The organism is Butyrivibrio sp. WCD3002 (genome assembly GCF_000424265.1).
GTDB lineage: Bacteria > Bacillota > Clostridia > Lachnospirales > Lachnospiraceae > Butyrivibrio.
Genome location: NZ_AUJO01000003.1, coordinates 1 through 57,671 on the forward strand (window position 1 = coordinate 1; position 57,671 = coordinate 57,671).

Genomic DNA, 57,671 nt, shown 5'->3' on the forward strand with positions numbered 1-57,671 from the left:
TATCTGCAAGTGCAGGATAGATATTCTTGAACTGCTGATATCTTGCCTCGTATTTTTCAACAAGTGCAGGATCAGGCTTCTCTGTCTTATCAACCTTAACAATAGCTGCTGCAGCTTCTACTACGCTCTTATAAGCTCCGCAGGCTACCATTGCCAGCATTGCGCCACCCATTCCGGGACCCTCTTCACATACAGGTACGTCAACCTCGATGTTGAGGATGTTAGCGATCATCTTTCTCCAAAGAGGACTCTTTGCTCCGCCGCCGCAGATCATTGTTCTCTCGGGCTTAACGCCGATGCTCTTTGCTACCTCATACATATCTCTTGTAGCAAATGCAACACCTTCAAGTACAGCCTGTGTCATATCCTCTCTTGTGGTATCCATTGTGATGCCTGTGAAGGTAGCACGTGCGTTAGGATTGTTCCAGGGAGATCTCTCACCCATAAGGTAAGGAAGGAAGAATACATGGTTCTCACCAAGCTTCTCGATACCCTTCTGCTCATCTGCATAATCCTTGGTCTTAAGGATTTCATCCATCCACCACTTGTTGCAGCTTGCTGCGCTGAGCATGCATCCCATAAGGTGGAAGGTTCCGTCTGCATGGTCAAAGGAATGAAGTGCATTGTTGCTGTCAACGGCAAAGCTGTCTGATGACATGAAAATAGTTCCGCTTGTACCGAGTGAGATGTTACATCTGTTGTTTCCAACTGTACCCGTTCCTACAGCTGCTGCCGCATTGTCACCTGCTCCTGCTGCAACTACTACGCCGCTGTTAAGGCCAAGCTCTGATGTAAGCTCTGCATTAAGCTCGCCAACCTTCTCATAGCTCTCAAAGAGCTGAGGAAGCATATCCTCTGTGATACCACAGATATCGCACATCTCCTTGGACCACTTTCTGTTCTTAACATCCAGAAGAAGCATACCTGATGCATCTGAATAATCTGTGCAGAAGGTGCCTGTGAATTTATATGCAAGATAATCCTTAGGAAGCATTATCTTCTTGATCTTTTTAAAGTTCTCAGGCTCATTTTCTTTGATCCAGAGAATCTTGGGTGCTGTGAAGCCGGCAAAGGCGATATTTGCAGTAAGGTCTGAAAGCTTATTTTTTCCGATCTCATTGTTGAGATAGTCAACCTGCTTCTGAGTTCTGCCGTCGTTCCAAAGAATTGCGGGACGGATAACGTTGTCATTCTCATCGAGGATTACAAGTCCGTGCATCTGACCGCCAAAGCTTATACCTGCAACCTGTGATTTATCTACATCCTTAAGAAGCTCCTTTAAGCCTTCAACAGCCTGAGCATACCAGTCCTCGGGCTTCTGCTCTGACCAGCCGGGCTGAGGGAAGAATAAAGGATATTCCCTTGTAGCTGTTCCGTGAATTTTGCCTGTCTCATCCATAAGGACAAGCTTAACTGATGATGTACCAAGATCTACACCTATATAAAGCATATACAACCTCCCATAACTTTATGTTTTGCCTATAGTATCTTTATCTTGTGACCATAATGCCACAATGATAATTATACTGTGTTTTTCGGGCGGATGCATTACACTTTTTGCTGATTAATCACTAATTATTGCAGAGTAATTCCATGAGTCAGGATATGTTCAAATTCATCCCTTCTTACAGGCTTGCTGATAAGATATCCCTGCATCTTGGTTATACCCATTTCGTTAAGAGCGTGGTACTGACTTTCCGTCTCAACACCAACCGCAGTCACGATTATACCCATTGCAGAAGAAAATCTCATTATAGAATCTATAAGAACCTTGGTGGCTTTGTCCGTCTCAACACCTGATATCAGATTTCTCGAGAGCTTAATGTAATTGATGCCACAATTCATAAGATAAGACAGATTGATACTGTTACCGCCAAAATCATTAAGGCTCAGTTTAAAGCCATAGTTGTGGAATGCTTCCATGGTATCTCTGGCTGAGCTTGCTGCACCCATGATCACGTTACTTGAAATATCAAGAATAATCCTGTCTGTAGTCAGGCCGTACTCTTTACTCATTTTTTCCAATGACTCAATAAACTCAGCGTCAAGAAGTTGAAGCGGTGAAAGATTTATCGTAAGCTCCAGATTTTTCCCATAGGTCTCTTTCCACTCTGCAACAGTTTCAAAAGAATCTTTTACTATCCATATTCCAAGCCTGCTCATAAGGCCACACTCTTCTGCCATAGGGATGATCTGGGCCGGGGAAATATTTTCCATATCTCCTCTAAGATGCGGGAACACTTCCACACCGATAACCTCATTGCTGTCAACATCGATCTGGGGCTGAAAATGCAGAATATAGTCCTTCTCCGGAATAGAATTGGCTATTGTTTTACTTATGAATTGAGCCTTGGAAATCTCATTTATCATCCTCTTGTCAAAGAACTTGTATCCATCCTTGTTGGCGCTCCTTTTTACATCATACATTGCATTATCAGCGTAATTGATCAGTAGCTCGTAGCTTTCCAGGCAATCATCGGGATATATTGCTATCCCTATGCTGGCGGACAGATTAAAAATATAATTATCGTGAATTATTGACTGATTAAAAAGTGCCCTGATATTGTCAGCAGCAACCTCTATTTCCTCATGGCTCTTAACATTTTTAAGGCAGATCAAAAATTCATCGCCGCCCATTCTGAAAGAAGTATATTTCTCGGGAAGAGAATTTAGTCTTTTACCGATTTCTATAAGAACATTGTCACCCATCTCGTGACCATAAGTATCATTAATGGGTTTGAAGTGATTCAGATCAGCACAAAAAACAGCATAGGTTTTTCTTTCTGTTTTTGCCTCGTTGTGAATTTTCTCAAGAATTTCCACCGCTGATCTTCTGTTATATAATCCTGTCAGCATATCGGTGGATGACAACGTAACAAGCTGATCATTTGCGCTTTGAAGGTCCTTGGTTTTTTCCTTGATGCGCTCTTCAAGTACAGCATTCTGTTCCCTTTGCTGTAGTATCAGTTCCTCATTCAGATGTGATGAATGAAGCACGTAATTGGTAATAAGGTACGACATAAAGGTGATCAAAATAAACATGCCAAGTGTCTGGGTAAGAATGCCTGTCATTATGAACCCGACATCAATAAACATGAATATAACTATCAGGAAAAATCTTCTTTTGGTACCTTTACCGGTAAAATCCCTTTCAATAAATTCGAAATCGTACTTCTTACATATCTGAATGGTTGTCCCCACGCACATAAAAATCATGGTAAGAACATATAACAAATTTGCATAATCATTTTCCGCATCATGACCAAGCGCTCGCATGAAATCATACTCAAGATCAAGCACTGCATAGCCAATTATTCCAATATTGGTAATGACAGTTCCCCTGTGGATATTCTTAGTTCCGATTCGGATAAGGAGCCCTAAATCCATCATTATTATGTAAAAACTAATGAAGAAAAATATAAGCTCTTTCCAATGAGCTCCGCTATGACCCGGACCTGCTACAATCACGTGAAATCTATAGATCATAACAAACCCGCATATAGAAAAACACAGGGTGTTAGCCATAAGAAACGCTATTTCTGTTCCTTTCCCTTTCAGCATGGAAAGCATGTAAATAGATATGCACATAGCAAAACATGCATCAGGTAACAGGTAGATATCGTTTGTGAGTGCCATTAAGGCATCGTAATTCTCTGAATAAAAATCCGCATACAAATAGATAACATCGGCGACAAACCAGATGGCCATACCTACAGCCATGGCAACAGTGGACCATTTGAAGGGCCCAAGCCGTGGAATCTCAGACAAAAGAAGAATAAAGACCAAAGCCACGGTAACCGGCGACAGCAGATCCATCAGATAATCATTGCCCATTACCGTACTAACAAAATAGCTGACAAAAGAAATTGCTATAAGAACTACCAGCGATTTTTCTAATTTATTAAGCATATCTCATCGCTCCTCGTGTGTGTAAGAAAACGCATAACTGCGCGGGATTCATAAGACGAAAATGCTACAAAATAATTATACCACATAATTTTTTTAATTTTTTTCAAAAAAGTACTTGCATTATTTTTTAACTTGTAATAATATAATCAAGTCGCCAAACGAAAGGCGAAACAAAAGAACATGGCTCGTTGGTCAAGCGGCTAAGACGCTGCCCTCTCACGGCAGAATCAGCGGTTCGATTCCGCTACGAGCTACTGACTGTGTAAACAGCCCAACCCTGTAACTCCAGACGCCAAGCGCGTTTCGGAGTTTTTTATTTTCTCTGAAAATCTTCAAATTCTCCCAGTTAAACCGGAGTTAAACTGAAGGGTTTCAAAGATGTTTATTTTAAGGGGAATTCTCGCGATAGATAAATCATGTTTAAAGAAAAATGCCATCTCTTCTATCAAAAAGGGATGGCATTCATTATCTGCTGGCGCTTATGCTCAGCATTTCTTCTGCTATAATAATAGTACTTTCTCGTGGTGGTTATATCAGAATGTCCCATCTAACACATTACAAGTGAATCCTCCACATTAGCATCAAGTAAGCCTTTATTAAGCTATAGCTATTTTTAGCACAATAAAAATGATATAATAGCGTTGTCTATACAAGTGGTGGGGACTACTAGAATAGAAAGGAAATTGTTATATGAGTAATAGAGAAAGAGCTTTAGAGCTTCTTGAGCAGATACCTGATGATAAGCTTTTTTATATCATTGGTATCATGGAAGGAGCGTTGATCCCTGATAGCAGTCTCGACGCTTCGATTGATGAATCAATAGCTATATCTGAAAAAGAAATCGAGGAAGGTGCTGACTTGATTCCATTTGATGATGCATTTGCCGCTTTGAAGGAGAAATATTTTGGATAATTACGAAATAGTTATGACTCCCAGAGCTCACTTCGAATTAGAAGAAGCATTTGTCGCTATATTAGAACTATCAGCCAGTCTTGATATTGCTGAAAACTATGTTGATTCTATCCACTGTAATCTACCGTATCAACGAGCAGGCACTTCAAATTCAAATAATGGCTATTAAACCTTCATCAATTAAATAATTCATCAAAAGACAGGTTTGATTTACCTTTTTGGTAATACGAACCTGTTTCTTATTGGACGCTCGGCACTTATCATTATGTCACCTGCTTTGCGGGCAACCTTCATTATTTCTTCAATCACTGTTCTAATCCTTTCAAAACCTGCTCTTCGGCGCGTCCAATAACACCTGAAACATCCTTATCATTTTCATCATATACAGACATACCGATGGATACCTGATATCTGTGCCAGGGATTATTATCTCCGTTCTCAATTGATTTACCAAATACATCTGAAAGCTCAGCCATGAGTTCCTCACGCTCATAGAAGTCTCTGCCCGCTATTACAACTGCAAATTCAGTTGCTTTAGCTCTGTATACCTGTGAGTTTATGAACACTCCGCAAATTAACTTACATGCTCCTAAAATATACTCATCACCCTTGTCCTGGCCATACTTTTCGTTTATCTCATCAACATTTTTCAGCCTTACCAAAACTATTCCGAAACCGGCTGCTCCATGTTTAATATCCATATTCAGAGATTCTATTGATTTCTCAAAAGCAGCCTTGTTCTTTACACGAGTGAGAGGATCCTGAACCTGAGAAATCATATTTTCCACAGTATGTTTTTTGGTAATTACCCTGTTTTTACCACTGTGTTTTCCAAGATACAGCTTTTCATCGGCATCACGAATAGTATCAAAGACTTTTTTACCAGCAGAAGATGACACTCCAAAGGTCATCGTAACTTTGAAATGCGTGCCTTCATGCTCAAAATCACGCTGTTCAATCTCTTTTCTGATTTTCTCCAAGAACTCAAAGGCATCGGGGATTTCTGATGTTTTCCCAACAAACAAAAATTCCTCACCGCCCCATCTGCAGCATAGTGCTCCTCTATCCGATAGAATTTCGCCCACACTTTTAAGGACATAGTCCCCACAGTTATGGCCATAGGTATCATTAACCTTTTTAAAATCGTCTATGTCGGAAATCGCTATCCAATATTCATCATTTTTACGTTGTAACTTTTCCAGGTGATTGGTCAGATAATATCTGTTGGGAAGTCCGGTGAGTTTGTCATGAGACAGCTGATATTCCAACTGTTCTTCTGATTTGTTGGCTATAATAACCAAAAACTGCAGGACGAACATAGTAATCACAAAAACAATAACTCCCCACAGCAATGAAAGCCAAAATTCAGCTTTCGCAGGAAGCACATAAGGCGCGGGATGAAAATGCAGATACACATATACGAAAAGATAAAAAAACATTCCCAATATGCACATCGGCATCATACGAACATATTTTATTTTCAGGGTTCTGCCGGTGTATTCGGCAAAAAACGCCAGAACATTCATGCCTATAAGGGTAATCTGAAACCCACTGCCCCAACCGGTAAGCAGCGCTGCTAGCACCATATGAGCAACCACTTCAAGATATACTGCCACAGCATAGAACTGCAGCCACTCCTTATACACAACGAAGAGCATAACAATATAAAAGCTAATACTGAACACATTAAACTTAGCCATGGGCGTAACACCGCACTGAATAAAAATCATGATCATAAGTACATGTATCAATAAAAAGCAGATTGCCATACCCCAAGCGGTCACCTTGGCTCTTTTCATATTCATGAACATATTGACTCAATGCCCCCTAAATCATGTCATTGCTTTTAGTGAACAGATTTATTATCAAAATATCGTAATATTAGTATACTATCGATTAAGTAATATGCTCAAATTAAAGATTTGTAAAATACTTGGTTACAGCTTTCAGTTTCTATATACAATCACCCCTTCATGAAATCAAAGATACTTATCTGGTTTGATTCGGGAATATCTCCAAGCAGACCCATGTTTGCCATCTTTTCTACTACTGCCTGAGGGCACTTGGTACGCTGTCTGAAATCATCCCTGGAAATGAAAGGACCATCCTTTGCTGCTTCGACGATCTGATCCGCAGCTTTTTCACCAAGGCCGTCTATACTTACAAGGCTGGGCATGATCTTATCTCCAAATACCTGGAAGGATCTGGATGCAGCCTTGAAGATGTCTATAGGCATAACCTCTATGCCTCGCTCATACATCTCCTCAGCAAGTCTCATAGCAGCAAGCTCGTTCTGCTCAGCATTAGTCATGGCATCGCCTTTACTTCTGTAGGTGTTCATCCACATATGAAGAGTGCCCTCTCCCTGGAACATGTGCTCGTAGCTGAGAGCCTTTGCTCTGATTGAAAACCATGCTGCGTAAAATGCCTGAGGCACATATACCTTAAAGTATGCTATACGCCAAGCCATCATAACGTAAGCTGCAGCGTGAGCCTTAGGGAACATGTACTTGATCTTCTTACAGGACCAGATGTACCAGTCAGGTACCCCTGCCTCGATCATGGCATTTTCCATATCGGGAGTAAGTCCCTTACCTTTACGAACCGACTCCATGGTCTTAAAGGAAAGTGACTTGTCCATGCCCTTCTGAATCAGGTAAATCATGATATCGTCACGACAGCAGATACAGGTATCGATGGTAGCTTTTCCCTCCTGAATCAGTGTCTGCGCGTTACCCAGCCATACGTCGGTTCCGTGGGACAGACCTGAAATTCTGATAAGGTGAGACAGTGACGACGGCGATGCGTCGATAACCATCTGCATAGCGAAGTCTGTACCAAACTCAGGAAGTCCAAGGCATCCAAGCTTTGTTCCACCAATCTGATCCGGAGTGATATTAAGGGACTCCGTGTTCATGAAAAGCTTCATTACATTCTTATCATCAAGAGGCACTGTCTTGGGATCAAGTCCTGTGCAGTCCTGCAGGAATCTTATCATGGTAGGATCATCATGACCCAGAATATCAAGCTTTAGCAGGTTGTGGTCGATGGAGTGATAATCGTAGTGTGTGGTGATGGTAGCCGTAGTCATATCGTTAGCGGGATGCTGAACCGGTGTGAATGAGTTGATATCCTCACCCACAGGCAAAACTATGATACCGCCGGGATGCTGACCCGTACCTCTTCTGATACCGATACAGCCCTGGGTTATTCTGTCTATCTCACATCTTCTCTTGGCTGCGCCTATTCCGTCATAATATTTTTTTACAAAGCCGTAGGCTGTCTTATCCGCAAGACCGGCTATGGTTCCGGCACGGAAGGTCTGTCCGTAACCAAAAATTACCTCCGTATATTTATGAGCCTTGGACTGATACTCACCGGAAAAGTTAAGGTCGATATCAGGCTCCTTATCACCCTTAAATCCAAGGAAGGTCTCGAAAGGAATATCGAAACCGTCCTTATTCATCATGTGACCGCACTTGGGACACTTTTTATCAGGCATATCGCATCCGGAATTACCGCCGTATTTAAGCACGTCCTCCGAATCAAAATCACTGTATTTGCACTTAGGGCACACATAGTGAGGTGAAAGCGAATTAACCTCAGTTATACCCGAAGCAAAGGCAACGAAGGATGAACCTACGGAACCACGGGAACCAACCAGGTATCCATCCTCGACTGATTTCCAAACCAGCTTCTGAGCAATGATATACATAACCGCGAAACCGTTCTTAATGATTGAGTTAAGCTCTCTCTCAAGTCTCTCCTCAACTATTGCAGGCAGGTTTTCACCGTAAATCTCATGAGCCTTGTCATAGCAGATCCTTGTAAGGATTCCGTCACTGTCTTCGATGACAGGAGGACACTTATCGGGTCTTACAGGAGATATACTGTCACATCTTTTAAGAATATCCCTTGTATTATCTATTACCACCTCTTTGGCCTTAGCCGCGCCAAGGTAATCAAATTCCTTAAGCATCTCGGCAGTTGTACGCACAAAAAGCGGAGCCGGGGTCTCTTCATTCATACCCTTTCCGGCCATAATAACGGTTCTGTATATCTCATCGTCAGGATTAAGAAAATGCGCATCGCAGGTAGCTACAACAGGCTTACCGTACTGCTCACCAAGACGAACTATTCTCTTATTAACTTCTCTTATATCATCATCCGAATTGATGGTCTCATATCTCTCGGATTCCACCATGAAATGGTTATTGGCAACAGGCTGAATCTCAAGATAATCATAGAAGTTTACTATCTTTGCTATCTCCTGATCATCTCTGTCCTCAACAACAGCGCCGTACAGCTCACCTGCACAGCAGGCGGAACCGATGATAAGTCCCTCTCTGTACTTCATCAGCTCGCTCTTAGGTATACGAGGAAATCTGCTGAAGTAATCAAGATGTGACTTACTTACCAAGGTGTAGAGATTAACTCTTCCTATGGTATTTTTAGCCAGAATGATTACATGATGGGTGCGCAGATGCTTTACAATCTCAGGATTGGATGCACCAAGGGCGTTGACCTTGGTGAGGTCGTCCGCCTGCTCCTGCTCCATCATAGGCATAAACTTAAGGAAAATCTTAGCTGTACACTCAGCATCGTCAACAGCTCTGTGATGGTGTTCATTCACAACTCCGAGGGTCTTACAAAGAGCATCCAGGTTATGCTTAGCCTGTCTAGGGAAAAAGGCTCTGGATAATCCCATGGTATCCACTGTCGTATAATCAACGTCTATGCCCAGCTGTCTGCAGTTTTCATTGATAAAGCTGATATCAAAACCAACGTTATGACCAACAAGAATACATCCCTCACAGAACTCCACAAATCTTGGGACAATCTCATCTCTTGTGGGGCAGCCGATAACCATCTCATCGGTGATACTGGTGAGTTTTGTAATGTTAAAAGGTATGGGTTCTCCGGGATCAATGAATTCCGAAAAACGATCCAGAATCTGACCATCCTTAAGCTTAACTGCACCTATCTCAATGATCTTATTTTTCTTGGGAGAAAATCCGGTGGTCTCAATATCAAAGACTACAAAGGTGCTGCCTTCGATTTTCTGCCCCTTATTGTTAATAACAATCTCTTTAAGGTCATCGACAAGATAACCCTCTACGCCCTGAACAACCTTAAAGAAATCCTGTCTGTCGGGACGCTTTTCTCCTGCTTCCTTGCGCTTCCCTGATTCTGCCTTCCACAGATCCTCCCAGGCATGATTGGCATCTGTAAGGGCCTGCACAACACCGTGGTCTGTAATGGCGATACCCGGCATACCCCATTTATATGCCTGTTTAATAATATCCTTAACCTCGGATACACCGTCCATATCACTCATTTTGGTGTGGCAGTGGAGCTCAACTCTCTTAACTTCCTCTTCGTCCACGCGCTTGGTTGTAAAATCAGGCACCTTACGAATTCCGGCTATACTCTGAATCGTAACCTCGTGGTCGAATTTATCCACCATGGCAATTCCCTTGATCTTCAGGAATGCACCCTTTTTGATATCCTGCTCCAGTTCAGGAACATTCTCCATTTTCGCAAAAAGTTTGGCGGTGATAGTGTCCGTGTAGTCAGTAATGGCAAACATGAGAATGGCCTTTTCGCCCTTTATCTCTCTCTTGTCGTAGCTGATAACCTGACCTCTTACGGTAACTTCGCCCATTTCTCCGACAATCTCTTCCATAGGCATAGCTTCATCTTCAAAGTCTCTGCCGTAAATAACATTGGGATCATCGGATCTCTTAAAGCTGCCGCCCTGATTCTTTTTAAAGAACTTACCGCTTGAACCTGCGCCAAACTTACTGCCCTTGGAAGCTGTGGCATCTCCGCCCTGGAACTTACTCTTTTCAGCGGGCTTTTGCTCCTTCGGCTTGCTCTCTGCCGCCTTTTCCTTGGCTTCCTTTTCGTGCTTTTTATCAGACTTCTCCTCGGACAGCTCGAGCTTCTGAACAAGCTTCATGGTCTCCTTGGTATAATCGTGTTCCTTTTTCTTAGCCTCGGCTTCCTTATAGCGGACATCCATTCTTACAGCAAAACCGCAGCGTTCATTCAGGATTTTCTCAAGAATGCGCTGTATGTCTGCTGCCTTTTTCTCCGCGATAACAGATTCCTCCAGCACAAGAACAACCTTGTCGCTCTCGGGGAACTCGAAGTCCGCAGTTTTTAAGACCGTATATTCTATTGGATCGTAATTCTTGAATTCCAGCATGATGCTGTCCTTGTACATCTCAAGAAGGTTCTTGGGAGTGTACTGGGCAGATAGGAAAAACCTCTCGTAGATTTTAACTGTGAGATTGGTTTCCTTAAACAGCTGCTTCTTGATCTCCTTCTCCGCCTTTATGACCTTTGCCTTGTCAATCAGACGGTTACTGGATAAATAGATACGTACGAGATCCTTTTTCTGAGTGGTTGAAATCTTTTCCACCTGAACATCCGCTAATTCTTCTTTTGTGTTTTTATCTAATTCAAGTGTGGCAAACACTTCAAGAAATGGTTTTCTCATACGTCAAATCTCTTTCTATAATATAAACACACTTCGAAGATTCAAAAGAGTCTCCGAAGTGATTATGATCGTTAATCGTTCCAATGAACGAGTTCTTCTCTGAGGGTATTTATCAGCTCTGCCTCAGGAACCTTCTTAACTATCTCGCCGCGCTTAATGAGAAGTCCCTCACCTACGCCGCCAGCGATTCCTATATCAGCTTCCTTGGCTTCTCCCGGTCCGTTTACCGCACAGCCCATAACTGCCACCTTGATATCCAAGGGGAATTCCTGAACCATCTTCTCAACCTGATTTGCCAGTCCGATAAGGTCTATCTTGGTTCTTCCGCAGGTAGGACAGGATACGACTTCTATTCCGCCCTTTCTGAGGCCAAGAGTCTTAAGGATCATCTTTGCTGTCCTTATCTCCTCTGTAGGGTCACCGGAGAGTGAAACTCTTATGGTATCACCTATACCCTCGTTCAAAATAATTCCAAGTCCGATTGAAGACTTTATATTGCCGCCATAAAGTGTACCGGCCTCTGTAATTCCAACATGAAGAGGATAATTTGTTTTCTCAGCAAGCTTTCTGTGGGCATCCACGCAAAGCATTACATTGGAGGATTTAATACTAATTACAAGATTGTCGTAATCAAAATCCTCAATTATGCGAACCTTATCAAGAGCACTCTCAACAAGACCCTCAGCAGTAACTCCGCCGTATTTCTCAACAAGATTTTTCTCAAGAGAGCCGCTGTTTACACCGACTCTGATGGGAATATTTCTTTCCTTAGCAGTCTTAACGACTGCTTCTATTCTGTCATTTGATCCGATATTACCGGGATTGATTCTGATCTTATCAGCGCCATTTTCCATGGCAGCGATAGCCATCTTGTAATCAAAATGAATATCAGCAACAAGCGGAATATGGATTCTCTCTTTTATTTTCTTAATTGCATCTGCTGCTTCCTGATTAGGAACGGTGCATCTTACAATATCACAGCCTGCTGCCTCAAGGGCAAGGATCTGCGCTACTGTCGCTTCCACATCCTCAGTAGGTGTATTTGTCATGGACTGAATCATTATGGGATTACCGCCACCGATGACCTTGTTACCTATATGAACAACCTTAGTATTATCACGATATGCCATATCTATTACCTCATGAATTTTGAAACATCATTGATGACTACAACCACCATAAATGCCAGTAGCACAACCATTCCCACAAGGTGGACCATACCCTCTTTATCTCTCGGTACGGGTTTACCTCTCACAACTTCGATGAACTGGAATATAAGTCTTCCGCCATCAAGCGCAGGAAAAGGAAGAAGGTTCATAACTCCCAGGTTAACCGAGAGAAGTATCGCCAGCTCCAGCATGGTAAGAACAACTGACCATACACCGTAGGGGCTGACTGCCTCATAGGTATCATCCACTATTTTGACCATTCCCACAGGACCGGAAACATCATTAAGTGATAATTTACCCTGAACAAGAAGTGCAAGGCTCCTGTAGGTAGTCTTAAGATAATACCAGACATCATACCATGCGTAAGGAACAACCTGAGCTGCACTTACACGCTCGTATTTACCCATATAGAGTCCCATGAAGTAACGACCTGCCTCGCTGTCATAACGAGGGATCAGATCAGTACTGCTCTCCTGACCGTCTCGCTCATATACGATGTGCATGGGGCCACCCTGACTGAACTGTGAAATAAGTGTAACCTCTGATGCAAGATGAATGCGCTCACCGTTTATGGAAACAATGGTATCGCCCTCCATAAGTCCTGCATCAGCTGCAGCTGAGTCCTCTGTAAGTCCTGCCACAACAGGAAAAGCCCAGCTGGAATTTGCCACAACGATAATAGCCAGTATCATGGCTGTTATGAAGTTGAAAAACGGACCGCCGAACAATACTGCTATTCTTGCCCAAACATTGGCGTTGGGGAAGGAACGCTCGTCGAATTCCTGCTTTTCTGCGTCTATTACATCCTCACCTTCAAAAACACAGGCACCACCGATAGGCAAAAGCCTGATGCTGTAGGTTGTCTCCCCTTTTTTCTTTTTCCATAACACAGGTCCCATTCCGATAAAGAACTCAAGAACTCTTATTCCGTTTGCCTTGGCAATAAGGAAATGCCCCAGCTCATGGGTAGTCACAAGGACACAGAAGATTATGAAAAAAATTATCAAACTAACTAACATATTGTAAAAAATGCCTCCCGCTAAATTACAGCTTTAAATCCTTAAGATAAGCATAGGTCCATGCCTCTGCCTCAAGAATCTCCTCGAGATCAGGATTTTCGATCTTGTTGTGATGCTCCATGGCATCGGTAATCATGTCATAAATATCAAGGAAACGAATTTCTCTTGCTATAAACTTCTTAACTGCCATTTCGTTGGCCGCGTTAAATACTGTAGGCATACTTCCGCCTTCTCTTGCAGCTTCGTAAGCAAGAGCCAGACCCTTAAAGGTATCTGTATCAGGCTTTTCAAAGGTTATACTTGCAAGCTCAAAGAAATCAAGTCTCTTCTCATTCATGGGCCTTCTGTCAGGATAGAAAAGTGCGTACTGAATAGGAAGCTTCATATCCGGAACACCAAGCTCTGCCATGATGGCGCCGTCAACAAACTGCACCATAGAATGTATTATACTCTGAGGCTGTACAATAACCTGGATTTTATCAAGATCTGTTCCAAAGAGCCATTTAGCCTCCATAACCTCAAGTCCCTTATTAACAAGAGAAGCTGAATCTATGGTAACCTTAGGTCCCATATCCCAGTTAGGATGCTTTAAGGCATCATCCACTGTCATATTAACAAGCTCTTCGCGCTTCTTTCCTCTAAAAGGACCGCCAGAAGCTGTAAGAAGAATCTTTTCGATTTTATCTGCAGGCTCTCCGTTCAGAGACTGGAAAATAGCACTGTGCTCACTGTCCACAGGAAGAATTTTTACGTTGTTCTTCGCTGCAAGGGGCATGATGATATGTCCCGCTGTAACAAGAGTCTCTTTATTTGCCAGGGCTATATCCTTACCACTCTCGATAGCCGCAATCGTAGGACGAATTCCGATCATACCTACAACAGCCGTAAGAACCGTGTCTGCTTCAGGTACGGAAACCATCTCAACGAGTCCTTCCATTCCTGAAAGCACCTTTGTGGGCACATCGGCAATCTTAACCCTAAGCTCCTCGGCTGCCTTTTCATCAAACATTGCAACGTACTTAGGCTGAAACTCCCTTACCTGCTTTTCAACCATATCAACGCTTCTGTTTGCTGCGATACCGACAACCTTAAGCTCGTCAGGGTTAGCTCTTACAACGTCAAGAGTCTGGGTTCCAATAGAACCTGTAGAACCTAAAAGAACAATTTTTCTTCCCATTAACAATTACCTCTTACTAACTAAAATCAAACATTAAGCAGCATAGTTGCCATAAAGTATATCACCGGAGTGATGAAAATTACGCTGTCAAATCTGTCCATTATACCGCCATGGCCAGGAATCAGATTTCCATAGTCCTTGATATCATGATCTCTCTTTATTCCGGATGCGATAAGATCTCCTATCTGTGAAAGCGCGCCTGCCACAAGAGTGATTGCCATAAAAGCAATAACCTCACGACTAACAGCCGCAGATCCCGTATTCACTGCATAAACATATCCAAATACAGCGCCTGCAACTACGCTTCCTGCAATGCCGCCGATAGCACCCTCAATGGTCTTCTTCGGAGAAAGCTTCGGACAAAGCTTGTGCTTACCGAAGGCTCTTCCTGCGAAGTACGCAAAGGTATCACATATCCATGCTATAAAAGGAAGCCATGCAAGATACTGTCCGTTTGGCATGATCCTCAAAAGATATATGAACGAGAGCATAACCGGCGCATACACAAATGAAAATACCGCTGCAATAAGCTGTTTTGAATGATACTTAGGAAAAGTGAAAACAAATACAATCGCTTCAGCAAAAAACAAAAACATCAAGGTCATGACAAGATACTTCATGTCACCGCCAAAGGCTATCGTAAGAGCATAATAAGCTATAACAGCTATCAGCCCAAGTATCTCAATAATATTCAGTTCCTTTTTTCCATCACCTACACCAAGTGCAGATACCAGTTCATGATATCCCACCAGTGAAACAAACAAGAGAACACCGGCTGTCACATACCCTCCGCAAAGAAGTGTCGCTGCAAGAAGCACAACCAGAACAGCTCCGCTCACTACTCTCGTCTTCATAAATACACAATTCTCCCTGATTTTATTTTGATTCCGTATCCTTCAGGCCGCCGAATTTTCTGTTACGACCTGCATAGGCATCAACTGCCTTCTGTAATTCTTCCTTATCAAAATCGGGCCAAGCAATATCAGTGTAGTAAAACTCTGTGTAAGCACACTGCCACAAAAGGAAGTTACTAAGTCTCTGCTCACCGCAGGTACGGATAAGCAGATCAGGATCAGGCAGATTGCCTGTATCAAGCTTCTTAGAAATCATCTCTTCCGTAATATCCTCCGGGGAGAGATTTCCGTCTTTACATTCAGCTGCTATATTTCTTACGGCGCGCACAATCTCATCACGGCTGCCGTAATTGATAGCTATAGTAAAGGTAAGTCCGGTATTACCTGCTGTAGCGGTTTCAAGCTCGTTAATAGCCTCTATGATATCCTCTGAGAGACGTGAACGCTCTCCTATAACCTGACAGCGAACATTGTTCTTCATGGATTTCTTGATACTGGTCTTTAAGTACTGACGAAGGATTTTCATCAGTGCAGCAACCTCTGTCTCAGGCCTGTTCCAGTTCTCTGTGGAAAAAGCATACACTGTCAGATATTTAATACCCATATCTCTGGCAACAACCAGGATGTCTTCGACAGCCTTTGCTCCCTGCATATGTCCATAGTTTCTGGGCATGCCCTTGGCCTTTGCCCAACGTCCGTTGCCGTCAAGAATTATCGCTACATGTTCCGGAATCTTACTCATTTCTTCCATATTCGTATTCCTATCTTTTTAATTAATTTACAAGTTCCATTCTTAGGATTGTTTTATCACACAGAAACTTCTAACGTATTTCCTATATGATAAAAGTCAGAGCCTGTGATGTCCCCACAGGCTCCAACATTGTTTATTATTTAGTACTGATAATAATAACTGTTATACAGTCATTATCTCCTTGCTCTTCTCTTCTACAGCAGTATCAATCTTCTTGATAAACTGATCTGTAAGCTTCTGAAGATCTTCCTCAAGCTCAGCTATCTCATCCTCTGAAACATCTGTGCCCTTAAGCTTCTTGAAAGCATCGTTACCATCACGGCGAATATTTCTGATAGCAACCTTAGAATCTTCACCCTTTTTCTTGATATCCTTGGCAAGCTGTTTTCTTCTTTCCTCTGTAAGCTCAGGGAAAACAAGTCTGATAACATTACCATCATTGCTGGGAGTAATTCCAACATCTGATGCCATGATAGCTTTCTCGATATCCTTAATAAGGCTCTTGTCCCAAGGTGCAATCTGAATCATGCGTGCTTCGGGAATTGAAACATTGCCCACCTGCTGAATAGGTGTGGGTGTTCCGTAGTAATCCACCTTAACCTTATCGAGAACATGAGGATTAGCTCTGCCTGCGCGAACTGCCGCAAGGTCAGCTACAAGGAAATCATAAGCTTTTGTCATTTTTGCTTCATAAGGCTTAACTTTCTCATTCATACCATTGTCCTCCAACATAATCAGGCTGTTACTGTGGTTCCGTTAAAGTTACCACTCTCTGCCTTAATTATACTATTTTCTTCCTGTAATGCGAATACTCGCATAGGAATATGGTTCTCCATTACCATGATTGAAGCTGTCATATCGACAACCTGAAGTCCCTGCTTTACTACATCTTCAATGCTGATCTCGTCATAACGCTTAGCATTGGGATTGGTAGCGGGATCGCTGTCGTATACTCCGTCAATAGCTTTTGCAAGGAGCATTACATCAGCCTCGATCTCGATAGCTCTGAGTGCAGCTCCTGTATCTGTTGAGAAATAAGGATGACCTGTACCACCTGCGAAGAATACTACCATTCCCTTTTCAAAGTACTTATTTGCTCTGTCCTTTGAGAAAAGCTTGGTAAATGATCCACATTCAAAGGGTGTAAGAATATTGGTCATCATTCCTACGCTTCTGAATATCTCAGATACATAAATGCAATTCATAACCGTAGCCAGCATTCCGATCTGGTCAGCCTTTACACGGTCGATATTTTCACTGGTTCTTCCTCTCCAGAAATTACCGCCGCCGATAACGATTCCCACCTGGGTTCCCTTATCAACAAGTTCCTTTACCTGAAGAGCAACCTGACGAACTGTAGGCTCGTCAAATCCTGTCTTATTAGGGCCGGCAAGTGCCTCGCCACTAAGCTTTAATAAAATTCTCATTATTTTGTTCCCTTAAGTCCATCAAAGAATGCAGAAGGATTAACCTCAGCATAAGCCTGTGAGCAGTTACCTTCGATAACAGCACCATTGTTGATCTGTACTGACTGAGACTTAATGTTACCCATAACGATTGCTGTTGTATCAAGAACTACAGGTCCGGGTACATCAATATCACCCTTTACAGCGCCTGCGATAACAGCACTTGTAGCAAAAATGTTACCGATAACTACTGTGCTCTGACCAATCTTAACGCTACCCTGGCTGCGAACCTCACCAGTGATTCTTGCTGCCTCTGCGTAAATCTCTGCTGCCTTAGAATCTCCTTCGATCTCACCTGTTACGTTAAGCTTGCCAAGACATATTACATTACCGGTAATCTTACCAACAAGCTCAAGTGATCCTGTTGTCTCAAGGTTACCGACAACTTTCATACCCTCGGTAATGCTGGCTGTTTCATCTGTAGGTGTCTGCTGCTGAATATCCATTGTTTCAAATCCCCCATTGTTTCTTATTGTATTTGTTGGTGCTTCATATTTAACTTCTTCACGAACCGGAAGCTCTTCTTCCTTCTCAGTCTCAACAACAGAGCTGAGAGACTCTGTAAGATCAGCTACTACCTCAGCATCTGAAGCAGTCTCCTTACTTACTTCGGGAATAACATCCGCAATTGAAGAATCTTCTACTTCTTCAACCTTCTCCTCCACAGTTTCTTCAACTGTCTTAACGTCTTCACTGACTACCGGCTCATCATCAGCTTTCTTATCAGCCCCATTATCTCCGAGCTCGATTTCATCAAGATGATCAAGCATTGCATTCAGATCCTTCTTGACCTCAGCTTCACTCTTTACAGTGGAAGCAGTCTCTTCCTTGGTCTGAGGTTTCAGAATCTGTGCATCGCCGTTATCCTCAGGTATTATAGTCTTCGCCGCCTGAGAGAGATCACTTTTCAGCTCCGAAAAAAATCCCATTTTTCATTTCCTCCGTTTTTCTTACTGCGTATTACTGATATGTTGAACCGGTAACGTATCATCCGTTATCGGAACTATCACTGTATTTTCCAGCGCCTGTACCTGTTCGATTATCTCAGGTAGCGCATCGACCGTTGCCTGCTTATCTGAGGCATCGTGCAGAAGTATGATCGAATTATCGAACTTAGGAACACCTGTCATAACATTGGTAACGATCAGATCCTTGGTAATTCCGTTCCTGTCATCTCCACTTGCTACATTCCAATCATAATATGTGATATTTTCAAGTGCAAGATAATTTATCAGCTCAGCCATATCTACCTTACTTACTGTATTGGAGCTTCCTCCCGGGAATCTGTATCTAGTGGACCAGGCTCCTGTTGTTTCATATAAGAAGGTCTGCAGCTTGTGCAGGTCCTCCTGAAAGCCCTCAAGGGAATCATACAGTTCGCTGTACTTATGGCTGTAGGAGTGCATGCCCAGCGTATGGCCGCTGTCAACAATGCGCTTATAAACATCCGTATACCTTGTATCAGGTTTTCCTGTTACGAAAAAAGTGGCCTTCACATCATACTCATCCAGGATATCAAGAATCTCTCCTGTCTTGCTGCTAGGCCCATCATCAAAAGTGATATAAACCCTTCTGATACCATCGCCGACAGTCAGATTACCATCAGCGTTCTCCAAAATCTCTTCCGTCTTCTCATCCTGATTCTCAGATAGGTCTTTTTCCTTGTCTGTCTGCTCTTCTTCAGTCTCCTTAGGTGCTGCGGCAACATCATCTGTTGATGCGGCTTTGGCTTCATCAGGCTCATTCTCTCCTTCAAGAGGTTTGTCCGCGCCCTTCCCCTTAGCCAATGCGCTCTCTCCGTATTGTTGCTCGTACCATGAAAGCTCTTCCTTCGCCTGACTGAGTCTGGTCTTAATTCTGTCATACCTGATGGCCAGAACAAGGCACAGGCAGATTGGAATAATGATAGCACATGAAATTGATATAAGAATAAGTCTTCTCAGAAAACGAATGCGCTTTGCACGGTCGACGGAAGGTTTTTGTTCCTCCCCATTTATCTGCATATTATTACCACATTTCCAATTTCTATCTAAATTACATAGCCAAAAAGCATTATATCATAATTTCACTATGACCTACAAAACATTTTCCAAAAATCAAGTTGGCAAAATCACTAATAATTTCTCAAAAAATTTGGAGGCCGAAAACAGGCCAGTATATAGATTTTTTAGATTTGCTTAATAGGGTGTTTATCCTCAAATGCTATCCTAGTTTTACAAAGAAACACAGGAGGAAACAGGTATGAATAGGATCAAATCTCTCATCGTAACATTGGTATTTTTAGTAGGGGTATTCACACCTGTACAGGTCAATGCCAGAAGCGCTTCCCCTTCTGATATAGGGATCAAGGCAGAGTATCTGATCAAGGATAATGATGGTCTCCACACAAGATATGTTGTGCTTGCGACCAACAATTCAGATTCGGATATAACAATAACTGCCAGCTTCCATGCGATCAGCTCAAACGGAGCCGTTATAAAGACCGTATTTGACAATACCGAATCCGTTAAAAGAGGTCAGGATTTCATAATCTACGGTCAGTTCAGAAATGAGATCGCTGCTGCAGCTTCAAGCTTTAAATACGACCTGAACATCAATGAAAATAACTGCTGCAATTATGACGCTATAGGCCTTGATATTTCTGAGGATGAAGATCGTTCCCTCACAATAACCGGAACAAACTACTCAAAGACCGATGTAAACGCAGTCAACGTAAGAGGAATCTTTTATAAGGATGGCACACCTATAGCATTTGATACCACAAACATCGCTGATACAAGCTATACACTCAGAAGCGGAAATTCAGGCTCACAGCAGCTTTGCATGGTTCCTGTAGACTATGACAACTACGTTATTACCTACTCCGCAAGCAGCGTATCACCTGTTATAGCTTACAACTGAATATAAAAAGACATCATTAAGGGCCCCGGAATTGCACTTCGCAATTTGTCCGGAGCCCTCTTCTTTTGCTCTTTAATAATCTACTTTCATGAGACACAGTCCCTGAGGCGGAGCCGTAGGACCTGCCTTTTGTCTGTCACAGGCTTCAATTATATCCTTCATTGCCGAAGGCTCTATATTTCCATAGCCCACCTCCAGCAGGGTACCTGTCATGATTCTGACCATATTCTGTAAAAATCCGTTACCATGAAAATAAAATCTGATCTGAGGACCGCTCTCCTCTATTTTGATGTTATCAACACAGCGTACTGTTGATTTTTTCATGTGAGTATTGCCGCAAAAGCTCTTGAAATCATGGGTTCCGACTATATACTTCGCAGCCTCCTCCATTAGAGCCACATCCGGCTTCTTCTCAAGAACGGTAACATATTTTCTGTCAAAAACAGGCTTGGTATCACCGGTATAACAGGTGTATCTGTAGGTCTTACCAAGGGCATTGTAACGACTGTGAAATCTCTCAGAGCATATTCTCACATCGTTAACGCTTATGTCTTCTGGAAGATACTGATTCATATAACGCAATATCTCTTCCTCGGAAAAAACCGTATCCAGCATGGCATTGGCAGTCATTGCCCTTGCATGAACGCCTGCATCTGTCCTGCCTGCGCCTATAACCTGCACGGATTCACCCTCTGACATGCCGACCATTCTGCTAAGCACTGATTCAAGCTTACCCTGAATGGTCATCTCCTTATTTGGTTGTCTCTCCCAGCCATAAAATCTTGTACCATCATAGCTGAGTACAAATTTATAATTTCGTTTCATCTATTCCATCCGATTTAGCTGCTTATTTAGCCAGCTGTTCCTTAATAGCAGAAAGGAGCTCATCATAGGTTTCGAAAGCAGGGAACTGAGGATAGTCCTTCTTGATCTGATCTGTGGTTCTGAAAAGGAAGCCTGCCTTGCTGGCCTCGATCATACCCAAATCATTAAAGCTGTCGCCACTGGCAATTGTCTCAAATCCGATGCTCTGAAGAGCCTTAACTGTAGTGAGCTTGCCCTTCTCACAGCGCATCTTAAAGCCTGTGATCTCGCCATTGTCAGCAACCTCAAGTGAGTTACAGAAAATTGTGGGGTATCCCAGCTTTTTCATAAGAGGTGCCGCAAACTGTGTGAAGGTATCACTGAGTATGATGACCTGTGTTATGGATCTGAGTTCATCAAGAAACTCCTTTGCACCGGGCATAGGATCAATAGTAGCAATAGTGTCCTGAATCTCCTTAAGGCCAAGTCCATGCTCCTTAAGAATGCCTATTCTGAATTTCATAAGCTTATCGTAATCAGGCTCATCTCTTGTGGTTCTCTTAAGCTCCGGAATTCCTGTTGCCTCAGAAAAAGCAATCCAGATTTCGGGAACCAAAACACCTTCCAAATCCAAACAGGTAACGTACATTTTTTCATCCTCCTCGCTTACTATGCGTTAATCATAATCAACTTTTTAGTAGTTTATCATATTTTCCGGGAAAGTGAAAAATAATACCTATTTTCTGTAAAGGAACTTTCTTGCCGCAAACAACGCGATTTTGTAGTAGAACGGATTCAGTGCCTTATCGGCATTCTTAAGCTCCTGCCTGATATTGATATGCTGAGGGCAGTGGCTCTCGCATTTTCCGCACTCTATGCACTGTGAAGGAAGACCCGGCTCCTTGCGCATTCCAACGATTCTGAAAAACTCCTGTCTGCCGGTTCCCTTATTATCCATATACATAGCGTTATAGCACCTGAATGTGCTCGGAATATCGACACCCTTGGGACATGGCATACAATATCCGCAGCCGGTACAGCCAACCTTAAGGTGCTCATTTATGCTGGCTTTTACCTGCTCAATAAGCTCAAAGTCCTTCTCTGTGAACTCGCCTGCTTCAACCTCTGAAGCAACCCTGCAGTTCTCCTCTACCATCTCTGTGGAATTCATTCCGGAAAGAACACAGGTAACCTGGGGCTGATCCCAGAGCCATCTGAAGGCAAGCTCTGCGGGGGTTCTGTGCTTTTCATCCTCGGCTATGAGCTTTTTAGCTTTTTCAGGCAAAAGATCAACCAGCTTACCGCCTCGAAGAGGCTCCATGATTATAACGGGAATACCCTTTTCTCCGGCAGCTTCAAGTCCCTTTCTTCCTGCCTGTGACACCTCATCAAGATAGTTGTACTGAATCTGGCAAAAATCCCAGTCATAGGCATTAAGAATTTCTATAAACATCTCTGTGTTTCCATGGAAGGAAAAGCCTATATGCTTTATCTCGCCGGATGCCTTTTTCTCTGCGATCCACTCCTCTATGCCAAGCTTTTTAAGCTTCTCCCACGCATTGATATCAGAGAGCATGTGCATAAGATAATAATCGATATAGTTTGTGCGAAGCCTTGAGCACTGCTCCTTAAAATACTTCTCGATTGCATCTTTATTGGAAATCAGATACTGAGGGAGCTTTGTGGCAATCTGGATTTTTTCCCTGATATGATTCTTTTCAAAAATCTCACCTATTGCCACTTCACTTCCGGGATAAATGTAAGCCGTGTCATAGTAATTTACGCCAAGCTCATAGGCTCTCATTATCTCCTTCTCGGCCTTTTCCATATCAATGCCCGGACCTTTTCTGGTAAAACGCATGCATCCAAATCCAAGTAAAGAAATGTCTCCGCCCTGTCTGTTCTTTCTGTATTTCATAGCCAAATCTCCTCTAAGTGTCCTGTGATCCTTACCTCATATGCAAAGATCATTATGCCTTTTTAAAACGTTTCCTCTATATTACCATTGCATGGAAAAAAATGCCCCTGAAATTTCAGGAGCATTCTTCGTAAGTTACATAATTACATAAGCTTTGCTACGCAGTCTGCAACATTTTCCATTTTCTCAGTGGGCTCGAATCTTGCTACAACCTCACCGTTTCTGTCTACAACAAACTTTGTGAAGTTCCACTTTATATCAGGATTATTCTTGTAATCCTTATCGATCTTCTTAAGCATCACGCCCATTGCAAGTGCAGCAGGTCCTTTTCCAAAGCCCTCGAAGCCCTTCTGCTCCTTGAGGAATCTGTAAAGCTCAAGCTGATTCTCACCGTTAACATCTGACTTCTTCATCTGAGGGAACTTCGTATTGTAATGAAGTGTGCAGAACTCGTGAATCTCTTCATCGGTTCCTGGCGTCTGTCCAGCGAACTGGTTGCAGGGAATATCAAGAACTTCAAAGCCCTGATCGTGGAATTTCTCGTACATGTCCTCGATATCCTTATAGTGAGGTGTGAAGCCGCAGCCTGTAGCTGTATTAACAACAAGAACAACCTTGCCCTTGTAATCTGCCATTGAAACTGTCTCGCCCTGTGCGTTTGTTACTGAATAATCGTAGAATCCCATAATGACCTCCATGAAAAATATGAATCTCTTATTTGCTTACTGTTATCTCAAAATTACTTGAAATTTTCTCTCGTGTTTAATGCTATTATATTGCATGCAATCTATTGTGTCAAGATTCTTTTTCATTTATTTTTTTCTGGCGGAAATCTTAAGACTCCTCAGGTATTCCTTCTGCTCCGGAGTGATTCTGTAGCTTTCGATTGATTTCTGAATAGCCTTGTTGTGAGTCCAGTCATCCAGCTTCTTTTCCTCTATGTACGGGATTATGGAATCGTACTGCTTCGCAAGAGCTGTAGCAAAATACCAGGCGATCATCATATTTATGTAGTACTCTTCAGACCGAACTTTTGCCACCATTTCAGGATATTTCATATCAAAATCATCATCCAGAAAATGCTCCATAAGCATACCGATGGCGAAACGCACAGTATAGGTCTTATCCGATACTATCCACTCTTCTATCATTTTTAGAAGCTCTTCCTTATGCTTTTTAAAAATCTTGGGTGACATCTGATCGCAGGTAGCCCAGTTATCAACATAAGGCAAAAACTCACAGAGCTTTTCCATGCACAGATTGTAATCCTTCATCCCGGATATAATGAAGGCCTGTAGCTGGTTTTCATCAAAATATTTATGGGGGAGATCATTTAAAAATTCATTGATGTCTTCAGCCTTAGCATACTGTTTTGCCAGTTTTCTAAGCTCCGGAGTTCTGACGCCTATCATGTCATCCGGATCTGTCCCGGGAATGAGCTTTACCTGAAAATCTCTGTATTTAATATCCCGGTGCTTAAATAACTCTTCTCTGATTTCTTCTTTCATACTGTTCTCCGACCATGTTTATGCTCAGGGCGGTATTCCACCCCTGAGCACATAACATCATTTATTAGTCCTTTGCTGATTGAGCTGTACTTTTGCCTCTGTAGCAGCGCGGCGATGACGATCGCTTCCTCCCTGTTTTTTCATATCACCAAGAACCTTTTGATAGAGTGACTCGTAGTTTGTAAGCTTCTGCTCAGCTTCCATGCTAAGGTCAGCCTTGCGCTCATACCTAAGAACTCTGTTAGCCATTTTGGGCGATGCTTCCTTAAACATATCAAGCAATCCTTTTGATGCGGCTATGCGGGCAAAATCAGTATCCTTGATATCTTTGTTTAATGGATCAAATCCTTTTGTCTCCTCTACCAGGAAATCATTCAGACTCTTAACGCATTTTTTATATTTCTCAGCCATAGAATTCATGTGGTTTTGGAAATCATTCACTCTATCCGGCGGAATCTCCTGACCGTTAAGTGCCTTGAATTCTCTGATGAGCCTGTTTCGTGCTTCCGTAAACTCTTTTAAATCGTTGACGCAATTGTTATAGGTCTTAGAGCTTCCGTTAAGAATTCTGTGGCGCTTTTTGGTCTCAAACATCTCACGAAGAGAGTCCAGTCTGTCAGTATTCTCAAAGAAATGCTGCATTTCCATCGAATTATCAAGATCACTCTTTGATAAAGAATCAAGCCCCTTATCGCTCATCTTTGGCAAATAAGAAATTTGCAGCTTCCCTGATTTCATGGATATTGAATAATCGGACAGCTCATCCATTTTCAGCTTCGATGCCGCAGCTTTCATAAGTCCGGACGTTGTTTTCGCATTATCTCCCGGATTTTTACCCTGTTTGATATCCTCGTTGAATATCTCTTTTACCTTCTTGGCAAGACGCAGGGAAATCTCTCTTCCAAGTCCATACCGATTCTCTATTATCTGTGCCATATCATTGACAGTCGAGCCGCGCCTTAGGAAAGCTTCCTTTAGTCTGTTAAAGGTGTCAGTGGCCGTGGTGTTCTGAGAAGCAAAATAGTTTTCAAGGGACTTTCTCTTAGATAAAGCCTCCATGTAAACCTGTTCCTGCCTCTTATATTCCTTATATACATCAGGATCAAGACTACGTATGGCTCCTGAAATAAGCTCCCTTGTCTTATTTCCCTCTGCAAACCATTCAGGTTCAAGTTTACTTCCCTTCTGCATGAGCATGTCCTTAAGCTTTTTAGCTGTATCACTCATGCTGTAATATGCAAATCCACCATTCCACTCTTTTATTCGATTATTAAGAGTGTCGGTAAGACCAAGCATTTCCGCAGTAGCTTCTCCAAGAAGAGGATCATCATTTGTTGCATAAGCCGTTCCAAGAGATGCTCCTATACCTTCAAGATATGTAATCAGCTTCTCATCAACAAACATCTCGGGCGGCATCGTCTTTTTAACTTCTTCATATGACTTTTTATCAATATTCTCAAGCTCAGCCGCTGTAAGACCGGTCTCAGTATTGTTTAAGCCTAAAGCATCATACTCTTCAAATTCTTTCCTGGTTTTAAAACGCTCATTTTCTTCTGCTTTTCCTACTGCAAGGAAAATTTTCTCAGGAGTGCATGTATAAGTTTTTAGATTACGCTCCATCTCTTCTTCAGTTAGCACCTGATTAAAGCCCTTTGCCATTTTCTCTAGGTCTTTTCGTGCTTGTTTTGTCAACACATCACATACAGCCTGTCCATATAATTCTTTGACTTCATCCAGCTTATAGGTGTCATACATGCCATATGCATTATCAGTAGCTTCTGACATTCCTATACCGCTGAATCTGAGTGTCAATGCGTTTGCACGGGCTACTTTGAGACCACGTCTTGCATCCTGTTTTCCGGTACTATTAATTTCGTTTGCAGCTTCCAGTTTCCAATCCATGTTTAGCTTTTGAGCTGTCGTAAAAACATCACGCAATTTGTTTGGATCAGGCACTCCATCAGAATCCTGGAAAAGACGCGCATCCATCTTATCCTGAAGTTTCTGGAACATGTCTGATCTGCCGAATGTTTCAATCTGCATTACCCGAACATCAGCATAAAATGTGAGTTTCTCTTCAAGAGTCTTCAAATTATCAAAGTGATTGAGCATTTTTTCAAGTGTCACATCAGGATTTTCATAACCGGAAATATCTAATGTTTCTCCATTTTTTGCCTTATTTTCTGCAACTGTTTTTGCAGACTGGGCAGCACTTAATGAATCCTGTACTGCTCTTTGGGCAGCTTCCCTGCTTCGTGCTCTGGTATAATCAGCAGCAGATCTGTGCTTATTGCTGTCTCCACCTGCTCTTGCGCCGCCATAATAATCACCATAAAGATTGCGATATGCACGTATTTCAGTCTGGTGCTGATTTGAAAGTGCAGCAGCAACGGGATCAGTGAGACGTCTCTGACCCATAAATTCCAGTTCGAGACCTTCTGCAGCTGCGGTTCGTACAAATCCCGTATCAGTACGTTTATCCTCTGCACCGGTACTCATATCAATAGTAGAGGCATCATTCTCCCTATTATATACAGAACGGTTTAAGTACTCTTCGATTGCAAGCTGACAGCTTTGATACTTATTATAAAGATCAATAAAGTCCTCCTGTACCTGGATGTTGTGCTCACTGTCAGATACGGGAATATCTCTGGATATGCGATCGATAATCTTGTCTCTGGATTTCTGGAATTCCTCAAGAGCTTCTTTTGCTCTTGTATAAAACTTAGAATCCGTCCTTACACTATGCTTGGTATCAAACATCCTTTTATATTCATCTACGATCTCAGGATGTTTTATCATTCTTTTCAGATTATCATCCACCTGGAATGATGAATGCGTCATTCTTTTATCGATAGAATTATAAAGCTTAGTCTCTTCATCAATCTGCTTTGAGATGCGATAAGATTCATCTCCAAGTTTATAGCGATTCATGCAATCGAAAACATGCTTTTGAGTTGTTGGCAGGATACCATCATCTGTTTTAAGCTTCCTGTCCATACTTCTCATCAAAGAGACGCCGGCATCAGGCATGGTGATATGCGCAGCCATAAGAGCCATATCGCCTCTTATCTCGCCCATATCCTGTACATAATTGATTTTTACCCTATTCTCAGCATACTGGGTTGCCCAGTGAGCTACCTGTTCCTCAGCAGCCTTGATTTTTCTGCCTTCCGGCGTTTCAGGGTCGGGCATAGGAAGTTCATCATTCACATAATCCTTGGTCAAATCGTGGAGCTTCCTGAGAGAATTGTAAAAATTACTAAACAGTATGGAATTGGCATGACCCGGCCATGCTGCACCGGTATCCTCCAGGTGCCTCATTATTTTTCCAAGATCCTGATATTTGTTATGACTCCTCCTGGTCTTTTCATCAAGGCCATTTTGAGCTACCGCTGTATTAGCACTAATAGCAGCAGGACTTATATTTAAAGCAGGTGCGCCGGTGGTAGCATTTACTCCATTGGCAGGATTTAAAATATTCCTTACCGTACTGTTTGCTCCACTATTAAGCCTGGTATTTTCGCGCGGAGGTGCCACATACTGACCATAGTTCAACTGCATCTGAGCAAGCATAATGACTTCAGGACTGATACCGGGATACTCTTCAGGCACCAGTACCTCATTGACCATACCGCCGCCATCTACTGTGGTAAGAGTATTAAGATTGCGCGCAGGAGCCTGGTTAACTGCACCTGCCTGAGGGTTGCCTGCTACCGGCTGTGCTACCTGCGGATATGGCTGGTGCATAATTGCCATGTTCACGTTTTGTGGGAACTTGGTCATGTGAGTTGTCTGATACTTAGTTTCGACACCCGTAATCGAATGCACAAAATTCAGAGTAAGTCTGTCGTTATCAGGGCGTGCTTCACCATTCCACCACTGTCCATTTGGATTTGGTATCTGTTCGTCAACATTAACTTTTCCGTTGTTGTCCACAGTAATCTCAGGGTGGTCTGCAAATTCCGCAACCTTTCCATCCGGAGTCTTATGGAGATCAGAAAGCCATACAAGTGACATTCTGTGATTGCCCTTACTGGAAGCCGCATCAACAAGATCTGACAAGCGGTAATAGTGGTTCTTGTTAGGCTCTGCATACATGGGAAGGCGTGACCTTGTAAGAGAATCCTTACATATCACATGGTCTCCCTCTATACCAACAATGGTCATAAAATGCCCGTTTATATTTATGCCAACCGGTGAACGGTCATCTAAAAGAGCTCCTCTTATCTTGTTTTTCAGAAGGGCTGTCACTTCCTGAATTTCATTTGGCTGTGCATTTGCAGGCACCATCAGGGTGTAATCATTCATGGCTGTGTTAGGAGCCACGTTCATAAGAAGGTCAGCCTTGTGGAAAGGAGTACCGCCGATATCGTTATTCAGCTCATCGGTGAAATCAGTATCAAGGTCTCCTGCTTCCTGGGCATTAACATTTTGGCGGAACGCTCTTATCTCTTCCTGAGAGATATTTACGCCCCTTGTCCCAAGCATGTTTTTAAAGGCTACGGAGTAACATCCGTTGCCACTGCTCTGATAGTCATCCTGTACAGCATTTTTAAGGATGATGCGATCACCGTTTACTTCCGGAGCTTCCGGTACAGGCGGCACCTGTCCGTTCTTACTCCTTTGTCCATATTCTTTTTGAACATTATTTACCTGTCTAAGAAGTGCTACTCTCTGATTCAGGTAATCCACATAAATTCTGCCTGCATTCCTAAGCTGCTCCATGTTGTCATCACGGAATCTTCTGACAAGCTCAGGATCGGCAGAGTTCAAAACAGTTCTTGGTATGGTAGTATCATTTGCATTAATGAAAATCTCTCCGTTCGGATATCTGATAGGAGCACTTACATTGACGCTGCGACTTCCGACTTTTCCCTTAAGAGCTTTATAAGTTTCTTCGTTTTCAACTCCCGTTGAAAACTCTTCAAGACCATCCTCAGAAATGCCTGCACTCTCGCCAAAATCCACATCATATTCTTTACCAAAATCTATTTCGATCTGATGCTCTTCATTATCTGAATCGATTTCAAACTCAAATTGATCTGAATCATGAGCTATTTTTTCCGCAACAACTCCATTTAGCTGCTCACGTCTTCTGTTACGGTAATATTCCATATCAGATTTACGCTCGGAGCTAAGCTCATTATTTTCGCCAAGCATAACAGCGTAATGTGTAAGTGAAGCAAGGGTCATGCCACTGGCGGTTTCAGGTCTGTTAAGCCCTGCTGCCCTGTCAATAATCTGAATATTCTCAAAAGGCTTACGCAATGCATCCGCTCTTCTTCTACCAACAGAATTATTCGGAATATGCTGCAAGTAATTATCGATATTTTGTCTGGCGGTTTCAGCCTTCTGTTTAAGCGCCGCCTTGTTTTCAGCTGTCATGACAGGAAGCGTACCATTTGCTCCGGGTGTCGCATATTTCTGAAATTCTGTAATAAACTCACTTAAGCTGTTTTTAGCATTTGTATAGCCTTCGTCATTATATCTCTGGTTATCTGCATTATCCAGATTTTCCAGTGTTCTTTGACAATCAGTAAAGTCTGTCCTGTAGCTTCGCACTCTGCTACCGGGACCGGCATATCCGGTGTATTCACTAAGATTGCCTTCCTTTTCCCTTTCAGTTGCAGCAGCGCGGAAGTTGTTATGAATGGAATTACCGAGTTCTCCCTGGGTTCTGCCGGCAACGACAATGTTTCCCAGATTATTTATTGTATTCCCGGGTACAATGTTGCCTTCATTTGTGCGGATAACGGCTCTTATCTGCACATTAAGCGAACTATCAGCAAGGCTATGGAGTATCTCAGCCTCGATCATAGTGTCACGTTCTTTTTCAGGATAGTTTTGATATTTCTCGGCAAAAACTTCATTCGCCGGTTTTCCGTCTATCAGGAAAACAGAGAGCGGATGCATACCTGCCTGTTTTAATAGTTCGCGCTGCTCAGGCTGAATAAATTTGCCGACTGTCTTTTCAAAATAGTCATGAGTATCGTTAAATTCGTACTCGCTAAGCCCGGCAGCATCGCCTGCAGGTATAGGAATATCTCTCCATGCTTCTGTTAAGAAGAAAGGAAGATCATCCAGATCTGATATCATGATATCCGAATTCATGCTCATGACCTCAGCATGAATAGACCCGTTATAATTAGCGGTACTTGCCTGTGCAGCTTCAAGATTGGTTTTTATTTCCGGAACATTAGATGTACCGCGAACAGGAATGATATCTATAGTTCCATTTTCACCGGGTCTTGCCATATCTACCTTATGGCCGTTCATAAGCTCTCGCAGCACAAGAGCTTTCTTTTGTCCATCCGTAAATTCTTCAGGATTGTTATCCATTGAAGTTATGTAGTCATTGATGTTCTTTCCATCAATAAAGATGTGCTTATTGATATCGCGGTTATTACCACTCATCTCAAAAAGCTTATCATCACTGTAAACCATGCTAAGAAGCGCATCTATGTGTTTTTCTGCAAACCTCACATCTTCTCTTGTCATGTTTGCAAGCTGTTTCTGACGGAAGCTTTGGCTAATCCCCTGAGGTTCATCCTGAATATCAATAACGCCTTCAGTATGAGCTTTATTATTCCGGGCAGCATAGCTTTCAAAAGCATCCTCACTGATGCCAATACGATTTAAGACGTTTCCAAAGGCAGTTCGTCTTTCCGGATTCTTTATGGAATCCATATTGAATTCATGCCTTTCAAGAATAGCCTGCATAGCTTCTGACATAGCAGCAAGCTCAGTATCTACAGCTTCTTTTCTGTTCTTCAGATCCAGCTTGGTCTGAAGTACATGTGTATTTATGGCATGTAACGTATCTCTGGTCGGCCTGTTTTGCGGAGTATCATCCATTAACCTGACCGTTTCCGCGTTATCAGCAGCGATTTTGTCATAAATCGCGAAATCTGTTTCGAACTCTCTGCTTCGGCGCAGCAGATCCTCATACTCTTTATGCAGAATATCAAAGGTCTCCTTCTCCTCCGGTGAAAGAGCATTTCTTCTTTCAATTAAATGATTATTGATCTGTGTAGCTGCCCTTATGCGACCAGGATAACTGATTCCGGCATTTTCAAGCTCCGCTTTTGCAGCATTAAACATCTGCTCGGCACGAGTGTTCAAAACCAGGTCATCCTTTTCAGTATTATCCAGTACTCTGTTTTTACCAACGCCGGCAAATATGTTTTCATCTGCTTCCAGACGGAAATTATGGAGCTGCTTAAATCCCGGGGCATCATCAATAAAAGGACTTTCCTTCATATAATAATTCTTGAAATCCTCTTCGCTTGAATATATGCCTATAGCAGGTTTGTCTGTAACAGCAGGATGCTCCGCCACCTTAAGTCCATCCGGCGCGAATGCTTCGATTGTGATGTATTTCTTATTTCCTTCCTTATCATTAAAGCTGCCTACTACAGGAACTTTATGATAGTTCCACTTAAGTGTTCTTTCTTCATTTGAAAAGTCAACGCCCTGATTATGCAGTTCCTGCCTGAAGTCCACAAGATAGCTGTTTTTCTCTTCTTCCGCGGGAACGTTATTACCTCTCCTGCGCTCTGCCTCATTTGCAAGCTTAGTATATCCGTTCAGGAAGTGCTCACTGCCACTGCATTCCGTTGGCAAAATGATATTCATTTCTTTTTCAGGATCTATATTGGCAAAACGAATAAGTTCATCCTTTGCCCTGAAGTACATATCATAGTTGTCCTGGAAAAGAGTTCCTCCCTCTTCCTTTTCTCTGCGTCTCTTAATGTCCGGACTGACGGCATGTCCCTTCTCACCAATAAGCTCTGCTTCCCTGAAATTCCTTGCGTTCTTTTCCCAAAGAGATTGCAAATTTGAAATGTCAAAAGCTTTGGTATAGGCACCCGGGAAATGCAAATCATTGGCATTTGGATGATGCTGCAGATCAAAATCCATCGCAGCCTGGCAGAAATTCTTGAAGTCATCCCTTTCGTTCATAGGGATACTAAATTCTCTGCATAGCCAGTTAAGAGCAGACTCCTTTAGTTTTTCCGGGTCTCTCTCAAAGGGATGATCGGGATCCTTCACAGCGGACAAATCGCTTCCGAATCGTCTTGTCATCTCCCTCAAAAAGCTGAGGCCACGGTCATAGTTTATTGTTCCGTCCGAATTAACGAATTTCTGAGCCAGCCCCTTCATAAATCTGTTATGATTTACGCGAAGCTTGAATTCTTTACCATTTGGTCCATCGCATCCATACTCAGGAAGCTTGGGATACATATTGTAAGTGCCGCTTCCTGGATTTGTTTCATTAAAATAGAAGTACTTCCCTGCGGAACCACTTTCGATACTTGTCTTTATTTCTTTTTCTACCTGCATCGTCCCAAAGAAGGCGCCACCACTGACCTGACCATTATTTTCAGGTGCATTGATAACAGCCCCGCCAGAAACCACAGGTGTGCCGGTGGATGTCACTCCTGCAGCGGAACTAAGATATGGTTTAGGTGCTTTTTCCTGTTCGATCTGTGTGTGAATCTTTTCATTGTTAGCTTCTACATTTTTCCTGACTTCTTCAGGCACAGTAAGAAAAAGAGGGCCATCAGCTTCAAATACAGGCAAAGGTCTGAATCCGGTCCTGGTATACCTTGGCTCTGTTGACTTAGTTTCCTCTAAATACTGCTCGATGTGCTCCTTTGGAATATCAGAATATGGACCACTTTGCAGATTCTTAAGTGCGGATTTTTCTTTTTTGTCATAGATACCGTTTATTGCAGTATATCCCCACTCATTTGCAGCAAAATTCTTCCATGCATCGCTTACTTCATTCAGTTCTTTTAGCTTTTTAGCAGCTTCTGAATGCTGCAATGCCATGTCATAAGCAATATCCCACATCAGGTTGGTATTATCACGTACACTCCTGAGTGCATAGTTGTCACTTAACATAAGTATGTCATGCCACCTGTCAACCTCTTTGCCCATCTCAATTTTGGCTGCCAGCTGCTGCTTTAATAATTCCTCTGTAAATCCTTCGATAAATCTTCCAAATCTGTCGACGCCCTGTTCTGCACCCAACATTTTAGAAGCCATAAAAGCTTTTGCAGCATTTTTGTCAGCCTCAGGCGCATTCGGAGCAAGGCACCCGGACATATATCTTACGAATTCCGGCATTGTCCCGAAATTCTGCAGTCTATACATCTCCTTATGGGCTTCTTTATTGTAATTCTTGTATACACGCTTGGGAATTCTGAAACCTTCTACATCTTTTTTCTGATCCTCGGCAGTGTATTCCTTTGGCTTATACTCATCTCCTTTGAGGGACTCGAGCTTCTCCGGCTTTCCAAGGAACATCTTTTCCTTATCGGAAAGTTCAGTATTTGCCCTATTCTTTAGAGTTCCAACTATTACACTATAATCTTTAAAACTGGTGTTGTTGATAGCAGCAGGAAGTGGTTCAACAATTGTCGCCAGATTACTGAGAAGCGCCGTTCTCTCAGCCTCATTTTTAGGAACAGCATTGACTACTTTATCAAGTTCAACCTGAACTTTTGCGGCCATAGTAATATCCTCGTCAGTAGGTTCATCTACCTGGGGTTTTTTAGGCTCGCTAATACCAAGGACTCCGCCATTTTCCCGGTCATTCTGGTAGTCCTGGAGGTCCTTGCGATACTTATTCCATTTTTCTTTACTATACTGAATACTATTCTGATGATGTTTGACCATTGCTGCCACATTGCCTACCGCATCCACATCATTCATTGCCCAGCCATTTGGTATCATGGTCAGTCTTGCATCATTGGCAGTCTTAATACCTCCAAAAGCATTTCTAACACCAATAATATCTATTTCACTGCGTTCGATATACCCCAAAAAAGCTTCCTTCATCTCGGGGTCAGCTGTATTGTACTGAAGTTTAGTGATACCTCTTTGAACCTTGGCTATGTTGCGCATCATAAATTCACGATGTGCTATATCTTCCTGCTCACTGAGATTACCGCCGTCAAGCTTTATTTGATAATCCTGTTTCTTCGAAAGAGCTTGTGCACCCAAAGACGGAATATGAAAATAAGGAAACACATTGCTGACTTCTTCCTGCTTTTCAATGGTGTTAACAGGGTCCGGATCATTAGCTTTAAGATTGTGCAGAGTTGTAGGTAATGTCGCTATATCCAAAACTGATGTATCATGATCAATATCCTGGCTGTATTCCACATCAGCGAAACTACCTTTTATCATGTAGTCCACCTTATCAACCATTTCCCTATAATAACGGGCTTCTATCTGCTTTTTGGTATAACCCTTATCAGGATCAAGATCATGCTCATCTTTCTCATAAGCCTTCAATTTTTCTTTGGCTTTTTTTGATATTTTTTCAAGGATTGGTAATAAATCCTTACCGGACTGCTCAGTGCAAGTGGTAGCAATATGATCGTTTCGAGTGAAATCCATTTCGAACAGAGCATTTTTCCTGTAAGTTTTTTCATTTTTATCATAAATATTTAAGAGCTCATCCAGATATCCCTGCCACTCAGCCTTTTCATCACGATTATTCGAAAGCCTGATCATATTATCAATAAGCGGTACAAACGTTGAAAACGTGTCAGCACCAAAATTGAAAGTGTTTTTTCCGGAATTTTGCTGACCTTTATAGACCCTGGTCATGAGTTCACGATCAAGCTCTTCTGCTGCCTTCTTCATTTCTGCGAAGGTTACATATTCCTTATCATACTTCGCGACGATTTCATTAAAATCTTTCCGCTGTTGTTCTGTGGCAAATTTCTTTTTGGTTGTGATCTTTATTTTGAAACCCATATATCTATCTCCCCCTTTGAGATAAGAATTATTACGTTTGCATCAGTATGAAGATTTTTATCCTCTATAATATTATATGCAAAAAGGGCATCTAATTACACGGTGTTCCAAATAAAATAGCGGTTGACAAAATGCCAACCGCACCTAAACTTAAAATTCCTTATCAGTCGTTCTGGTTAAGAGAACGACCGTCTCTACACTCCTGGTATGCGCAAACATGTCTACAGGAATGATGCGCTTTACGACGTATCCGTTTTTGGTCATGAACTCAAGGTCGCGGGCAAGAGTGTCGGGACTGCAGGATACATAGACAACTCTGTCGGGAGCGAGTTTAAACATGGACTCCATGAAAACCTCGGTGGAACCGGCACGAGGGGGATCCATGAATACAACATCCACCTTCTCGCCTGCTTCCGCCATCTGAACCATGAACTTGCTGGCATCGTTCTCATAAATATCTATATTCTTAATTTCGTTCATTCTTGCATTTAATCTCGCATCACGAACAGCATCCTTATTCAGCTCAACGCCGATAACTTCCTTTGCCTTAGGGCTTGCGATTATGCCGATTGTACCAACACCGCAGTAGCAGTCAAGGACAGTTTCTTTGCCTGTAAGGCCTGCAAGCTCAACAGCCTTGGAATAGAGCTTCTCCGTCTGAACAGGATTAACCTGATAGAAGGACTTTGGTGAAATTTTAAATTTCATTCCGCAAACTGTATCATAGATAAATCCGGGACCATAAATTGTCTTCTCCTTATCGCCCAGAATCATGCTTGTATGCTTGTCATTTACATTTATAACTATGGTTGTGATCTCAGGATGCTCCTTCAAAAGAGCCTTCACAAAATTATTCTTTGAGGGCAGGATCGGAGATGTGAGCACCAAAACAACCATAATCTCACCGGTGTTATGACCGACTCTTATAAGCACATGACGAAGAAGTCCATATCCATTATCCTCATCATAGGTCTTGATCTTGAAGGATCTAAGCATACCTCTGATGGTTGCAATGATGGCGTCTGCCTTCTCATTCTCAAGGAGACATGCATCAATGGGCACAACATCATGGGTACCTTCCTTATAAATACCGGACTGGGGATTACCCTTCTTATCATGGGTGAAAACCGCATGGACCTTGCATCTGTAATGATCCGGGTTCTCCATTGCCATGAAGGGTGAAACCTCTCCAAATTTTCCAAGGAGTTCCTCCATCTTCTCCTGCTTGATGGCGATCTGCTTCTTGTAAGGCATATCGATCATCTGACAGCCGCCGCACTTCTTAGAGTAAGGGCAACGACTCTTGGTAGCCTGCTTTGTGGTCTCCGCCTTTCCGGACCTGCCGGTACTCTTGGAAGCAGTAGCCTTCCTGACATTATCAGATTTATTGCCGGCAGTGCCAGCCTTGCTGCCTCTCTTTCCTGAACCATCGGCTTTAGTGAACTTCTTACCTGCCTCGATCTTGCTGCCTTTATTTCCCTTCTTCTCTGCCTCAGCCTTACTACCTGCTTTATTAAACTTCTTCTCCATAAATCTACCTCTATAGACACAAAGCCTCCGGAACAACTTCTGCTCCAGAGGCCATTAATTACTTCTTTTTCTTTCCGTTTTTATCTTTTCTGTGTTCACCAAAATCCCTGAGCTTAATATCTTCAAGTCCTGAAACCAGCTCTCTGGCTCTCTCAACATCTGCTCTGTTTATGCGAATGGTACAATAGATTTTATTTTTATTGCCACCGAAAAGCTTTTTCAAAAATGACTGCTCATGCCAGTCAATATAATATGAAATGCGGTTTGATAAAAACCTCTCCTCAAGAGTCTTCTTGCTCTCTCTGCTATATACTCTGCAAAAAGACACTTCATTATTAAAAACCTGATCGTCCTGAATTATTGATGACATGCTTAAAACCTCTTACTTTTTCAAATGTATCGAAAATATTTTACACTATACGCAACTAATTTGTAAATGGAAACGGCAAACCTACGATATCATATTTTGAATCTAATTAGCAAAAGCACTCCTAATTTATGATATATCGAACACTTTTACACATAGTTCATTTTATTTATCATCTTTTCATTTGATACTTTAAACGTTACGGTGTACAAATTAATTAGAGGTACTATGCAACGGCATGGAAGCCGTTTTTCGGGAAAATATTTTTCCTTAGATCAAAGGAGTGATGTCTATGGGAATAAACGTAAATATGGATTATTCCACCTTATTTAGCAGTATGTCCGGCGCATCTTCATCCAACAATTATTTATCGGGCTTAACAGGAATGCTTTCCGACTATTCTTCCATTAAAAACGGAAGCTACGGTAAGCTTGTTTCTGCATATTATAAAAAGGTCGGCAACGACGGCTCCTCATCCAAAACTGATGACAGCAAGGATGCCAAGTCTTCAGAGCTTTCCAAATCCCAGCAGGTAGCTGCGGAGAAAAAGAAATACTCATCGATTGCATCAAATGCCAATGCACTTGAAGAGTCTGCAGAAAAGCTTACCAACTCAGGAACCGATTCTATATTTGAAAAGACCTGGAAAGCAACAACGGATGAAGACGGAAACAAGGCGCAGGTATTTGACTACAACACAGACAAGATAGTGTCCGCTGTTTCTGATTTTGTAACAAAATACAACAGCCTTGTATCTGCTGCTTCCGATGCATCAGACTCAACAACCAGCACAAGAGCATCCTACATGGAGAAAATCACAAACTCCTTCAAGGATGAGCTCTCATCCATCGGAATTTCAGTATCGGATAAGGGTAAGCTCTCTCTCGATAAGGATAAAATGAAGGAAGCAGGCATGGAATCTGTAAAGAATATTCTTGGCAGCCGCAGCGGCTATGCATATCAGATGTCCTCCTCCGCATCTTCTTTGGAGAGTGCAGCATCAAGAGCAGCCAGCAACAGCTCTACCTATTCAAAGACAGGCAGCGTAACACCTAACTACTCATCCATTATGGATTCGTTTATTTAAAAGGATTAGGGCCTGTTCCCTTTTCTCATACCTATATGCCATAAAATAAATCCTCACAGCCACCGGGTTGTGAGGATTTATAATTTAGTCGAATTATTTATTTCTATCATTCAAAGCAAATGCATCTTTTTTTATCAGCTTCTCTTGAATCAATCAGCTGCGATCTCATCTACTCTGCTGGCATATTTTACTCTGTAAATTCTGGACAGTGACTCATTTATCCTGTCCTCGCTGATAACGCCGCTCTGTACTGCAGCAAGAAGTCCGTTATATGACTCCTCAAAATTATCAGGAATGAAAATCATATCAGCACCTGCCTGAATTGCCGCAACTGCTGCATCGCCATCTGAATATCTCTCAAGAATTGACTCATCACTGAGAGTATCTGTGATGATGATTCCCTGATAGCCAAGCTGACCTCTGAGGAGATCTGTAACTACTGCGCTGCTTAAGCATGAAGGCGTATCATCCTGAGTTATTCCCGATGAAGGTGATGCACAAACCATGATCATATCAGCACCGGCATCGATACCTGCCTTAAAAGGTGCAAGGATATCTGCCATACCCTCTGCTGTGGTTCCGCTGTCTGCCATCTCAGGGAAAAACTGAAGGCAGGAGAAAACTCCATATGTATCAAGTCCTGCAACTGTCTGAGCTACCATACTGGAAACAACGGCCTGATCAGTACCAAAGGACTGCTCACTGTCAGAGAGATTTGCATTTATTCCAAAATTAAGATTGAATCCGTATCTGTTGAGATAATCTGAAACTGTTGTTGCTGCCTCAAGTGCCTTCTCAGGACTTCCTTCTGCTGCAAGCTGTGAAGGTGAAGCCGGCATTTCAAGAGAAAGTCCGCTGGCAACCTTGCTTCCGCTGCCTCCAACCTCTGATGTTGCTATGAAAAGAGGATACTTACTCATATTAACTGTAGTTGAAAGCATATCTGTAAGCTGTGCCTCATCCTTGATATTCTTGGTTGAGTAGTAAATACCGCCAACAGCATATTTTGAAAGAGCATCCTGAGTAGCAGTTCCTGCCTTGATCACAGCATCTGCACCGGTAAGCTGTTCAGGAGAAATAAGAAACATTCCTGCAACCTTGTCCTCAATAGGCATCTCCGAAAGGCAGGTATCAACTATTGTATCAAGCATGCTCTCAGTGCTGGAAACCTCAGCCTCAGTGATATTCTCTTCCGGTGATGAAACCGCAGCGGGCTCAGCCTCTACTTTGGAAGCCTCAAGTGAAGCCTCGTAAGAAGCATTCATCTCCTGTATAAAACCTGTAGCCTTGGAAATACCTAATGCGATAGCCGCAACGAAAACTATAATAAAAACTCCCATGATGGAATATGCAATGATCTGGCTGCGGATTCTGCGCTGTCTTCTGATCTCACGTCTCTCATCACGTTCGGAGCTATTAATTCTATCTTCCATACATCCTCCCCTATGGAATCCACCCAAAAAACTTATCTAAAGTATAGCATAGGGAAACCACAAATTCTACCCAAACATAGATACGAAACCACTAAATATAGTGCATAGAACCCCACATATAGCACCCTTAGAATAGGATTTCGCTCGCGAAATCCTCGCGCCGGGCACGGTTGCTGAAAGCAACAAATTCCTTACGTGCGAGTGAGCAGAACAAAGAGTCGCTCGCGACTCTTTGCGCGCTGGTGCGCGCAAGCTTTAGCTTGCAAAAATCATCTGCGCACCAGTCGCATCCTTAGCGGAGCGCTTTTTATTCAATAGGAAATTCCTTCGGATTTCCTATTGAATAAAAAAACGTAAGGGCGAATGATCTTTTTTATTACCATTCGCCCTTACGCCTTTTCAAATTGTTCGTTGTCCAATGGACTTACCTCCAAATTCTCAACCCTGCTCTTTCCATTAACCTTTGCACTCGTATGCTGTGACGGTTAGTTCGACGACTAATTCTTCGCCACTATGTCATGTACTTGAACTCGTTGTGATGGAATTACTCACTTTTGTTGTGGTTAAACTAATTCGCTCGGTGGACTGTACCTTCCTTTCCGAAACTAATTATAAAACAAGATTTACTGTTCTAACTTATGTTCCCTTTGGACCGTACCTCCCTTTCTTTCAGCCACCCGCTGAAGTATTTAAGATGTATCTCGTTTATTTATGTTTGTAGTATACCCTCCCCTATTTAATTTGTCAATACACTTTTTAAATTTTCTTTTATTATTTTGATTATTTGTCAGTAATTAATTGTTTTTCTGATAAATTGTCGCAATCATATATAATTTATATACAATTCAAAATACCGACTTTTTCTTTTACATGAATGAAAATACAAATACATGAAAAGCCCCGAAATAAAAAGACTACCCGTATAATGTACCGGGTAGTCTTAAAACCACAATATCTATTAAATTTATGCTTAAATTTATCAAATAAGAGGATATTTTTTCGTTAATTCTTCGATAATTTTTCTTGCTTCGTCGTTCTTTTCACCCTTGCCCTTGATGACGATGGAAATAGCCTCAGCGATCCTATCCATGTCGTCTTCCTTCATGCCACGAGTGGTAACAGCAGGTGTTCCGAGACGGATACCGCTTGTAACAAAGGGTGACTGCTTTTCATTGGGTATTGTATTCTTGTTAGCTGTGATGTGTGCATCATCAAGCCATGCCTCAACGTCCTTACCTGTAAGGTCGAAGTTGGTCAGATCAATGAGCATCAGATGGTTGTCTGTTCCGCCTGAAACGATCTGAACGCCTCTCTTCATAAGGCCTTCGCTGAGTGCCTTTGCATTCTTAACGATCTGCTTCTGATATTCAACAAATGAAGGATCAAGTGCTTCCTTGAAGCATACAGCCTTAGCAGCTACTACATGCTCTAAAGGACCGCCCTGGATTCCCGGGAAAACAGCCTTATTGAACTTGTACTTATCCTGAGCTGCCTGATTCCAGAGAATGAGACCGCCTCTGGGTCCGCGAAGAGTTTTATGTGTTGTTGTTGTAACAACATCTGCATAAGGGAACGGACTGGGATGAACACCTGCAGCAACAAGTCCCGCAATATGAGCGATATCTGCCATAAGTACAGCGCCGCATGCATCTGCTGCCTCTCTGAACTTAGCAAAATCAATTGTTCTGCAATAAGCTGATGCGCCTGCGATGATGAGCTTTGGCTGGTGCTCCTTAGCAAGTCTGATAACCTCGTCATAATCGATGAAACCGTTCTCATCTACGCCATAAGCTACAACATTGAAATATGTACCTGAGATATTTGCCGGACTTCCGTGTGAAAGGTGACCGCCCTGACTGAGGTTCATACCAAGAATAGTGTCACCGGGCTTTAAAAGTGCAAACTGAACTGCCAGATTGGCCTGTGCTCCTGAGTGGGGCTGAACATTTGCATAATCGCAGTGGAAAAGCTCCTTAGCTCTGTCTCTTGCGATATTCTCAACCTTATCAACTACCTGACATCCGCCGTAGTAACGCTTTCCGGGAAGACCCTCTGCGTATTTGTTGGTAAGAGGGCTACCCATAGCTGCCATAACTGCCTTACTTACCCAGTTCTCAGATGCGATCAGCTCGATGTGATCATTCTGACGCTCCATCTCTTCCTCGATGAGGGCAGCGATTTCCGCATCAACATTCTTAACTTCGTCCAATGAATACATACCCGTTCTCCTCTTCCTAATTTTGACAATTTAAAGTGCTAAAGCAAACTTGTTGTGTATCATAGCACATTATTTTTTTAGTGTCAAAAATTCTCCCAGTCTTGCAAAAATAACATCCGGCTCCACGGGCTTGGATAAATGGGCATTCATTCCGGCCTGAAGACACTTCTGTACATCCTCATCAAAAGCATTGGCAGTAAGGGCTATTATAGGTATATTGCGGGCATCCTCTCTGTCCATTGCTCTTATTACAACTGTGGCCTCAAGTCCGTCCATTTCAGGCATTCTCATATCCATTAGAATCGCATCATAGTATCCTTCAGGGTGTCCTTCAAACATTTCAACCGCAAGCTTACCATCCTTTGCATGGTCTACCTCAATACTCTTCATGCTAAGGATTTTCATTATGATCTTGGCGTTAACCTCTATATCCTCCGCAAGAAGTATTCTCCTTCCTGCAAGAGAAATTTCTTCTACTTCACTGGAAGCTTCCGCTTCCATAGGACCTTCTTCCTCCACAATTCTCTCAGAATCAGCAAGGGTCACAGATACCACAAACTCGGTACCCTCATCCTTTTTGCTGCTGACTGTGATCTCACCGTTTAGCATATCCACAATATTCTTGGTGATTGCCATTCCAAGGCCGGTGCTTCCGTATTTGTTGGTTCTTGAAGCATCCTCCTGAGAAAAGGCATCAAAAATTCGGGGCAGAAATTCCTCATCAATTCCTACGCCTGTATCCTTCATTATGAATTTAAGAAGGCTGTTTCCGTTAAAGTGAGTTGTTCTCATAACCGTAAAGGTAACGTCACCGCCTGCAGGAGTAAACTTCACGGAATTTCCAAGAATGTTGATGATTATCTGCTCAAGCTTCATGGCATCTCCGATGTAGTAGCGGTCGATGTCACCAATCATCTGAGATTTGTAGTTAAGTCCTTTATTCCTGCACTGACTTCCGATTATGGTATCTATCTGATCAAGAAGCTTTCTAAGAGAAAACTCTTCATTCTTGATAGTCATCTGCCCTGACTCAATTCTGGACATATCGAGTATGTCGTTTATGATATTCAAAAGGTGCTCTGCCGATGCGCCTATCTGCTTAAGATAATCCCTTGTCTTGTCGGAAATATCCGGGTCATCAAGGGCAATCTTATCAATACCTATAATGGCGTTCATAGGTGTTCTGATCTCATGACTCATACTGGACAAAAATGCAGTTTTTGCCTTACTTGCCTGCTGAGCTACGCTTAGAGCATCGCTTAGTGCCTGACTATGCTCCATGGTTCTTCGCATCTCGGTGTCTACATCCGTAAATCCGACACCGATGGAATGAACAGTGTTATCCACTCGTTCCTCCACCCTTCTTACACCTGCCATTCGAATCATCTCATAGGATTCCCTGCCATTTTTAATGCTGAGATATCTGTAGGCAATAAGTGATTCCGTAGACAATCTCTTACGGATATTTTCAGGATCTATGAATTCAAGGAATTCATCTCTGTACTGCTCTGTCACATGCTCATAGGCATATTTTTCAAAGGTATCACTAAAAACAAAGGTCTCTCCCTCTTTTAATCCGTTTTCAAGTCTTGAATGAGACCTGTAGCAGGTACCCTTATCCTGATCAAGATTTATATAATAAACACTCCAGTAATCCGATGCCAGCGCCGTGATCATGTTATTGGCCTGCCTCTGGGCATGGTCCATATACTCTCTCAGGTGATCCCTGACTGAGTGAATTTTTTTACCTATCATCTGAATTTCATTTTGAGCATCACTGTCAGAGGTACCTCTTTCTCTGTTATCTTCAGAGATTGAAGCACCTGAAGAAGCCGCCAGCTCCTTGGTAATATCATCAACGTCATTTGCAAGATCATTAAGATCAGTAAGTAGCGACTTGAAGTAGCTTCTTACATTTCTCATTACAAAAAATATAAGGAAAATACCGATAACTACGGTCAGCATAATATCCGCAAGGATTATACGGAAAAATCCGGCAATCTGCTCTTCGTACCAGATGGCACTAAAATCAACCGCAACTATTACAGCCACATTCCCTTCAGAATCAAAAACAGGACTGTAGGCACTGTAAAACTTCCCCCATTCATCCTCATATGGATCCATATCCACGGCGGCAACGCCCTTACTTGCACTGTAAAGAGCATCCGTGTACACAATGGGCGATCCGAACTCTCCGGGATCTTCCTCTGCGGGATCTATTGAAAAAACAAATTCCTTTTCTCCAACCTGCTTAATGCAATAGATGTATTTAAGCTCCATGTTGTTCTGAAATGCCCGAAGCTTATCCATCTCTCTTTCATAGGCTTCGGTCCCCTCATCTTCTGCCTTGAAGCTTCCAACCACATCCCCATCCAACATGGACGCAGCAGTATTGGACATATCCATCATTCTGCTGTTTATCAGAGTTTTGATAGCCCTCTGGGACTGCATTGTCAGAGAGACTCCCAAAAATACATCTGCGATAAGCAAAAATGCAGATACGCCTACTATGATTTGTGTTGTTAGGCTAAGCTTTCTGGTCTTCATAATCAGGTATTCTCCGTTGTAAGAACCTCATTTAAAGTAGCGATCAGTTTACTTATATCGATAGGCTTAGCTATATGCCTGTTCATTCCGGCAGCCTGCGAAGCCTCTATATCCTCCTTAAAGGCATTTGCCGTCATGGCGATGATCGGTATCTTGGATATTCCAGGGTCCTCCATGCTACGAATAGCTTTTGCTGCCTCATAACCATTCATAACAGGCATCTGCACATCCATTAAAATACCCTGATAATATCCGGATCCATTAGCCTTCACCCTGTCAACGGCCTCTGCTCCGTTCTCCGCATGCTCTACCATAAAACCGAATTTCTTAAGAATACGGCAGGCAATCTCCCGGTTTACAGGCTGATCATCCACCACCAGAAGACGTATGGATGTGTGATCAAGCTTTGCCGTACTAGCGGCAGCATCCTCCTCTGCCTTGATTGTTTCTTGATCATCCGTTGCAAAGCTTACTTCAACTATAAACTCCGTGCCTTCTTCCTTTTTGGAATTAACCGTGATAGTGCCATCCATAAGATCGATAATACTCTTTGCAATGGCCATTCCAAGGCCTGTTCCCTGAATTCCGGTCACATCCTTATCTCTCTCATATGCAACAAAAACCTTATCTACAAACTCAGGGCTCATACCCATTCCGGAATCCTTAACACTTATCCTGTAAAAGGCCCTGCTGGTTTCCTCTGAAAGCTGCGTAAGAGTCACCCTGACACTTCCGCCCTCAGGTGTAAATTTGCAGGCATTACTTATAAGATTAAGAAGCACCCTGTTAAGCCTGTTGGAATCACACATAACATAGCGGTTTTTAAGATTCTCACAGGTTACCGTATAATCAATATCCTTAAGCTTCATCTGATTTGAGAACAGATTCCTGATATCATCCATGGATTTCTGCAGGTCCGTCTCAACTATATCAAGCTCCATCCTGCCGCTCTCAATACGGCTCATATCAAGGATATCATTTACAAGAGCAAGAAGATGTTTACTTGAAGCCTCGATCTTATCTAAGTACTCAGCGCCCTCCTGCGGCATATTTTCAACGTCCTTGGCTATTTCCGTATAACCGATTATGGCATTCATGGGAGTCCTTATATCATGACTCATATTTGATAAAAACTTAGTCTTTGCCTTGCTGTTTTCCTCAGCTCTTGCCTTTTGTACCTCAAGATCCCGCTCCCTGTGCATCATTGAATTGTATATGGAAAACATGATGAAAAGCGCAATAAGTATGGTGACCATCTGCAGCATACTGTTGGTTTGCATGGAATCGTTCACCATCTCAACCTGGGAAGCCATATAATCCTCTGACTCTATAATTTCATTCAAGGTCAGCTTTACGCCATGATTTGACAGTTCCTCCTCGTTATAGGTGTCAAGGTTCACCAGCACCTCTGCAGTGGTCTCTTTTGTAGCCTCTCTAAACCATAGCATTGAAAGGAAAAATACAAGAAACAGCAAGGAAATCCAAACTACCGTGGACCTTCCAAAGCGCCTTTTTTCATCCCGCATATAGACATGACGGAATGCCAAAAAGCCCAACATACTCCAAATAATAAGAATGAGGTAGGACTCTGTTGCAAGCTCGCTGACAGACCAAAAGCCCGGCACAAGGAAATACAGAGTAAAGAAAAGCGAAATGATAGAGCCTGAAAGCCCCACTATTTTCATGGGCAGATAGTTTTCCTTTTTGGCAGTCTTATAGGCAGACCAGGAGGTATAGGCATAGGCAACCGTCGCTCCAATTGTGTTTACATCTACGATCCAGCCGATGGCTGTCCTTCCAAAAAGCGGAATCGGAACAGATACAAGAACAAGTATCAAGAAAACCTTTCCTGGAACGCCGCTCTCGTTTAATTCTGCAAATCTGTCTCCTACTATGTTGTCCTTTGCCATGGAATAGACAAGCCTGCTGGCAGCGATAAGATTACCCACAAGACCTGTCATAATACCGCATAGAGCTGCTATTCCAAGAATTACAATCCCCTTATTGCCAAGATATGTCTTTGCAGCATAAAAAGCGGGAAGTCCTTCAACCTGGGAAAACTTATCCAGATCGTTAATATAGGCCTTCCAGCTGATATACCCTTCAGGAAACGCAGAGGCAGTGATAAGTGCAAGCAGAGAATAGGCCAAAACACCTGCAATAAGTGCAGCCACAATTACAGTTATGGATTTTTTCACATCAAAACGATATTCCTCTACGGAATGGGTAATGGATTCAAATCCGACGAATGCCCATGGTGCAAGCAATACTATTTTCCCGACCTGCTTTATTTGACCTGTCTCATTTGAAAAATACGGATTAAGCTCTGTGATACTGCTTCCCCCTTTAGTAAAAATAAATGCAGCACAAAAGACGATACCTCCAAGCAAAAGCACCGCCATAATTATCTGGGTTACGGCTGAAAATCTGCCACCAAGCACACATACTACACCTGCGACTAAAAGTGCAATAAAGCTTAGAAGTATCTCGCCGAAATATACCTCAAAGCCTGCAACATTGTAATGAAAACCAAATTGAAAAAGACCACCGAAAAGATTTCTGAAGATGATAGGAAGAGCCGTGACATTGGCCCAGACTATTGCGATATAAACAAGCATAAGAAACCATGTGCTTATGAAACCATGGTCATAGCCCATTGTATTTTTGGTGTAAGAATAGGTACCGCCGCAATCGGGATAATGCTTCATCATGTAAAAATAATTAATTCCGATAAGCAGCATAACAAGACCGCCTATGAACATGCCAATCACAGTTCCGAAAGGTCCTGCCATAGGTAGAAAAGTTGTCCCCGGCATAACAAAAGAACCCCAACCCACGCTACATCCAAAGGCCAGAGCCCATGCGCCTAAAGGCGTAAGATATCGCTTTAAATCAGAATTTCTGTTTTCCACCTTATCCCACCAACAATCATCTGTTTATTTTCCCTGGAAGCGTCCCATCTCATAAGATATGGTGATGATATCGCAAAACTCCGTCTCGCTCCAGCTTTTATCTATTCTGTCAGTAACTACCTTTATATCCTGTCCTGCTGCCTTAGTCAGAGCTATCATTATCTGATTTTTGCTGAACCTTGTTACAACATCACTTTCCCTTAACAGCCCTGCCACCATTTCAGTGAAGACATCAGCAGCATCCTCCTCGCCAACATCACCGTCAGAAGTTACGGAATAAAGCAAAACATAGGCGGAGGTCCTGTAATTTGACACAACTCTGTTCAAATATCTGTAAACATGCTTAAACTGCTCAGGAGGCAGAAGCATTGCGCCTTTCTTGGGGCTTCTCTCACCCATAAGCATCATAGCTGCGGATAATCCTTTTGCCATCTCATTTGCGGAGTTATCGTCACTATCCTCCACAAAAATCTTGTAGCCATGCTTACCGTGTTGTTTTACGTCATAGAGCGCTTTGTCCGCCTTCTTAAAAAGTGTTAGGAAATCCTTACCTTCCGTAGGTGCAAATACGCATCCGATTGAGGCTCCAAGCGGAATCGTCATATCTTCGCCCATAAGCTCCTTGGCAGAGCGCAGAATCTCTTCGTTTATGTAGGCTGATTTTTCCTTAATGATTTCTTCTTTGTTGATATTTTTACAATAGATAATGAATTCATCGCCGCCCATTCTCCCTGCAATATCAGTGGAGCGAATGGCTGAGCACAGAATCTGCGCAAAACGTATAAGCACCTTATCACCCATATCATGACCATAGATATCATTAACAGGCTTAAAGCTGTCTAAATCTATCATCATAAGTGCTCCGCCGTTCTTTTTGCAGACTTTTTCGATCTCCTCCTGGGAGGCTTTTTTATTCAGAAGCCCGGTCATGGGATCTGTGCCCACTTTCTGCTTAAGTCCTTTTATCTGTTCGAGATTTACGAAAATATTGGAAATGCGCTTTAAGAGGACATCTGCCCTGAAGGGTTTTTTGATATAATCCAGCGCGCCTATCGCAAAGCCCTTACTTTCAGTCTCATCCTTCTTATCGGCAGTCATGAACATGAAGGGAATATTTATCCCCTTTTCTTCCTGTACTATCTGACGCAGTCTAAAGCCGTCTATTTCGGGCATTCTTAAATCAGACAAAACAAGATCGGGGGATTCATTTTCAATAATACTAATGGCTTCCTTACCTGAAGAAGCGCAAATAGTATGATATTCACTGGATAAAATATGGTCGGTCATACGAAGAGAGACTATTTCATCATCCACAATCAAAATCGTGTGATTCTTCATCCTGATCTCCTTCTACATGCGCATAAATGCTAAAGAGTCTATGCCACTACAATAAATCGTACCATATACAATTTCTCAAAAAAGAAAAAACATATAAAAAAATATTAAATATCTATATTTTTTTGTATAATTATATTATGTACAGAATTTTCTAAGCAGATAAGGAGAATGTTATGACTATAGATTCACTCAGAGCTTTTGGCGCAAATGTGGACGAAGGTCTGGAGAGATGCATGGGCATGGAGGATTTCTATATGGAAATGATAGAGCTTGGCATCTCCGATGAACGTTTCGATACTCTTGGCACTTTTCTGCAGGAAAAGAATCTTGATGAAGCCTTTGAAGCGGTACATGCCCTGAAGGGTGTAATCGGAAATCTTTCGCTGACGCCTCTTTATGAGACCATTAACGTTATTACCGAGCATCTTCGCGCCAGGGAGGATATGGACTATAAGCCGCTTTATGATAAGCTTATCAGTCAGAGGGATGCCATCAAAAATCTGGCATAAGCCCTTATTTATTACAAAATATTATTACTTTAGAAAGACAGCAAAAAAATGTTTTATTGTATTGTTAACCCATCTGCCAGATCAGGAAATGGCAAAAATATCTACAGCAAATTCGAGGAAAGATGTAAAAGTCTGGGAATTCCCTATAAAGTCGTATTCACAAAGGGACCGGGGCACGCCATGAGCGTAGTATCCCGCCTTACCTCTGATACACATCACAAGCTTGAGGGCCCGCTGAACATGCTTGTAATGGGCGGCGATGGCACAATAAATGAAGTTATATCAGGAATCGCGGATTTTGATAATGTCAGAGTCGGCGTTATTCCTTTGGGATCAGGTAATGATTTTGTGCGGGACATGAAGCTTCCAAAGCGCACAGATGAGCTTCTTGAGACAATACTTAAGGGAGATGTTGTAAGACAGCTTGATGTTGGTAATGTTCACTACAACAATATGACTAAAACCCTGTCAAGACTTCATGATGAGAGAATTACTCCGGACAGACGCTTTGATGTAAGCTGCGGAATAGGTTTTGACGCCGCAGTCTGCGAGGAAGCCTTAACCTCCGGCACCAAGAGCTTCCTTAACAAAATCGGTCTTGGAAAGCTGACCTACGGCTCCATAGCTGTAAGACAGATTGTGAACGCAATACAGCCCGCCTGTGACATAGAAACAGATGACGGCACAAAGGTACACATCGACCACTTCATATTTGCTGCTGCCATGATTCACCACTACGAAGGCGGCGGATTTAATTTCGCTCCGGATGCAGATTTCTCGGACGGCTATTTTGAGCTGATTGCCGCAGGTGACATCAGCATGGCTCAGACCTTTAAGGTACTTCCCATGGCTTATATCGGAAAGCACTATGGCCAGCAGGGAATCGTCCACCTTAAGGCCAAGGAAATCCGTATAAAGACTGAGCTTCCCCTTTGGGTACATACAGATGGTGAGGTTCTTCTTAAATCTGACGACATAACTCTTACCTGCCATCAGAAAAAACTGAATATGCTTATGTAATTTATAGTGAAAACGCCCTATTATTTATATTTTTTTAATGATTTTTAGTCACTTTTAGGTTTGAAAAATTACCGGCTTTGTTCTATATTACTTCATAAAGGTAACAAATCATTAATAATTTAACTTAATAAGGTGTTTTTTTTTATGAAAAAGAGTTTATCGAAGTACTTTGACAAGCCTTGGACAAAAGAGCGTCAGCTTGAAACTATCAAATGTACGATATTCGTTCTCATATATGCGGTTATATATTTTGTCTGGTTCTTCCACTTGGAGAATACTAATGCAGTACACTACACAGAGATACATGCAGCACTTGATGACAAAATCCCGTTTTTAGAGATATTTATAATTCCATATCTTGGTTGGTTTGCTTATTGCGCCATATTCTTCGTAATGTTCCTACTTATGTATGACATGGAGGACTTCTTCAAAAATGCAGCATTCCTCTTTACCGGAATGACAGCCTTTTTGATCATCTCATCATTATGGCCCAACATTCAGTATTTAAGGCCTGTGGTGATGCCAAGAGACAATGTGTTTACTGCCATGATCTCACATCTTTACATGACAGATACACCTACCAATCTCTGGCCCAGCATCCATGTTTACAATGCACTTGGAACACACATTGCTGTAGCTAATTCAAACAGATATGGCAAGGGCATCAAGCGTTTCTCACTGGTATTCAGCATACTGATCGTGCTCTCTACAATGTTTATCAAGCAGCACTCAGTTATCGATGTACTTGGCGGAACACTCTTCGCAATCGTTATGAATCTTGTGGTTTATAAGAGCGAGCTCATTGTTAACGCCTATGCACGTCATGAGGAAAAGCTTAAGACCTACAGAACCTGATAAAAAATTAAGAACAAAAAATGCGCCGGCATTCAGTTAAATGATGCCGGCGCTTTCGTATTAATTTTTTAGTTGAAGTTATACAGCCTCTGAGCAAGCTTGTAGCCTGCAAGAGTGATCTTTCTTCCGCCCTTTCCGGGAAGATAAACAAATACACCCTCGATTCTGTATCTGAGCTTGCAATATAAAAGCAGGCTCCTTTTCTTAATGTAGTTCATGAGTTCTTTTCTCTTTTCGAGATTCTCATTTGTTCCGGAAGCAAGCATAAGTATCGTTGAGATAGCTGTAATGATCTCAAGATAATTAAACATGTAATGATGACGCTTCCTGTTGGATTTGATCATTCCGATGTTTTCAACATAATAATCAACCATGAGCTTATTTACGCGGATCTGCTGATCGATTCTTGAGATCATGATCTGCTGATTTACGGACTGGTCTGCTCTTCCGATGTAGTAATAGTAGAAGTTTACATCCAGGTAATACATGGTCTTAACAAAAGGAAGCGGATTGAATACATAGATATTGTCCACGTAGAAGCAGTGCTCCGGAAGCTTAAGTCCGCAGTCCTTAAGAAGCTTTGTTCTGAAAATAACGGAGTGCATAAGAAGATAATGTCCAATGGAAATCCTCTTTACATCATCCCAGGTGAAAAGCTCTTCAATAGGGAACATGTGGTTATATCTCATAACCTTATGTCTCTGCTCACCCTCTTTGTTATATACAAAATTACTGATGAGAAGATCCAGTCTGTCATTACCCCCTACAAATTCCTCAAGGGTTGTAAGGATTTTTCTGTATGCGATCTCCTTTACCCAGTCATCACTGTCAACAACCTTAAAATAGAGTCCCGTAGCATTCTCAAGTCCTGCATTTACAGCTGAACCGTGTCCGCCGTTTGGCTTGTGGATGGCCTTGCAGATAGTCGGATATTTTTCCGCATATTCATCTGCTATTTTAGCTGTATCATCCTTTGAACCATCATCTACTATCAGAATCTCAACGTCCTCTCCTCCAACAAGAAGAGACTCAATGCATTTCCTCATATAATCCTGTGAATTGTAGCAAGGAATTGCAATACTAAGTAACTTCATCTTTCCCCATATCTCCTTATAAAAAATTATCCGCGAAGTCTTGATACTTCGAATCTCTGCTTCGTAAGAAGGCACTCTCTAAGCTCAGCACATCTGTCATCGGGATCATCCCCTGGAATCTCGGTGTCGATCGCCATAGCCATTACATCAATCATCTCATTTGTTACAACGGGTCTTAATAGATTAAGTACCTCAAGTCTTGCGGCACATGTATCCGCATCAAGGAAACGAACCACAAGAGGATTCATACCAAAATCCTCCGCCTCTTCCTCGATGGTGCGATTCATATAATTACTGTTAACACCATCATCAGGAGTAACCACGTTAGACTTTTTCTCTTCCACATGATCCATGGTATCTGCGTTGTCGTCGTGACCAGGTGTAAAAAGTTCAAAACGCATTCTCTGATCTGCGTTGGGATATTTCTCGTGATCCACCTCTGATACAAACTCTGAAAGCGGACGGGAATAAACGGTAAACTCTCCGTACAATGCCTGGTATATTACGTACTCTTCACCTGTATCAGCATCTCTGGCTATGGTTATAACCTGATATTTCCCACCCTTAAAGTGTCTGTACAGTTCCTGTGGTAATGGTTTTCTCATATAAGTATCAGCCCCCTTTGCATTAGCATTATACCATAAAGCGGTCACTATTTTCTCGATGACGCCTTAATGATGATCATCTCTATGCTTATAGTATGATCAAGCTTTCCTGATTTAACTGCTGCATCACTCTCAAGGCACATATCAAGAGAGGCTTTTATATCGTCTCTCGTATAGCCTTTTACCCAGCCTATATATTTTGAAGCGATAAAAGGAGGCAGGGATAAAGCAGATGCTATGGCATTCTGCGGATGTCCCGTCTCCGACATTTCCTTGGTAATAAGAAGCAGATTAAACTGTCTCGATATCAACGCCAGAATCTGCTCGGGAGCCGTCTTTAAAGCGATCAGCTCATAGTAGATATCCATGGCCTTCTTCTGATTCTTTTGCACGATGGCATCCGTCATCTCAAATATCCTGCTGGTGAGCCAGTTTGCACAGATGGCATCTATATCCGCCTCTGTGATTTCATCCTTGTCAATGCAGTAGCAGATAAGCTTCTCCATCTCATTTGCCATATTTGACATATCGGTACCGACGCGATTTATAAAATATGCGATAGCCCTTGGCGAGATTCTTTTTTTCTCTGCGCCAAGCCTTGATACTATCCACTTTCCAAGCATCTGCTCATCGGGCGTATCACAGCTTATATCAAGGCCGATCTTATGGACCGCCTTATACATATCTTTTCTCTTATCAACAGCTGATTCCACAAAAAGAAAAACCGTGGTATCTGAAGGGCTCTTTAGATAGTCGGCAAGCTCAGGGCATCCGACCTTAAAAAAGCCGCTGTTCTCTATAATTATTACTCTTCTCTCTGCGAAAAAAGGAAGAGTCTCCGCCATATCGATTATCTCAAGGGGATTGAGGTTAGCACCTTCGTAGTGCTGCAGATTCATCTTATCTCCGCCGCCAAGCAGCGCTTTAGACAGCTTATCCCTGTTCTGAAGCCTGAGATAACCCTCATCTCCGTAAATCAGATAGCAGGGCTTAAAGCTTCCGTTTGCTATATCTTCATTAATCTGTCTTTGCTTTACGGGATAATCCGTAGTCTTTTTTGCAGCCATACTATAATCCTAATACCCTTGCTTCATTCTTACAACATGTTGTATTATAACATATCGGGAGGGTAAAAAAATGCTGAAACAGGTTTCTATTTATGCTGAAAACAAAAAAGGATGCTTCAAGACAATAACCGGTATCCTCAGAGAAAACGACATTAACATCTTAGGATCCGTTACCAATGACACAGCCGAGTTCGGAATCATTCGTATGGTAGTATCCGATCCTTATCGTTGCGTTGAAGTTCTTAAAGCTGCAGACTTTATCTGCAAGACCACATCGGTTCTTGCTATCGAATGTCCTGATGAAGTCGGTGCTTTTGATAAGATTCTTAACTCTCTTTATGAGAGCAATATCAACGTAAATTATACATATCTGTCATTTAACCGTGAATCCGGTCTTCCTATCATGGTAATGCATACCGATGATGTACACGCAGTAGAGAACATCCTTATCAATAAGGGATATAACTGCATTGGCGAATGATAATAAAATATTCAAAAAATAAATGAAAAAACGCGAGCTCCCCAGCTCGCGTTTTTTCATTTATTTTTAATTTTCATACCCGCTTTTTCCGGCTGCTATAAGTCCGATCGCAAAGATCAAACAAATGGCAACCTCTACACATATAACGAATTTGTCATTCTCGTCCCTCTGGGCTCCAAGCACCTCTGCATCCTCCTCCGTCTCATCAGAAGCAGAAGTGTCCGAGACTGCATCAGGCTGTCCGGCACTGTTTTCATTTTCATATGTATCTTCTGCAATCACCTCCGTATTCGCTGTTGCAGCATACACGTTACAATGCACATTTTCAGCGCCTAGCAGAATCATGACCAGAAGGATCATACCTGCGATAAAGCGTTTCATCTTAATCCACAAGTCCTTTCAAATTCATTTTACTAGAACTATTATATAATATGGTTCACCTTCCGTGACTACGAAAAGTGAACCATTTTGTTCAAAACTCGTACTTGACAAAAATAGAATTTTGGGGTACGAGAATTTTTTATTTTACTTCCTGAAGGTCAAGTGCATTTATTCCCACTGCATATTTCCCTATTCCAGTCTCATCCAGCACAGGGATTTCCACTGTTATAGTAGAATTTGATTTAAGATATGTTTTTTCAAAGCCTACCAGTCTAAAATAAGGCACCTGCTCATCGGGAAGCCTGTATACCTGAATCAGTTCAGATCCGTCAATATCACTTGTATTGGTGAGATTAAGCTTCACCATCTGCCTTCCGCTGTTATAGGAAATATCCGATATCTCAAACTTGGAATAGGACAAACCATAACCGAAGGGGAACTGAACAGGAATGTTTTCCTTGCAGGTATGTCTGTAGCCAATAAAGAAGCCCTCTCTGTAGTGCACAAGCTCCTTGTCACCAAAATCGCCAACTGATATGCCGGAGCAGTCCACCTTCTTGCAATAGAAGGTCTCAGGTAAATGGCCACTGGGTGAGATGTCACCTACTATAACTTCAGCAAGAGCATTTCCTCCCTCCATGCCGTTGTAGTACATGTAAAGAAGTGCCTTGCATTTTGAAAGCCATCTTGTCATATCGACACATCCGCCGCCAATCATGGCTACAACTGTATCCGGTCTCTTTTCCAGAAGCGCTTCCAAAAGTTCATTCTGCTCATAGGGAAGGTCTATGTCTGCTCTGTCAACGCCCTCGGAATCAATGTCATGATTAAGACCGCCCACGAAAATCACGTGATCATAGTCTTCGCATACATCAAGAACTTCCTGACGAAGCTTTTTTCTGTAGGCCTTAAGCTCTGCATCTGCTTTTTCCTTATCCGCCATGTCGCCGCCGGAATTTTGAAGACTTAGAGCCTGCCAGTTGGTGCCGCCTGCTTCCATTTCTACATTTAACGCGCTTGCATAACCCCTCAGATAATCGAATCTTGTACCGCCTCCGACTCTGGCCTTTAATCCCATAAGAGGAGTGATCTCGTAAAGAGCCTTTATCTCTGCGCTACCGCCTGCATTGGAATGGGTGCGGTTTGCGTTTTCGCCAACAACAAGAATCTTTTTATCCTTGATCATTGGTCTGATAAGAGGAAGTGTATTGTCCTCATTTTTCAAAAGAACTACGGACTCCCTTGCTATATCCAGAACATCCGCCCTTGCAGCAAAGCTGTTGTAGGGCGCATCCTTTCTTATAAGTCTGTCCTCATCAAGCATGTTAAGGCGCAGCATCAAAATAAGGATATGGATTACCTTTTCATCGATAAGGGCTTCATCTATCTCGCCATCCTCAATCATCTTCTTTAGAGGATTAGCAAATTTATACTCATCAAAATTATCCCTTACGGACATCTCGCAGTCTATTGCTGCTTCTGCTGCCTTCTTAGTATCCTTAACAGCGCCCCAGTCAGATACAACAAAGCCCTCATAGCCCCATTTTTCACGAAGGGTCTCATTGAGAAGGAACTTACTCTCACTGCAAAGCTCGCCCTTTACTTTGTTGTAGGCGCTCATAACACTGTAGGGATTTGCAGCGTCGATAACGTCCTTAAATACCTTGAGATAAAGGTCATTTAAAACATCATCATCAATCTCTTCATCAACGCCAAGTCTTCCACTCTCCTGATTATTAAGGGCAAAATGCTTAAGACATGCAGCTACGTCCCACTGCTGAATACCCTTTACATACTCAGAAGCAAGCTGTGATGTAAGGAACGGATCCTCACTGTAGTATTCGAAATTTCTTCCGCAAAGAGGCGTCCTCTTTAGGTTAATGCCGGGAGCCAGAATTACATCCTTACCTCTGCCCCTTGCTTCGGAGCCAAGAACACTTCCCGCTCTCTCTGAAAGCTTCCTGTTCCAGGTGGCTGCAATGGCGCTGTTGCAGGGAATATAGGTGACATAGTCATCCGTATTTCCCACGGGTATCCACTGACTTGGCTGAAAATCAGCGCGGACTCCGCATGGGCCATCTGACATTGTAAGGGGAGGAATGCCGAGGCGCTCAACGCCCTTTGTTCTAAAGAGCTCATTGCCGTGGATCATTCCGATCTTTTCATCAAGCGTAAGCTCTTCAAGTATCTCTTCTGCTCTAAAGCGCAGTGTCTGTATGCTGCCCTCCATAAAACTCCAATCTGCTGAACATGCATCAGCTTCAACTACTTCTATATCTTTCCGATATGCACATCCTTAAGCGTAATTACTTCATAATCTTAATGATGTGCACATCCTTAGGCGCGATTTTATGCATGCCCGCGCCAAATTCTATACCGTTAATAATCTCCATTCCTTCGTCATGAAGCTCGTAGATACCCTCCGCATCACCGTGATTCAGGATATAAATAACGGTGGCGGTATCATCCTCTCTGCTTGTAACTTCAACGCCCTCAGATGCATACATAAGTGAATGTACGCCGGAGGCTGCAAGAACATCTGATAAAAATGCTGCCCT

At 42.4% G+C, this 57,671-nt stretch carries 40 protein-coding genes and 1 tRNA gene (1 of these 41 running past the window's edge); 9 read left to right on the plus strand and 32 right to left on the minus strand.

The genetic code is table 11. The features are described 5' to 3' along the window. Both xylB and G608_RS0105415 read right to left on the minus strand, forming a co-directional pair. A partial coding sequence (gene xylB / locus G608_RS0105410) for a xylulokinase (RefSeq protein WP_026495182.1) occupies positions 1-1,450 on the minus strand: 1,450 nt, incomplete at its 3' end. Positions 1,451-1,575: 125 nt separating this feature from the next. Beyond that, positions 1,576-3,909: a putative bifunctional diguanylate cyclase/phosphodiesterase gene (locus G608_RS0105415; RefSeq protein ID WP_026495183.1), complete on the minus strand. Its 2,334-nt coding sequence runs from the start codon at positions 3,907-3,909 to the stop codon at positions 1,576-1,578. A gap of 182 nt (positions 3,910-4,091) precedes the next feature. Here G608_RS0105415 and G608_RS0105420 point away from each other — a divergent pair. From G608_RS0105420 to G608_RS23160, 3 genes are all read left to right on the plus strand, one after another. Then, positions 4,092-4,163 (plus strand) — tRNA-Glu (locus G608_RS0105420). A gap of 436 nt (positions 4,164-4,599) precedes the next feature. Next, entirely contained in the window at positions 4,600-4,821 is a 222-nt protein-coding gene (locus G608_RS19995) for a hypothetical protein (RefSeq protein ID WP_035794815.1), read from the plus strand. Further along, positions 4,814-4,990, plus strand: a complete 177-nt coding sequence (locus G608_RS23160; RefSeq protein ID WP_155833225.1) for a hypothetical protein — start codon at positions 4,814-4,816, stop codon at positions 4,988-4,990. The genes G608_RS19995 and G608_RS23160 overlap by 8 nt, the downstream gene beginning before the upstream one ends. A 136-nt stretch (positions 4,991-5,126) precedes the next feature. On the opposite strand, the gene G608_RS22245 is transcribed toward G608_RS23160, so the two are convergent. The 11 genes from G608_RS22245 to G608_RS20010 all read right to left on the minus strand — a co-directional run bounded on the left by G608_RS22245 (position 5,127) and on the right by G608_RS20010 (position 19,765). Next, positions 5,127-6,620 (minus strand): GGDEF domain-containing protein, encoded by a 1,494-nt coding sequence (locus G608_RS22245; protein ID WP_207637682.1) that lies wholly within the window; start codon positions 6,618-6,620, stop codon positions 5,127-5,129. 164 nt (positions 6,621-6,784) lie between these two features. Further along, positions 6,785-11,326 (minus strand): PolC-type DNA polymerase III, encoded by a 4,542-nt coding sequence (locus G608_RS0105445; protein ID WP_026495184.1) that lies wholly within the window; start codon positions 11,324-11,326, stop codon positions 6,785-6,787. Positions 11,327-11,397: 71 nt separating this feature from the next. Further along, positions 11,398-12,456, minus strand: coding sequence for a flavodoxin-dependent (E)-4-hydroxy-3-methylbut-2-enyl-diphosphate synthase (gene ispG / locus G608_RS0105450; RefSeq protein WP_035794817.1), 1,059 nt, complete (start codon positions 12,454-12,456; stop codon positions 11,398-11,400). 5 nt (positions 12,457-12,461) lie between these two features. Continuing rightward, positions 12,462-13,514, minus strand: coding sequence for a M50 family metallopeptidase (locus tag G608_RS0105455; RefSeq protein WP_026495186.1), 1,053 nt, complete (start codon positions 13,512-13,514; stop codon positions 12,462-12,464). Positions 13,515-13,539: 25 nt separating this feature from the next. Next, positions 13,540-14,691: a 1-deoxy-D-xylulose-5-phosphate reductoisomerase gene (locus tag G608_RS0105460; protein ID WP_026495187.1), complete on the minus strand. Its 1,152-nt coding sequence runs from the start codon at positions 14,689-14,691 to the stop codon at positions 13,540-13,542. A 26-nt stretch (positions 14,692-14,717) separates the two neighbouring features. After that, the gene (locus G608_RS0105465; protein ID WP_026495188.1) at positions 14,718-15,545 is read right to left on the minus strand and encodes a phosphatidate cytidylyltransferase; all 828 of its coding nucleotides are present in this window, start codon (positions 15,543-15,545) and stop codon (positions 14,718-14,720) included. Between the two features lie 22 nt (positions 15,546-15,567). After that, positions 15,568-16,296 carry an isoprenyl transferase gene (locus G608_RS0105470; RefSeq protein ID WP_026495189.1) on the minus strand — a complete coding sequence of 243 codons (729 nt, stop codon included), beginning with the start codon at positions 16,294-16,296 and terminating at the stop codon, positions 15,568-15,570. Positions 16,297-16,458: 162 nt separating this feature from the next. Next, complete coding sequence (gene frr / locus G608_RS0105475; protein ID WP_026495190.1) at positions 16,459-17,010, minus strand: ribosome recycling factor; 552 nt, start codon at positions 17,008-17,010, stop codon at positions 16,459-16,461. Positions 17,011-17,030: 20 nt separating this feature from the next. Then, entirely contained in the window at positions 17,031-17,723 is a 693-nt protein-coding gene (gene pyrH, locus G608_RS0105480) for a UMP kinase (protein WP_035791878.1), read from the minus strand. Continuing rightward, the gene (locus G608_RS20005; RefSeq protein WP_035794820.1) at positions 17,723-18,691 is read right to left on the minus strand and encodes a polymer-forming cytoskeletal protein; all 969 of its coding nucleotides are present in this window, start codon (positions 18,689-18,691) and stop codon (positions 17,723-17,725) included. Before G608_RS20005 ends, pyrH begins: the two co-directional genes overlap by 1 nt. 21 nt (positions 18,692-18,712) lie before the next feature. Next, complete coding sequence (locus tag G608_RS20010) at positions 18,713-19,765, minus strand: polysaccharide deacetylase family protein (protein ID WP_051208883.1); 1,053 nt, start codon at positions 19,763-19,765, stop codon at positions 18,713-18,715. 238 nt (positions 19,766-20,003) lie between these two features. Between G608_RS20010 and G608_RS0105495 the strand changes: the two genes are divergently transcribed. Beyond that, on the plus strand, positions 20,004-20,663 hold the full coding sequence (locus tag G608_RS0105495; protein WP_026495192.1) for a hypothetical protein: 660 nt from the start codon (positions 20,004-20,006) through the stop codon (positions 20,661-20,663). Between the two features lie 72 nt (positions 20,664-20,735). On the opposite strand, the gene truA is transcribed toward G608_RS0105495, so the two are convergent. The 8 genes from truA to G608_RS0105535 form a co-directional block, all read right to left on the minus strand. Beyond that, on the minus strand, positions 20,736-21,488 hold the full coding sequence (gene truA, locus G608_RS0105500; RefSeq protein WP_026495193.1) for a tRNA pseudouridine(38-40) synthase TruA: 753 nt from the start codon (positions 21,486-21,488) through the stop codon (positions 20,736-20,738). Positions 21,489-21,510: 22 nt separating this feature from the next. Next, positions 21,511-22,116 carry a bifunctional phosphoserine phosphatase/homoserine phosphotransferase ThrH gene (thrH, locus tag G608_RS0105505; protein WP_026495194.1) on the minus strand — a complete coding sequence of 202 codons (606 nt, stop codon included), beginning with the start codon at positions 22,114-22,116 and terminating at the stop codon, positions 21,511-21,513. Between the two features lie 87 nt (positions 22,117-22,203). After that, a complete protein-coding gene (locus G608_RS0105510) occupies positions 22,204-23,385 on the minus strand; it encodes an aldo/keto reductase (protein WP_026495195.1) in 1,182 nt (393 codons plus the stop codon). A gap of 143 nt (positions 23,386-23,528) precedes the next feature. Beyond that, positions 23,529-24,071: a glutathione peroxidase gene (locus G608_RS0105515; RefSeq protein WP_026495196.1), complete on the minus strand. Its 543-nt coding sequence runs from the start codon at positions 24,069-24,071 to the stop codon at positions 23,529-23,531. A gap of 126 nt (positions 24,072-24,197) precedes the next feature. Further along, complete coding sequence (locus tag G608_RS0105520; protein ID WP_026495197.1) at positions 24,198-24,893, minus strand: DNA alkylation repair protein; 696 nt, start codon at positions 24,891-24,893, stop codon at positions 24,198-24,200. 57 nt (positions 24,894-24,950) lie between these two features. Then, complete coding sequence (locus G608_RS0105525) at positions 24,951-35,669, minus strand: hypothetical protein (RefSeq protein WP_026495198.1); 10,719 nt, start codon at positions 35,667-35,669, stop codon at positions 24,951-24,953. A gap of 150 nt (positions 35,670-35,819) precedes the next feature. Further along, the gene (gene rlmD / locus G608_RS20015) at positions 35,820-37,199 is read right to left on the minus strand and encodes a 23S rRNA (uracil(1939)-C(5))-methyltransferase RlmD (protein ID WP_081677314.1); all 1,380 of its coding nucleotides are present in this window, start codon (positions 37,197-37,199) and stop codon (positions 35,820-35,822) included. Positions 37,200-37,257: 58 nt separating this feature from the next. Next, positions 37,258-37,569 (minus strand): hypothetical protein, encoded by a 312-nt coding sequence (locus G608_RS0105535; RefSeq protein WP_026495199.1) that lies wholly within the window; start codon positions 37,567-37,569, stop codon positions 37,258-37,260. A gap of 289 nt (positions 37,570-37,858) precedes the next feature. Here G608_RS0105535 and G608_RS0105540 point away from each other — a divergent pair, with 289 nt between their 5' ends. Next, on the plus strand, positions 37,859-38,653 hold the full coding sequence (locus tag G608_RS0105540) for a flagellar filament capping protein FliD (RefSeq protein WP_026495200.1): 795 nt from the start codon (positions 37,859-37,861) through the stop codon (positions 38,651-38,653). A gap of 149 nt (positions 38,654-38,802) precedes the next feature. Here the strand turns inward: G608_RS0105540 and G608_RS20020 are convergent, their stop codons facing one another. The 5 genes from G608_RS20020 to G608_RS0105565 all read right to left on the minus strand — a co-directional run bounded on the left by G608_RS20020 (position 38,803) and on the right by G608_RS0105565 (position 49,101). Beyond that, positions 38,803-40,086, minus strand: coding sequence for a glycoside hydrolase family 3 N-terminal domain-containing protein (locus G608_RS20020; RefSeq protein ID WP_035794822.1), 1,284 nt, complete (start codon positions 40,084-40,086; stop codon positions 38,803-38,805). Positions 40,087-41,065: 979 nt separating this feature from the next. Next, entirely contained in the window at positions 41,066-42,304 is a 1,239-nt protein-coding gene (gene glyA / locus G608_RS0105550) for a serine hydroxymethyltransferase (protein ID WP_026495201.1), read from the minus strand. 69 nt (positions 42,305-42,373) lie between these two features. Continuing rightward, positions 42,374-44,851 carry an ATP-binding protein gene (locus G608_RS22250; protein WP_051208884.1) on the minus strand — a complete coding sequence of 826 codons (2,478 nt, stop codon included), beginning with the start codon at positions 44,849-44,851 and terminating at the stop codon, positions 42,374-42,376. Between the two features lie 2 nt (positions 44,852-44,853). Beyond that, a complete protein-coding gene (locus tag G608_RS22255; protein ID WP_081677315.1) occupies positions 44,854-47,763 on the minus strand; it encodes an ATP-binding response regulator in 2,910 nt (969 codons plus the stop codon). A 24-nt stretch (positions 47,764-47,787) separates the two neighbouring features. Next, complete coding sequence (locus G608_RS0105565) at positions 47,788-49,101, minus strand: GGDEF domain-containing response regulator (RefSeq protein WP_026495202.1); 1,314 nt, start codon at positions 49,099-49,101, stop codon at positions 47,788-47,790. 173 nt (positions 49,102-49,274) lie between these two features. On the opposite strand from G608_RS0105565, the gene G608_RS20035 reads away from it, so the two are divergent. The 3 genes from G608_RS20035 to G608_RS20040 all read left to right on the plus strand — a co-directional run bounded on the left by G608_RS20035 (position 49,275) and on the right by G608_RS20040 (position 51,485). Continuing rightward, positions 49,275-49,610 carry an Hpt domain-containing protein gene (locus G608_RS20035; RefSeq protein ID WP_051208888.1) on the plus strand — a complete coding sequence of 112 codons (336 nt, stop codon included), beginning with the start codon at positions 49,275-49,277 and terminating at the stop codon, positions 49,608-49,610. Positions 49,611-49,658: 48 nt separating this feature from the next. Beyond that, positions 49,659-50,630, plus strand: coding sequence for a diacylglycerol/lipid kinase family protein (locus G608_RS0105575; RefSeq protein ID WP_026495203.1), 972 nt, complete (start codon positions 49,659-49,661; stop codon positions 50,628-50,630). Positions 50,631-50,774: 144 nt separating this feature from the next. Next, a complete protein-coding gene (locus G608_RS20040; protein WP_026495204.1) occupies positions 50,775-51,485 on the plus strand; it encodes a phosphatase PAP2 family protein in 711 nt (236 codons plus the stop codon). Between the two features lie 68 nt (positions 51,486-51,553). On the opposite strand, the gene G608_RS0105585 is transcribed toward G608_RS20040, so the two are convergent. From G608_RS0105585 to holA, 3 genes are read right to left on the minus strand one after another with little or no spacing between them, the layout of a single operon-like run. Next, entirely contained in the window at positions 51,554-52,579 is a 1,026-nt protein-coding gene (locus G608_RS0105585) for a glycosyltransferase family 2 protein (RefSeq protein WP_026495205.1), read from the minus strand. A gap of 26 nt (positions 52,580-52,605) precedes the next feature. Beyond that, on the minus strand, positions 52,606-53,184 hold the full coding sequence (locus G608_RS0105590; RefSeq protein ID WP_026495206.1) for a DUF1653 domain-containing protein: 579 nt from the start codon (positions 53,182-53,184) through the stop codon (positions 52,606-52,608). Positions 53,185-53,231: 47 nt separating this feature from the next. Beyond that, the gene (holA, locus tag G608_RS0105595) at positions 53,232-54,251 is read right to left on the minus strand and encodes a DNA polymerase III subunit delta (protein ID WP_051208890.1); all 1,020 of its coding nucleotides are present in this window, start codon (positions 54,249-54,251) and stop codon (positions 53,232-53,234) included. Between the two features lie 70 nt (positions 54,252-54,321). Here holA and G608_RS0105600 point away from each other — a divergent pair, with 70 nt between their 5' ends. Next, positions 54,322-54,732, plus strand: coding sequence for an amino acid-binding protein (locus G608_RS0105600; RefSeq protein WP_026495208.1), 411 nt, complete (start codon positions 54,322-54,324; stop codon positions 54,730-54,732). A gap of 66 nt (positions 54,733-54,798) precedes the next feature. Here the strand turns inward: G608_RS0105600 and G608_RS0105605 are convergent, their stop codons facing one another. The 3 genes from G608_RS0105605 to G608_RS0105615 all read right to left on the minus strand — a co-directional run. Next, complete coding sequence (locus G608_RS0105605) at positions 54,799-55,113, minus strand: hypothetical protein (protein WP_026495209.1); 315 nt, start codon at positions 55,111-55,113, stop codon at positions 54,799-54,801. A gap of 139 nt (positions 55,114-55,252) precedes the next feature. Continuing rightward, positions 55,253-57,343 carry a beta-glucosidase gene (locus G608_RS20045; RefSeq protein WP_035794824.1) on the minus strand — a complete coding sequence of 697 codons (2,091 nt, stop codon included), beginning with the start codon at positions 57,341-57,343 and terminating at the stop codon, positions 55,253-55,255. Positions 57,344-57,419: 76 nt separating this feature from the next. After that, positions 57,420-57,671, minus strand: partial view of a beta-galactosidase gene (locus G608_RS0105615; RefSeq protein ID WP_026495210.1) — the 3' end only. It continues 1,779 nt past the right edge of the window; the window shows 252 of its 2,031 coding nt (coding positions 1,780-2,031); its start codon lies beyond the right edge, outside the window; its stop codon occupies positions 57,420-57,422.

Bases quoted from the DNA above. Each gene is read 5' to 3' on its own strand.
- G608_RS0105415 (WP_026495183.1), bottom strand. From the start codon at position 3,909: ATGCTTAATAAATTAGAAAAATCGCTGGTAGTTCTTATAGCAATTTCT.
- G608_RS0105585 (WP_026495205.1), bottom strand. From the start codon at position 52,579: ATGAAGTTACTTAGTATTGCAATTCCTTGCTACAATTCACAGGATTAT.
- frr (WP_026495190.1), bottom strand. From the start codon at position 17,010: ATGAATGAGAAAGTTAAGCCTTATGAAGCAAAAATGACAAAAGCTTAT.
- G608_RS22245 (WP_207637682.1), bottom strand. From the start codon at position 6,620: ATGAAAAGAGCCAAGGTGACCGCTTGGGGTATGGCAATCTGCTTTTTA.
- G608_RS0105460 (WP_026495187.1), bottom strand. From the start codon at position 14,691: ATGGGAAGAAAAATTGTTCTTTTAGGTTCTACAGGTTCTATTGGAACC.
- pyrH (WP_035791878.1), bottom strand. From the start codon at position 17,723: ATGAGAATTTTATTAAAGCTTAGTGGCGAGGCACTTGCCGGCCCTAAT.
- G608_RS0105495 (WP_026495192.1), top strand. From the start codon at position 20,004: ATGAATAGGATCAAATCTCTCATCGTAACATTGGTATTTTTAGTAGGG.
- thrH (WP_026495194.1), bottom strand. From the start codon at position 22,116: ATGTACGTTACCTGTTTGGATTTGGAAGGTGTTTTGGTTCCCGAAATC.
- rlmD (WP_081677314.1), bottom strand. From the start codon at position 37,199: ATGGAGAAGAAGTTTAATAAAGCAGGTAGTAAGGCTGAGGCAGAGAAG.
- G608_RS20005 (WP_035794820.1), bottom strand. From the start codon at position 18,691: ATGGGATTTTTTTCGGAGCTGAAAAGTGATCTCTCTCAGGCGGCGAAG.
- G608_RS0105470 (WP_026495189.1), bottom strand. From the start codon at position 16,296: ATGGAAGAAATGAGTAAGATTCCGGAACATGTAGCGATAATTCTTGAC.
- G608_RS20020 (WP_035794822.1), bottom strand. From the start codon at position 40,086: ATGGAAGATAGAATTAATAGCTCCGAACGTGATGAGAGACGTGAGATC.
- ispG (WP_035794817.1), bottom strand. From the start codon at position 12,456: ATGGCATATCGTGATAATACTAAGGTTGTTCATATAGGTAACAAGGTC.
- G608_RS20040 (WP_026495204.1), top strand. From the start codon at position 50,775: ATGAAAAAGAGTTTATCGAAGTACTTTGACAAGCCTTGGACAAAAGAG.
- G608_RS0105575 (WP_026495203.1), top strand. From the start codon at position 49,659: ATGTTTTATTGTATTGTTAACCCATCTGCCAGATCAGGAAATGGCAAA.
- G608_RS0105605 (WP_026495209.1), bottom strand. From the start codon at position 55,113: ATGAAACGCTTTATCGCAGGTATGATCCTTCTGGTCATGATTCTGCTA.
- G608_RS0105540 (WP_026495200.1), top strand. From the start codon at position 37,859: ATGGGAATAAACGTAAATATGGATTATTCCACCTTATTTAGCAGTATG.
- G608_RS20010 (WP_051208883.1), bottom strand. From the start codon at position 19,765: ATGCAGATAAATGGGGAGGAACAAAAACCTTCCGTCGACCGTGCAAAG.
- G608_RS0105520 (WP_026495197.1), bottom strand. From the start codon at position 24,893: ATGAAAGAAGAAATCAGAGAAGAGTTATTTAAGCACCGGGATATTAAA.
- glyA (WP_026495201.1), bottom strand. From the start codon at position 42,304: ATGTATTCATTGGACGAAGTTAAGAATGTTGATGCGGAAATCGCTGCC.
- G608_RS0105455 (WP_026495186.1), bottom strand. From the start codon at position 13,514: ATGTTAGTTAGTTTGATAATTTTTTTCATAATCTTCTGTGTCCTTGTG.
- G608_RS0105535 (WP_026495199.1), bottom strand. From the start codon at position 37,569: ATGTCATCAATAATTCAGGACGATCAGGTTTTTAATAATGAAGTGTCT.
- G608_RS0105565 (WP_026495202.1), bottom strand. From the start codon at position 49,101: ATGAAGAATCACACGATTTTGATTGTGGATGATGAAATAGTCTCTCTT.
- G608_RS19995 (WP_035794815.1), top strand. From the start codon at position 4,600: ATGAGTAATAGAGAAAGAGCTTTAGAGCTTCTTGAGCAGATACCTGAT.
- G608_RS0105510 (WP_026495195.1), bottom strand. From the start codon at position 23,385: ATGAAATACAGAAAGAACAGACAGGGCGGAGACATTTCTTTACTTGGA.
- G608_RS0105465 (WP_026495188.1), bottom strand. From the start codon at position 15,545: ATGAAGACGAGAGTAGTGAGCGGAGCTGTTCTGGTTGTGCTTCTTGCA.
- truA (WP_026495193.1), bottom strand. From the start codon at position 21,488: ATGAAACGAAATTATAAATTTGTACTCAGCTATGATGGTACAAGATTT.
- G608_RS0105445 (WP_026495184.1), bottom strand. From the start codon at position 11,326: ATGAGAAAACCATTTCTTGAAGTGTTTGCCACACTTGAATTAGATAAA.
- G608_RS0105590 (WP_026495206.1), bottom strand. From the start codon at position 53,184: ATGAGAAAACCATTACCACAGGAACTGTACAGACACTTTAAGGGTGGG.
- G608_RS20035 (WP_051208888.1), top strand. From the start codon at position 49,275: ATGACTATAGATTCACTCAGAGCTTTTGGCGCAAATGTGGACGAAGGT.
- G608_RS0105600 (WP_026495208.1), top strand. From the start codon at position 54,322: ATGCTGAAACAGGTTTCTATTTATGCTGAAAACAAAAAAGGATGCTTC.
- G608_RS22250 (WP_051208884.1), bottom strand. From the start codon at position 44,851: ATGAAGACCAGAAAGCTTAGCCTAACAACACAAATCATAGTAGGCGTA.
- holA (WP_051208890.1), bottom strand. From the start codon at position 54,251: ATGGCTGCAAAAAAGACTACGGATTATCCCGTAAAGCAAAGACAGATT.
- G608_RS20045 (WP_035794824.1), bottom strand. From the start codon at position 57,343: ATGGAGGGCAGCATACAGACACTGCGCTTTAGAGCAGAAGAGATACTT.
- G608_RS0105525 (WP_026495198.1), bottom strand. From the start codon at position 35,669: ATGGGTTTCAAAATAAAGATCACAACCAAAAAGAAATTTGCCACAGAA.
- G608_RS0105515 (WP_026495196.1), bottom strand. From the start codon at position 24,071: ATGGGATTCTACGATTATTCAGTAACAAACGCACAGGGCGAGACAGTT.